Raw genomic sequence first — 57,671 nt, 5'->3', positions numbered from 1 at the left:
CCCAGATCGTCGGTGGCGTCATCGGCGGCGCAGCCGGTGCCGCAGTCGCCACTGCGTTCGGCGCAGGTGACAGCAGCAATCCGCCACCGGACGCGGCTCCGGCACCGGACCCGGCTCCCGAACCCCCGCCAGCCCAGGCGAAGCCGATCCCGGAGGAGCTGCCCGCGCCACAGGAGCCGCCTGCCGCGACACCCGTGGACGCGCTGGTGTCGACCGTGGTCGGAGCCGCCCAGCAGTGGCTGGGGAGCTTGGTGCCTGCGCCGCCACCAAACCAGGTGTGACCATGGCCGGGAACCTGCCTCTGGGCGCATTCGAGGTCGCTGCCCCACCCGGCTCGGCACATGCCCAGCAGAAGGCGTGGCCACCGCGAAGCGAGCTCGCACCAGCACCGCCGGTGCTGGTCGCCGGCGTGTGCGGCGGCGCGGGAGTCACCACTACGGTGCTGGGGCTGGCTTCCCGGTTGGCGTGCGCCTCGCCCGCGCTCCACACGGTGGCGGTCGACGCGGTCGCCGGAGACTTGGTCAGTCGCGGCGCGGATGCGCGTCTGCTGCCCGCCACTGTGCAAGCGTGGCTGGCCGACAGCGATTCACCCGCCGCACTGCGACTTGTCGAAACCGTTTCGCTGGCGAGCTCCGGCGCCGGTCTGCTGCGTTGTGAACCTGGCCCACTGCCTCGACGAGCAACCTTGAGCACTCTCTGCGATCGCCTCATCGCCGAGCGCGCGGTGCCGGTCGTCGACGGCGGTGGGTCAGTGTCCGCCATGTCGTTGCGGCCACTGTTGGCTCGCCCGGATCTACGGATCGTGGTGGTGATCCCCGCGCGACCCGACGCTGCCACACGCACGCAGGTGGCGCTTCAATGGCTCGATGCCCACCTCGGCGGAGATCTGATCGCCGAGGCCACGCTGGTGGTGTCCCATCAGATGCCTCGCACCGTCGCGATAGCCCACCAGCTGCGCAGCCAATACACCGGCTGGGTCGCCCGGGTGCTCGAAGTTCCGTTCGACCCGCACCTGGCCAAGGGCACCGCGATCACCGACGCCGCGCTGTCTGCGTACACCCGCGCCGCGTATACCGAGATCGCGCAGCAGCTTTGGCCTGAGCATCCACTCGGGATGCGCAGCGTCGCGGAGGTCGGCGATGCCCGATGACGATTGGTTCGGCGACGACACCCCCGGACAGGCGGCAGCCTCACGGCAGAAATCTCCGGTGGCGCTCACGGTCGTGCCCGACGACCCCGCGACCGCCGATCACGACTGGTTCACCGGAGCGCCCGCACCGATCACTCCCGCCGCGGCCGCTTCCGAACCGTCTCCATCACCACGCAACCGAGGCGGTCGGAACATGAGCTGGGCTGTTGTCGGTATCACCGTCCTGCTGCTACTGGGCGTGGCCGGGGTCAGCGCCGCCCTGCTGATGTCATCTGACGACAACGCCACCACAACCGCCACAGCACCCATCACGACCGCAACCAGTGGTTCTGCGGCCACCGCCAGTAGTGCCACGGACGTCGCGTGGTGCGCCAAGCTCGGCAGCGGACAACCAGTCACCACGACATCAACGGAGCCCGGGTGGCGCGCCATCGCCGCCTTCGAGCGCGCCTACTACATCGAACGCAACGCCGCCACCGCCCGCAGCTTCGTCAGCCCAGACGCACGGGTCGGATCAGTCGAAGACCTCGCGGCCGGCATCAACACCGTGCCACCAGGCACCGTCCACTGCGTGCTGGCGCAGAACATCGGCCACGGAATCCACGCAGTCGAACTCTTCGCACGCCGCCCCGACGGCACCCTCGACCACTACCGGCAAACGATCACCACCGTCGACGCCGCCCAATCCCCGACAGGGGCCCTGATCACCGGCGTCGTAGCGCGAGACGGGACCTGACGCGATGAAACTGACCCTCGTCCTCACCGGCCTCACCGCAACCTCCCTCCTGCTCACCGGTACGCCCGCCGCCAGCGCGGCCCCGACGCGCCAACCGGCTGACTGCATGCCGCTGCATGTGCTGGTCGCCAACGGCACCACCGAATCGAGCTCCGACGCCAATCCCGACGTCGACACCGGGTTCGGCGCCCAGATCGTGCTCGCCGCGGGCGCGGCGCTCAACGAGACCAAGCCGGTGCTCAGCCGCGCGTACGTGCCCTACGCAGCGAGCTTCGGTGGCAAGCCGTTCGATCGCTCCAAGGACACCTACGACCAGTCGGTCACCGGCGGCGTCGCCGCCACCCGCACCATGCTCACCGACCAGGCGGCGCGCTGCCCGAACCAACGGATGATGTTGATCGGGCACAGTCAAGGCGCCCAGGTCATGTCACAAATCGCCCGTGAGATCGGCGCGGGCACAGGCCCTATCGCCGGCGATCGCCTTGCAGGGGTCGCTTTGTTCGGCGACCCCACCCGCCCCCAGGGCGCACCAGTCTTCGCCTCTGCCCAGCAGAGTGCACCGCAGCCGGTGCCCGGTGCCCGCTCCAAGCAGGTATCGCAGGTGCGGCTGGGTGCCGCCGCCCCGCCCCCAGGTGGCGGGATAGCACCGAATCCCACCCGCACCACCTTCGGATCGGTGGCAGGCCGGGTCGGAAACTTCTGCGTTGCCGGCGATCTCAGCTGTGACACCCCACCCGACGCCGCGCTCGCTCATGTCGTAGCCAACGTCGCCGGGCAGTCCAAACTCGACCCCTCCGACCCCATCGGCATCCTCACCAGTGTCGGAACGGCCGTGGGGCAGTCGTTGCTCTACACCGGCGCGGCGTTCGTCAACGACCACATCTCCTACAGCAACGGCCGAATCCAGGTCCGCCCCACCGGGCCGAGCGTGCTGGACCGGCTCGTGGAGTCCACCAATCCACACTCTCGGCCCGAGGACGCCCTCAACCAGGCGATCAAAGCCGTCACCAAAATCGCCGGGATGGGCATCGGCGCCGCCATCACCATCGCCAAGGACCTGCTCAACCCCGCCACCATCGTCCAGATCGTCGCAGCCGGTGTCGCGAATCCGGCAGCCGCACTGGGGATCTTGGGTACCAAGCTCGCCGACGCGGCACTGAAACTGATTCCTCCGGTCACGATCGACAACGCCGTCAAGCTCATCTTCAACGAGATCGAGCAAGGGATCGTCGATAACGCGGGCTTGGTGCAGATCGCCATGGACACCCGCTACTGGAACACCGCACAGCAACACACCAGCGGCTATGCGAACACTCCCGTCGGCGCCCAAGGGCAGAGCGCCGTCCGCTACGTCATCGACTGGATCATCGCCGCCGCCGCGGACATCGCCGACACCCCCGCCCCCACTCGCAGTACACGCCCCACCGGACCAGGTCCCTTGCTGGCCCCACCCAGCCAACCGGTCGTGTCGGCCTCGAGCATCCTCAGCGGCGCCACCAGGCCGGGGAAGTGACCCCGTCAAAGGAAGCGATCATGGCCACGGCAGCACTGAGCACACGCAACGCGGACGACACACGCCGCGCTGCACCAGTCGGATTGAAGGTTCCCGACCAACACGAACTGGCACCGGTCTGGGATCACGCACTCTCCGCTGCGACACCGCACCCCGCGTTCTGGCTGGTGGGTGCGCACGGGGGAGCGGGAGCCAGCACCCTGGCCCGCACCTGGGCACCGGCCGGCGATGCTCGGCGCGGCTGGCCAGCCGCAGACCGCTACAGCAACGTCGTCGTCGTCGCCCGCACCCACCGCGTCGGCCTGCACGCCGCGCACGTGGCCCTGCGTCAAGCCGCCGCAGGCCTCATCGGCGAGTGCACCCTGCTGGGGCTGGTAGTCGTCGCCGACCACGACGGTGCCTTGCCGAAGACATTGCGCCGACAACTCGACCTGGTCGAAGAACTCGCCCCGGCCGCCTGGCGGGTGCCTTTCATTCCGGTCTATCGGCTGCTGCATCACGACCAAATGCCCCAATGGTCACCCCGAGACGCACCCGCCGAACCACCAAAGCGCCTCGGCGGAAAACCGGACCCGGCCGAGGTCGTCCATCCCGAATTGGCGTCGATCGGTTCAGCGATCTTCGCCGCCGCCCGAGCCGCAGTCACCCGCGGCTGAAGAAAGGAACCACCTATGTTCACCATGACCGCTCTGGGCCTCCATGACGCCGTGACATCGTCGCTGGCCCAAGACTTCACCACCCGCATCGAAGCACCACCCGGGGAGGAGAAATACCTCCAAATCCTGCGATGGTTCATCTGGGCAGCGGTCATCGCCACCCTCGGTGGGTTCATCGTCGCAGCCGCAATGCTGGCGTACCAACGGTGGTCCGGCGGCGGCGGCGACGCGCAAGCCAAACTGGTCGGCGCGATGCTCGGCGCCGCGCTGATCTCGATGGCCGGCACGATCATCAACACGCTGGTGTTCTGATGCCCGCTCTCGCAGCGGGCCCGCCGACGGAACCGGAGTTGGTACCCCGACAGGTCGCCGAACCACTGGCGCAGATCTTCACATGGTTCCTGTGGTTCGGCGCGCTGCTGTCACTGGCCGGGTTCATCTCCACGGTGATGATCCTGGTATGGCAGCGCCGCTCCAGCGCCTCAACTCAACTGCTGGAAGAAGCCACCCTCATCCGAATCCTCATCGCCGCTGCAGCTCTCGGCTCGGCAGCCACCGCCGCGAACAGGCTGCTGGAGTGACACGCATGCGAGCAAATCATCACCGCCCTGCCTGGCTGTTGCGTCTCGGGCCGCTGATCTCCGCTACCTGCGGTGTTGTGGCTGCGACCAGCGTTGCCAGTTGCAGCGCCCAGTCGGAAGAACACCCCAGCGGCACGGCACCGAGCACCACGGTGGTCAACACCACCGCCGCGCCATCACAACTGCGATGGGACACCTACCGCGGTGTGCGATTGCCGCGATCGCGTATCGACGGGCCAACCCACAGCGGAGTCGTTGACACCGGATACAAGCAGACACCGCAAGGCGCTGCGCTCGCCGCGATCCGCGGGCAGGCATATCTCGCGCTGGCCGACGACGACGAGTGGGGCAAGGTGGTGTCCATCGTCACCGCCCCGGGACCAGGCCGCGACGCCTTCGCGGCCCAGCGGGCACCGTTGACTGTCTCCGGCGTCGTGCCAGCTGACCAGGCGCCCCGCTTCGTCGCGTTCAAGATCGACCATTACAGCAGCAGTGAACCCATCACCGCGGCCGCGCGCGTGGTCACCGAAACCGGCTCACCGTCGCGAACATTCGCCTATCCCGTCGCGTTGCAGTGGCTGGCAGACGACTGGCGCATCGTGCTGCCCACCGCCGAGGAAACGATCGACGCCGTCGAACTGACCAGCCTCGACGGATACACCCGCCTGGAGAGTTGATGCGCGCTCGTCCAGCTCTGCTCCTCGCCTGCAGTATCGCCCTCGTCGTCGCTGTAGTCACCGTCCTGGTCATCGGACGCCACGACAGCAGCACAGACACCAGCCCTGCACCGATCACAGTCGAGGCCGCACCGACATCGGCGGATCCGCCGACAGGCAGCGGATTCGCCGACCCGACCAGCGACCGGTATGGACGCAAGGTCGCGATCCCGAACAATCCCGCCGGCCAACCGCTGCCACAACGCGAACCCGCCCCAGGTCGCATCGAGTGCGGCCCCGGCGGAGCGGTCACCTCCCCCGAGCAGGTGATGATCCAACACTCCTACGGAATGCCGGTCCTCGTCTCACCAACCGATGGACCGACCCGCCTGGAGCGAACTGTGCTCACCGGCTACCGGCACAGTCCCCAGGGCGCGGTATTGGCAGGGTGGAACTGGATCTCGCGCAGCTACGTAGGCGGCGCACCCGCCCGTGACACGTTCACAGCCCTGACGATGCTGTCCGCCGACGACCGCGACCGCATCGCCCAGGCACCGCTGGCCATGCCGAGCAACGCCGAGAAGTTCCGTGCTGCGGTCGTCGCCCCGGACGCCTTCCGGGTCCTGTCGTGTGACGCGGAGTTCGTCGCCGCCGAATGGGCACTGCGCCTCGAGGTCGACGACAGCGGCACACCGACCACAACACCGCGCTGGATCGGGATGCGCCTGAATCTTCTGTGGCGCGAGGGGACCTGGAAGGTCCAACCCAGCAAGGAAACATCGCTGGGCTCCGGCCATCGCTACAACTCGCTCGAGGGATGGACCCGATGGACCCTGTGAAAAGACTGACCGGACTACTGGCCGCCGTGCTGGCGCTGCTGGCCATCTCGACAGGAGCCGCAGCCGCCCAGAACCGCCCGGACGTGCCACCACCATCAACCGGACCAACCTTCTCCCAAAGCGAAGCCGAAGGCGGCTACGACTTCGACGGCACGCTCGAAGACTGCAAAGAATCCATGTCGATCGACACCAACGTCGACATATTCGACGACATCGTCAATTCCAAGACCGCGGAACTGTGTTTCGGAGTTGCAGGGGTCGGCACGGTCACCGAAGGAGCCACCACCGCCGCTGGATGGGTCATCGAAAAGTCGGCATTCTGGTCCGACCCTATCGGCAAATTCACCAAGGCGGTGATGGAAGGAAGTACAAGCGCCTTCGGTCTGGTCATGACCTTCTGGATGTCGGTGCCGATCCCATCGCTGACCGACTCCACCGCGATCACCGGCATCCGCAACCTCACCTGGGAAATACAAATCGTCGCGCTGGCGTTCGGAATCGGCACCGCAGCGATCCGCGTGGCGATCGCGCGCCGCCACGCTGTCGCCGAAGGCGCCGACGAAACAGCACGGATGCTGTTCCGAACCCTGTTCTCGATCTGGACGCTGCCCGCGCTGGTCATCCTCCTGCACCGGGTCGGAGACAGTTTCTCCATCTGGGTGATCCAGCAAGCCGCCGACGGAGATCCGACGCAGAAGGTCACCGCCATCGCCTGGATCGACGACAAAACAGGTCTCGGCCCAGTCGTGTCCCTCGTCCTGGCCGGCGTCGCACTGTTCGGGTCGGTGGCCCAGTTGATAGCCCTGCTGATCCGGGAAGCCGTCCTCGCCATCGCCGTCGCGGTTTCACCGATCGCCGCCGCCGCATCCGCCACCGGCACTGGCCGCCAGACCTGGTCGTCGCTGATCGGATACACCGTCAGCGCACTACTGTTCAAACCGGTCGCATCCCTCCTCTACGCCTTCGCGTTCTGGGCCGCCAGCAGCAACACCGCCACCGACGCCGTAGTCGGCGCGGTCTTGCTCGCGATCGCAGGCGTATCCATGCCCGCGCTGGTGCGCGTCATCACCCCGGCCGCCGCGTCGATCTCGGCTGGCGGCGGCCAGCTCTCGGCGGTCGCGGCGGGATACGGCGCTGGAGCGGGCTCCCGGACGCCGAGCAGTGGCAGTGGCAGTGGCGGCTCCACCCCTGCCACCGGAGCAGGACTCGGATCGGGATCCTCCACAGCGAGCAGCGGCTCCACCAGCGCAGGCAGCCCACCCGCTTCCGGCGCGGTGCAGTCATCGGCAGGCCGCTCTGGCGGTGGTGCGGGCAGTTCGGCGTCCCGCAGCAGTGCGAGCAACGCTGGAGGTGCCGCCGCCGCGCGCGCCGGCGCACGAGGCGTAGCCGCCGGATTAGGCTCGGTCGCAGGGGGAGTCGGCGCGGTGGCCGGCAGCGCCGCGGCCGCCGTGCGGATGGTCGGACGGCCAGCGGCAAGGCTGAGTTCGTTCGCTGAAGGCGCGATCGGCAACTATCACGGGCAGGTGCCCCGATGACGATGCTCAACAGTGCCGAGAAGATCGTCGAACGACCCCTCTACTCATCCGGAACATATCCGCAACGCACCGGCTTCTTCGGTCTTCCGCTGCGGGTGTCGATGTTCGGTGGGCTGGCCATGGTGGTCTGCCTGATCACAATGATGACCGCTGGTCTGGTACCCGCGGTGGTGATGTTGTCCATCTGCGCGCTGGTCCTGACACCCATGGTGATCACCGTCGGCCGCCGCACTGTCTACGAGGCGATTCAATTGCGTATCCAATGGTGGCGTCGACGCGCGAGCGGCACAACGGTCTACCGCGGTGGACCACACTCCCGGCTCCCCGGCGGCCGCTACCGGCTGCCCGGCATCCTCGCCACCACCACCCTGCACCAGGGCATCGACCGGTTGGGAAACCCGTTCGGGATGGTGCACCGCCGCCGCGGTGACCAATACACGGTCGTGCTCGAGTGCTGGCCCGGCGGTGACGAAGCGCTCACCCAACAGGAGCGTGACCTGATGACCGCCGACTGGGGTGCCTATCTCGCGGGGCTCGGTCTGCCCGGCGACATCGCTGCCGCCGTCGTCGTCGTGGAAACCATCCCGGCGACAGGCCTTCGGCTGCGGCGCGAGGTCGGGCAAATGATCACCAACTCCCGCTCGGAGATCGCCTCCCAGGTCATGGTCGAATCCGCTCTGACCTTCCCGGCGGGCAAGCAGCAACAGCTGGCGCGGCTGTCGATCACCTTCCAGGCCACCACCCGCGAGCGGCGCACCGACCCCGAAGAGATGGCGACCGAGCTGGCGCGCCGCCTACCCAGTCTGTACGAAGACCTGCTCAACGCTGGCGTCGAAGCGACGCCGATGCCCGCGGCGCAAATCGTGGAGTTCGTCCACCGCTCCTACAACCCCTCCTCGGAAGCCGATTTCGAGGAGCTCGACATCCTCGGCGAAAACCACGGATTGGATTGGGAGGACGCCGGACCAGCGGCCGCCGCCGCCCGCTGGGACCACTACCGTCACGACGCGGTCACCTCCGTGGTGTGGGAAATGCAATCCCCACCCGAGTCGGTATTCCCCGACACCGTACTCAAACCCCTTCTGGCGCCCCACGACGCACTTGAGCGCAAGCGGGTGACGATCTTCTACCGCCCCTACACCGCAGGTGACGCCACCCGCAAAGTCGACAAAGAGTACAAGGACGCACTCGTGTCGCTCTCACAAGGTAAGGGAGTGAAGTCCGCGGCATCCGAGCTGCGAGTACAGGCGACCGAGCAGCAGCGCGTCGAACAAGTCCGCGGCGCCGGACTACTGCGCTACAGCGTCCTCATCACCGTCACCTGCCAAGACGACATCCCCACCGCCGCAGCGATCACCGAATCGCTCTCCGCCAGAGCCCGATTGAAGCTGCGCCGCACCTACGGGCAAATGGACGCCGCCTACGCCGCGTCACTGGGTGTGGGTGTCCTGCTGCCGGATCACTCGTCCATGACTCGGGTCGCGGGCACTGCGTAGAAGGGCAGCAACGGTGACACAAACCTGGACCGACGACGAACTCGCTCAACTCGCCGCCGACATCGCCGAAGGTGTCGCCGCTGAGCCGGCCCTGCTGTCCAAACGCGGACGGGCGCTGGCGCGGTGGCGCAGGACCAACGACCCATCCCGGGGTGCGGCCGAAGAAGCCGACGAACCCGGGTGGCGACGGACGTTGCGGATGTCGCCACGCGGATTCCGCGGCCCCGGCGGCGGGGCGATGGAAACCGTGCAGGCACCACCGGAATGGCAGGCCACAACCATGCACGCCTGCGGACTCAACCCGTGGGTCGTCGGTGCGGCCGCACCCCTGGTCGGCACACCGGTCGGCGTGCACCTGACCACCGGAGAACCCGCCTGCTGCGATGTCCTGGCATGGTTCGCAGCCGGGCTGATCAGCAACCCGAGCGCGTTCGTACTGTCGCTGCCCGGGCTGGGGAAGTCCACCTTCATCAGGAAGATGGTTCTGGGTGCTGTCGCACAAGCGCAGGTGCCGATCATCGCGGGCGACATGAAGCCGGAGTACGTGCAGCTGGTGTACGCGGTGGGTGGGCAGGTTATCACCCTGGGACACGGGCGCGGCCACCTCAATCCGCTGGCGGCCGGATCCCTGGGCGCCACCATCCCACGGCTGGAAGCCAACGTCGAACAACTGGCCGCGGCCGGGCGAGCCGGAGTGATCGACGAGACCAAAGAGCTGGTGCACTCCCGTCAAGTGACCATGGTCGCCGCACTCATCGAGCTCGTCCGTCAAGCTCCGGTCGCCGACTACGAACACTCCCTGCTGTCGGCGGCGTTGCGGGAACTGCGCGACAGCGGCCGCTTCTCCTTCGCTGAGCCGCCACTCGTGCGAGACCTCGCCGAGCAGATCGTGCACGGCAGCCCACGGCTGCGGCAAGTCGCTGCCGTCGGACCCGAGCATGCCGAGTACGCCGAGGCGACCCAATCCCTGCGGCGATCATTGGAGGCTTTGCTCGACGGGCCGCTCGGTGACATCTTCGCCGGCCACACCACAACCCCACTGGATCTGGACGCGCCCGCGATCTGCATCGACGTCAGCGCCCTGACCCGAGGCGACAAGAAACTCAAAGCCGCAGTGATGTTGAGCTGTTGGTCGGACGCCTACGGCGCCATGGAGGCAGCTCACCTGCTGGCCGACGTCGGGCTCGAGCCGCAGAAGTATTTCCTCGCCGTGCTCGACGAGTTGTGGCAAGTTCTCGGCGCAGGCGCGGGCATGGTCAACCGAATCGATGAGTTGACGCGCCTCAACCGCACCGACGGCACCGGATTGCTGCAGATCACCCACACCGGCCGTGACCTGGAGTCGCTACCCAACGAGGTGGACGTCAAGATCGCCAAGGGCTTCATCGAACGCAGCGGCATGGTGATCTGCGGCGGCCTGCCACCCGGGGAGTTAACGCGGCTGTCGGACGTGCTGTCGTTCACCACCGCCGAGGCGGAAATGATCACCTCGTGGTCACGTGGCGCACCGCTGCGTCGGCAACGAAACCGCCAGCGCCGCAAACCGATCGGCATCGGCAAATTCATGGTCAAAATCTCCAAGGACGGTGCTCCCGGAATACCGGTGCAAACCCTGCTCACGGACTCGGAAATCGAGCTCGCACTGCACGACACGAATGCGCGTTTCGCGGATCTGATCGAACGCCAGGCGGCCGGATGACACCACCAATTCGATCGGCGAGAGGTGCGCGGTGATGAGGATATTCGAGCGTGTCAATCGCCATGGCGTCAACATTGGACCGATGGCGAAGCCTCTTGAACCCTTGACGGTTCGGGACATACGTACAGCAGTGCGCCGCAGCGTCCGGGTTGTCGCGGACGACTGCGCTGCCTGGTGCGCCGAGGACCCAGAACAGTGGTATTCGACTGCATCTCACAACCCTTTCTCGTTGTTCGGCCCATTGCGCTTGCCGTTCGATTCAATGTGGTTCGAATGGGCTTTTCCCAAATCGTCCAGGACCGACGGCACACAGTTCGCTGCGTGGGTCACAGCGGACGATCCTCAGGAGTACCTGAATGCGCCCGATGGATGTGTCCAGGTGCTGGCGTCGGTTCTGTTCACGGCGCAGAAGTCGGCCGTTCGGTATTCACCGGTGGTTGTCCTGGTGGCGATCGATGCAGATGGAAGCTGTCTTAGCGCGACCACGACCGGTGGCCTGACGGCGGACTTTTCAAGGTACTCGCGAAGCGCGTTGATCCCGTCGTTGGCGGCAATCGGATTCATGAACTGCCGCAATGTCGAAGTGACCGAATCCGCCGCAACTGATCGGCCACAGTCGTCATCGAAACGAAGGCAAGGACGTCGCCCCAAACAACTCGAGCCTTTGAGACATCACACCATTGTGCTGCCGACTCGCGGTCGTGCCCGAAGCCTCGCGTCCGCTCAACAGTTGCGCGGTGACGTCGCCCCGTTGCATAAGGTCCGCGGTCACTTCAAGACCTACACCGCGGAAGCACCGCTCATGGGTAAACACGTCGGCACCTACTGGTGGCACCACGCAATCCGCGGCTTGCGCGGCCAGGGCGTAATCGAGACCAGCTATCGAGTCGGTCCGGCGAGACAGGTCAAGGCATGACGTATCAAACGGTTGCTACAACTGCCAGCCTCCTCCCAGGCCGCGGAATCAATCTCGAGTGGCGAGAAATACGCGACTCTTACGAGAAAGACCCCACCACAACCGACGACAATTTGAGCGGGACTGCTTGGTTGCAAGGCTCGCAAACGACAAGCACGACGAGCACTGATACACCCACGGTCCCCGACTGGACCGCATTGCGCGACCCGCGTCTGTCTGCGGCACTACTCCAGCCCGGCACGGCGTAAGGCCCGGCCGGATGCGCAAAACTCTAGCGGGAGTTCTCGCCATCGTCTTGGTGACAATGACGTTGCTCGTCACCGTCCTCGACGACAGCGACACCACCGGTCGTGGCAAGCCAGGCGCGTGCCACTCGGCGAGCGCGCCAGGCGCCGAGGTGCCCGAAGGCGTCCCCGCCGGCAGTCTGTCGCGGCCCATGCGCAGCAGCGACGCCCAAGTCAGCGACACATTCCGCCCACCGGACCGGCCCGACCATCAAGGCGTCGACCTGGCTGGGCCGCAAGGCGCACCGATCTTCGCGATGGCCGATGGTGTCGTTGCCGCTGCGGGTGAAGCATCCGGGTTCGGGCAATGGATCGTGATCGACCACATGATCGGAGCCACCAAATACTCCACGGTCTATGGGCACATGTGGCCAGAGGGACGATACGTCGAGGCAGGGGAAACCGTCACTGCGGGCCAGCACGTCGCCGACGAAGGCGCCGCCGGGAAGCTGACTGGTCCGCATCTGCACTTCGAGGTGTGGGAAGGCGGCCGCTTCACCGGTGGGACACCGGTCGACCCGATGCCGTGGATCGAGCGAGCCGCCGAACCGGGCACCGGCAGCACCGAGGCACCGGAGTCGTCGACTCCGCTGGTCGCCGCGGCACCTCCGGCATCGGGATCGGAGATGCCGCCGGCGCCCGGAGACGTCGAACAGCACCTGCAGATCGACACCATCCGCGTGGCGCGGGCCGTGCACGCGCGATTCCCGCAGATCACCACCTTCCACGGGTGGCGGCCCAGTGACCGGATCTCTCAGGACCATCCCTCTGGGCTGGCTGTGGATGTGATGATCCCCGACTACGACACCGACAACGGCCGTCAGCTCGGTGACAGCATCCGCGACTACCTGTTCACCCACCGCGAATACCTGCAGATCGACTACATGATCTGGCGGCAGACCTATATCCCCAGCAGCGGCGCATCGAACCTGATGGAAGACCGCGGCGACTCCACGGCGAACCACTACGACCACGTCCACATCACCACCTTCGGGCACGGGCTTCCCTCAGCGGATCAAAATTACGGCCCGGCACCGGAATTGGACGGATCCATCGCACCTCCCGATCCGGCGAAGAACTCCTGCCTTCCCTTTGACGCCGGGGTGGGGGAGCACACCGAATCCGAACTGGTCGACACGCGAATCCCGGAGGAGTTCAAACCATGGCTGGTGCTTTCCGCCCGGCAATGCCAGGAACTGACACCTCAACTGCTGGCCGCGCAGCTGTATCAGGAAAGCGGGTTCCGCAAAGGTCAGCGCAGCCCCACAGGTGCCAGCGGCTACGCCCAATTCATGCCCGGCACCTGGGCCAGCTTCGGTTACCCCGTCGACGAGCACGGCAACCGCACCGGCCCCGCCGGCGCGGGCGATCCCGACAGCATCGGTGACGCGGTGATGGCCCAAGGGGCCTACAACTGCCACCTCGCGGATCAGGTGCGACCACAGATCGCGACCGGTCAGATCACCGGCGACCCGGTCGACCTCATGCTGGCTGCCTACAACGCGGGCCCCGGCAACGTCGAAAAATACGGCGGGATCCCACCATTCGCTGAGACACAAGCCTATGTCGCCGAAATTCAGAAACGCGCACGGGAGATGACGGGAGTTGCGCAATGACCCGATGGAAGTTCCTCGTCCCCGTGACCGCCGCCGCGGTCCTGTTCGGTGCCGCGCTGCTCGTCCACCACGTGAGCACATCCGTCGACCGCGACGGCGGCGACAGCCACAACCACATCGACCCCCTCGACCTGCACGACAGTCCGCCGCAGGTCGTGGCCAGCAACGCCATCAGCGTGATCCTCAGCTGGCGCCCCAACAGCGACACTTCCAGCTGGGACGCGCTGCACCGCGCCGCGCCGATGCTGACCGGGCCGCTCGCCGCCGCAGCCGCGGCACCACCGAACCCGCCGCCGCGGCCAGTGCAGCAGTGGAGCGCCTGGGCAGCTGCAAACGACACGATCTCCGCGTCCGCGACGGTTCTCGGCGAACCCCTCATTCGCGGCGACACCGCCACCGTGACCGTCGCCGCCACCCAGACGGTGTTGCACCCGGGTGGCAAGACCACACCGCACCGCCGGGCGGTGCTGAAGGTGACCCTGACGCGCACGGCAAACCTATGGCGCGTCGCAAATTACACAGAGGAGACACGATGACCGCTCGTGTGAGCCGCCCCAAGCCGCTACATACCGAGTTGTTCGTCGCCGCGCTGATCGGCGCGGTGATCGTTCTCGCCGCGCTGGTGCTGCTGGCCTACTGGGTCGGCGCCGGAGCTGGCGCCGACTGGCATCCCGGTGTCCTGGTCGAACTCGCGGCCGGTCGCCGCCGCTGGCCACCGGCCGCGACGGTCGCGCTGGTCGGGGAGTTCTTATTGCTGAGCGCGCTCGGCGCGGGGACCGCGCGCTGGCTGGGTAAACGCGCCGCAGCGCGCGGGCCCCGCCGCGCAGTCGACGCGGCGGCGAAGACCATGACCAACCCCACGACACTCGAACTGCTCGATGAGCAATGGTCTCTCAAGGAGGCCTACCGGCTCGCACCGAACATCCCTCCCGACCATCCAGCCGTGCGAGGCGTGCTGGTCGGTAGGACCGTGCGCGGTGACCTTCCGGTGCATCTGCCATGGGAGTGGGTCACCGTCGCCATCGCCGGAACCCGCATGGGCAAGACAGCTGCCCTCGCCATCCCCGCAGTGGTGACCGCACCTGGGCCGACCGTCTGCACGTCCAACAAGCCTGACATCTACACCAACACCTGGTTGCCGCGCCGACAGGTCGGAGAGCTGTGGCTGTTCGACTTACAAGGCGTAACCACCGGCCGGGCAGGGGAAGCGAACTTCTGGTGGAATCCGCTGCGCCCGGTCCGGGACCTACCCGCTGCCAAGAAGGCAGCCAGCTACTTCGTCGGCTCCAAGAAGGGCGAAGGTGCACAACCCGACGCCTACTTCGACGGATCCGCGCAGGACTTGTTGGCCGCGTATATGCTTGCCGCCGCCTTGGCTGGGGGAGACCTCATCCATGCCGTGGAATGGATGGCTCACGAGAAGTCGACTGTTCCCGCCGCGGTGCTGCGCGCCCACGGCGAGCACAGTGTCGCGCGGATGATCACTACGAAGCAGAACGTCACCGAACGGCAGAGAGACGGCTACTTCGATATGGCGCGGCGGTTCCTGGAGTCGCTCGATGCACACCGGTACGCGAAGGCGATCCTGCCCAACCGGCGCATTACGATCGGTGTCTCCTCCGATGGAACCATCGTCACCGGCCCCGGCAACTATGTGCATTCCCTTCCCGAATTCGACTGCGAGGCGTTCGCGAGCAGCACCGACACCCTGTATGCACTGTCGAAAGAAGGCCCTGACAGCGCCATGGCGCTGACCACCGCGCTGGTCGGGCAAGTCCTCGACCAAGCCGAGGCCGTCGGCGCCCGCACCAGCGAGGGCCGCCTGCCGATTCCGATGGTCTCGGTGCTCGATGAGGCGGCCAATGTGTGCAGACTACAGTCGCTGCCCTTCCAGTACAGCCACTACGGCAGCCGCGGCATCATCCTCATCACCATCCTGCAATCGCCCTCCCAAGGCCGGCAGGTCTGGGGTGATCAGGGATTCCAGATCATGCTCGATGCGGCGAGCACGATCTGGTACGGCGGAAACATCGACGACAAACAGTTCCTCGAAACGCTCAGCGAGCTGATCGACGACCATTTCATCCGAAACGACCAAACCAGCAGTCCCACCGGCTTCCTCGCGACTGGACAGTCATCGACCTCCAGCTCGTGGCAACCGGAGCGAATCCTGAAGATGTCCGACCTCGCCTCCCTCACCAGCGACCGGGCGATTCTTCGGCTGCCCGGATCCAAACCGTTGCTGCTACGCAAAACCTACTGGCAGGAAAGCGAATTCGCGCCGATCATCCGCAAGTCCAAGTCCAGCGCGGCGGCCGCTCTCGCGCAGATCGCGGATGACCCTACCCAAGAAGGGCACCGTCAATGATTAGCTCACAGCCAGGGCAGAACAGCGATACTGCCGCGGAACAAGGTCAGGATCCCACCCAACGCCGGTACCCAGTGGTGTGGCTGTGGGTAGAGGAGTGGTTCGCCCAAACCATCCGCCGCCCCATCAGCGACAGCCCGGGCAAGGGACTGGCCTGGGATCCCTCATGGTGGCGCTACCCGGAGGTGGTCGCGAGATTCTTCGCACTGCACGCCGCCTGGGAAGAGGCCGACGCCGCAACCGCCCCCACTTCCGCCTCGGCGATGTCGCTGTGGTTCACCAACCACCTCGGACCGCACCTGCAGGTGATCTTCGACAGCGACACGGGACCGATGTCGGACGCTGGACCCGGAATGTCGTTCGCCGGTCACCCACCGCTGGTCGTCAAACCCGTTCCGCAGGAGCTCCGCGAACGGCGCCAGCCGAACCCTGCTCTATCAAAGCTCAACCCTCGCTTTCCCACGGTGTGGGATTGGGTCGAGAGCTGGTTCGTGCCGGTCGTGCGGCGCAAGATCGATCCCACGCCGGGCAAAGGACTGTCGTGGGACGCCGAGTGGTGGAACTACCCGGAAGTCCTCGAGCGATTCTCCGCCATGCACGCCGGATGGGAATTCTCCCGAGTGAGCCAATCCGTTTCGGCGATGTCCACCTGGTGGGTTCGTGAGCTCGAGCCGCATCTACGGGACATCTTCAACAGCGACAAGGGACCGATGTCCGCCGCGGGCGCCGGGTTCGACGCCGATCCCGTCATGATGTCTCCGGGGATCAGCGGTTCGGCAGGCGCGTTCGGCGGCCATCCACAGCTCACCGTCACGCCAGTTCCGGATGCGGTGAAAAAGCAGCTCGCGCCGCCACCACCGGAGGGATGAATGTGCGCGGCCGTCGCCGGGCGATACAGCGACAGATGACAGGGGTGGGCTCGCAACTTGTGCGTGGTCCCGTCGTTATTCGTCACGTGACGGATTACGCAACGACCGGCCGGTGGCCGGTCGTTGCGGGGGGCTCGCCGGGCTGGGATCAATCTCCACTTCGACACCGGTCGTGGCTGTGGGCACCGGGGCGGCGCACGCTGGTGTATCGCGGAGGCCGACGCTTTCCGAGGCCTTGTTGGCGGCGGTGAAGTGGCGTTGCACCAATTGTGCAATTCCCGACGGTCCCCGCCCGTGTAGCACTTACTGTGCTATTTTTCCGCACTCCACCATTCGAACCGGCGTCAAGAGAAATGGCACCGGAAGTGCGAGTTTTAAATAATTGACACTGTACGAGGTGTCGCGAATACTGCTAACCCAAGAGTAGCTTCACACTCAAGGTCGCGTTACTGGCCAATGGCCGTGTGGGAAACGGGGTGAGATGTGCATAAAGATCAAAGAGGCTGTCGCCTGATGCGACGCAGAGAAATGACCCTTTGAATCGCGGACCGCTTCGGCCCCTCGTCGAGGGGTAACGCCATGACCAATGGCTTTCGGTCTCGTTTCGCTGCAAGGAGGCGAAGCCGGTGGGGCGCTGCCTCGACACCCAAGCCGCCTCGGTTGCCTGCTCGCCCGCGGAATCCCGCGATATCCGAGACGGCGCACCTCTACATGATTGATCCACCGGAGTCCAGCGCTGCCCTGTCCATGGGCGCTGATGCTCGACCTCCGGCCCTCGCTCGGCGGCTATGCGCCCGCCGGGGGCAGACCGCAAGGAGTCGTCCATGACCACAACAACCATCGGTCCTCTCGCAGGTGCTGCAGTGAGGCCGCGGACGGGATCGGTCGACGGTTCGCGCGTGCACTGCGAGCGGCCCGTCTCTCGCCCGACGACGATCCTCGCCAACGGCCAGATCGACCTCGCCGAACTATCCCGAAAACCCACGGTTGGCAAAACACTGCGGCAGCGGCGAGTTGCCAAGAAGTACACCCTCGCCCATGTCGCCGCCCAGCTCCACGTCACTACTCAGGCACTGCACAACTACGAAGTCGGCTCCCGCACGCCGACGCCTCAGATGCTGAAACGATGGTGCGCTGTATTGGAGCTGCCGGCCTGGCAGTTGCACAAACTGGCGGCTGTGGTGGCCGACGGACTCTACCGCCTCGACATCGGCGCCTGGCCAGTGGCATTGAGCGACATCGACCGCGCGCGCATCGACTCGCTCAACGTACCGGCATGGTTCCTGGCAACTCCGAGCTTCGACATCCTCTATGCCAATCCGATCGCTGCCGCCACCTTCCCATGGGCGCTACCAGCACCTCCCACCGCGACACGTCCGACCAACATGATCGAACAATGCATGCTCGACCCCAGGGCGGTTGAGGTGCTGACCAACTTGGAGGATGTCGTCCACCGCATGATCGCGGTGCTACGCCTATACGCTCCTGGCGTCGTCCCGATCGAACGAATCCTCGAGATCATCGACGCCTCCAGCAAGAACCCGAGGTTCACCCACCTCTGGCACACCGACTTGGGCGAAGACACCAGCACCCATGACCTCATCATCGTCCGAGACGAGCACGGCGGGGACACGTACTGGACGATGGATGCCTACCGATCGGCACGTGACAGCCGACCACACGAACTGATCATGTTGACCCCTCGGCCGACGCCTGTGACGCGACCATGAGGCCTCGAGGGCGACGAGATCGCCCGCCGCTCCTGTGATGTGTGAAGTTGAAGGCGCGCTGACCCGGTCCTCCCGCGGGCAGACGGTCACTCCCCAGCCTGCTCAGCGGCGCGTCGCGCAACCTCCATCGCCTCTTGCGCCGCGGCCCGCGCAAGTTCCATCGCCTCTTGTCCCGCGGCCCGCGCATCGTGTTCAGCAAGTTCAGCTCGAACGCCTTGCTCCCAGAGGTCTCTCGCGCGCGCCAGTGCCGCGTCCCGCTCAGGGCCGGCCTTCTTCAGTTGAGGCGCCAGAGCCAGCATCTCTGGCACTGCGGAAGTCGGATACATATTCTCTAGGAAGAGTTGGGTGAAGGTTTCGTAGACCTGCTGCTGAGCTCCCTTGGGGGGCATATCCAGCCACTCGGCGATCCAGGTCAGTTTTCTGGTCAAGGCTCCTTTGAGCCCTTCCGAGACACGGAAGATGATCTGGGGCTTTTTGGCTGCCTTCACCTTCTCGCTGTTGTTGCCGTCCTCCACGCCTGTCATCCTCGTATCATCGCATGCTTGCATCATCGCAAGCTCGCACCATCGCATGCTCCTCGGACTCGCGCCCGGGGTGGCGGTACGCGCTGCCCATGTAGCGGCCGAGTGATGGCACGCAATCATGCTATCAACCCCGAGTGATCTCGTGCGCGGCGTTCACTCCCGCAGGCACTCTGGCCGGCTTGAGTCAGATGCCAGCATCGCTGGAAGTTCGTCCAGGAGCCGACGTACGCGGGGATTGTTTGGAAACGGGCAGCTACGGGACGATGACGGTTGCCGCGGCCCATGGGCTGTTCATCGGTTCACGGACCGGCTGTTCTCGAGGAGGGCGGCGACCCTGTTCCAGATCTCGGCCAGCCGCGTGAGGTCGGTCTGCGTGTCCGGGTGGTCGATGAGTATCTGCTGCACGCGTACTCCGGCAGTCACGATCTGATCGACCACCTTGCCGATCCCCTGGGTTCCCGGCGTATGCGCCGCCACCCAGCTGTCGATATCGCGGATCAACGCCTGGCGTCGGTGTTCGCCCTCACGGAGCGGCCTGTCGACGGGTCCGGACGGCCGCCGGAGAGCGGCCAGGGATCGGGCCGATCGAATCACTGGATGATCGCCGTCGGAGGCGTTTCCGCAGCCCCAGAACACCAACGATAGTTCCTGCCAGGACGGCAGCACGGCATTGGTCGACGTCTCGAGCGCCCTTGTCATCTCGATTGCCCCTCTGTTGTGTTTCGCGTTTCCGCCTCGAATCGGACCATCTCGATCCGGCCCCATTCCATGTCCAGGTCGCACTGAGATCTGGTCGCCAGTGAGGTGGCGAGAGGCGGTGACACCGGATGGCGGATGACCATGTCTTACGTTCGCGCGTTCGGCGGTCTCCTTTCATCTGCCAGAAGGTCCGATTTAGTCTCCCATTAGTCTCCTTTTGTCTCCTTTTGCTAGGATCCGGTGATCCGAGGTGCCTTCACCGGCCCTGCGTGAAGGTGGTGGTCGCTGTGCCAGTAGCTCTCAAACTGCTTCTGCAAGAGCAACATCTGCATGCGTATCCCGACTTCGTGGCCGAGTACAAGAAGCACGCCGCCGCCCTGTGCAACCCCGGTGACACAGCGTCTCCGCCCCCGTCCAGAAGCCAGTACTTCAAGTGGCTCAACGGCACAGTGAATCGGATGCCGCGGGCCCACCACTGCCGCGTGCTGGAGAGCATGTTTCCCGGATGGACGGCCGGAAAGTTGCTCGCTCAAGCCGATTCGATCGACAACCCGCGTCTGCAGCGTGGAGCGCCCCACCAATTCGGTACCGGTCGGCTCGCCGACGCGGTCGCCAACGCTCTGCTGACCAGGGACGCCAGCCTGACTGGATGGGGCCTGCCCAAGTTGCCAGCCGCGCAGCCACCGGCGCGGTCCGCCACGGTCCAGTTCGACCACCCCGATCTTCCCGCGCATACTCGACAGATCGGCAAGAGGCTGGCCGCGCTGGCGCAGGTGTTGCGGCTCGATGAGACAGAGATCGTGCAGATGGCGGGGCTGATCGGCAATGTCGTCGAGCTCGAGCACCGCATCATCCTCACCATCGACGCGAATGGCAGCGCCCATCTGGCCTACACCCACGAGATGTTCAACATGTCCGAGGCGCCGCTGACCCGGATACCTCGCCAACTGTGGTTCGAATACACCCAACCCGGCGGGCTGCACATCGAGCCGCTGCGCCGCGGACAGCACGAGGTGGCGATCGAGCGAACCCACGACGCAGGCTCGCTGGCGAAGTTCGTGTGCCAGGTGTCGCCGGCCATTCAGCCGGGAGAAACAGGCACTGTGGGCTACACCTGCACGGGAGGCAGGTTCGTGACATCCCACTACTGGCACCAGGACATCGGACGATACACGCGCCGATTCAGCATCGATGTACGCCAGGCCGGATGTAGATTGGTGAGTTGCTCAGGTGAGGAAGTCGTCCCCAGCGGCAACAAACACGGTGCGGCCGAGAGTCTATTGTGGGACCACGACGACAATGGCATCGCAATTACGCTGACGCGGGATCATCTGCGACCAAATCAGTCGGTGACAGTACGTTGGGAGATCATGCGTGACGAGGCAGTTGCGTGACGCCACCGAGGACCTGCTGCGCAGATGGAACAGCTACGAACTCGGACGCGGCGCTCATCCGGTAGTCGACTATGACTGCCACCCCGCCACCAGCGTCATCGAGCCGGTCGGCGACCGACTCGAGGCTTACCAACAGCTGACCACCCTCGCCGCCGGCGCTGCCGCTGAGAACGACGCCGAGTTGGCCGCGCGCCTCGACGCCGACATCGCTTACTGCTGCGCCCTTCTCGGCGAACGGCTGCCGCTGGATGAGTACATCCACCGAACCCAGGGATGCATGCCCACGGGATGGACGGAGGAATACATCGCGCACTGCGGCGAAATCGCCCGCGAGCACGTGGAATCGCTTGGCGTGACGTGGGGCCCGAACACCATGGACGACCTCATGGTCGTCGAAGGATCCATCGCTGCTGCCGACGCCGCAGACGCCATTCGTGAGGCAGCCGCCGACCTCGAGCCAGTGGTCCGTGCCGCCACGAGCACGACCACGAGCTACGATCTGAAAGTCGAATCCGTCGACACCGATGCCTACTGGAGCTACTGGCTCGACGGCGAAGGGCGATCGGCGCGACTGCGCATCAACCTCAAGCATGCGCGATTCAGCAAGGTTCGGGTGCGTCAATTCGCGCTGCACGAGGTGCTCGGCCATGCCCTACAGTTCGCCAGCCTCGCCGATCACTGCGCCGACAGCGACGTCGCGTGGGTGCGGGTGTTCTCAGTCCACTCCCAAGCTCAGGTGATGTTCGAGGGGGTCGCACAGGCGTTGCCTCTGCTTGTGGTGCCCCAAGACCAGCAGTTGGCAACCCGCGTCCGCCTCGACCACTACCAGCAATTGGTCCGAGCTCAACTGCACCTGCGTCTGGCCCACGGGACTGGCATATCCGACCTGGTCTCCGTCGCACGCCATCGGGCACCGTTCTGGCCGGACTCCCACATCGCTGACCTGCTGACCGATCGCGGCGCCAATCCGCTGCTTCGCTCCTATCTGTTCGCCTACCCAGCCGGAATCGACTGGTTCACACGTCTCGCCGACACCCCAGCCGCGCCCGCCCGCGAGGTACTGCATGCCATCTACCAGGCACCCCACACACCGCAGCAACTCATGGACCTGTGGCCGGCTGGCCCCACTATCGGCGGAGAATGAGCGGCTGCTGGCCTATGGGACTCTGCAGTTCCCCGCGGTTCTGCAGGTGCTGCTGGGCAGAACACCCCCGAGGCGAGCAGTTGAACTGGCAGGCTGGCGAGCTGCGCGCTTGCCCGGGCTCGATTACCCAGGACTCGTAGCCGCGCCCGCGGCCACAACCCCAGCAGTGCTGCTGCTCGGCCTTACCACCGACGAGTGGCAGGTGCTCGACGACTTCGAGAACCCCGAATACGCCTTGCAGCCGATCGCCCCTGGCGTCGGGGAGACCGCATGGGCATACACCTGGACCGGCCGCACCGAGCCCACAGATTGGTGCCCCGCCGAATTCGCTCGCGCCTGTCTGCCCGCCTACGTGCAACGCTGCGCAGCCTGGAAGCGCCGCGCCACCGCATAGGCGCACTCACACAAGCAAGACCAGATACCTCCGCACTCACCCCACGAATCAGCGGACTTCCGTCGGATGTGTTCCCACCCTTCCACCAGCTGTGTGAGTTCGGGGGTTTGCATGCGGTAGTGGCCACTACCGTGTGAGCGCTCGGGGGATCAGAACTGTGTGTTCAACCTGACTGCGTCGCGGCTCGGGCCGAGGAAGGACCCGGATGAGGATCGTAGGGCGTTCCGTGCCCGCACTGTTGTTGGCGCTGGTTGTGACGGCGTGCTCACAGGCAGTGGAGGGGGCACCGCGTTCGGCGCCGCCCGGCGCCGCACCAACGTTCGGCGTGAGGGTGCCGGCGGGAGATCGGCAGAAGCTCGACATCGCCGAGCAAATCCGATCCGTGGACCCCTGCGGCTTCTTCGATCAGACGAAACTGGCAGCCCATGGCGAAATTTGGACGCTAGGCCCCGAGATGGAGGTCGGCAGCTGCGATATCGGGCTGTTGCAGACCAACCGGAAACAGGTTCCATCGCACCTGACGATCACCATGAACAGTTACCCACCCACCGCCCAGGAAGCCAACGAGCAGATCGCGGGGGAGACCGTCACGATCGATCGTGTTCGCAACTCCCACGGAAACTGCGCCTACAAAGTGCCTTTGCGGTTCCCCGTACAGGCGACAGGAACAGTGGCAGTCCCCGACATCGTCGAAGTGCCGCCTCTGGCCTACGCCACTGTCACCTCCTTCGGTTTCACCCCAGACACACTCGGCTGCCAGTTGGTCAGACAGACCGTAGCCGACATCGTGACCGCATTCCGCGGCAATCACCTGCCCCGCCGCGGTCCCGGCTCGGGTCAGCTGCCGTTGAGCCAGCGCAGCCCGTGCGAGCTGATGCAGCATCTTCCTCCCGCCTACACCGTGGTGAAGCTCGAGTCGGAGACCACGCCCTATGACTGCAGGGCCTTCGTGAAAACGCCGGAGTCGAAACTGCATCTCGACGACCTGATCAGCGCGGGCTTCGATCTGGTAGCGGCTGACCGCGCGATGAAGCCGATCTACACATGGACGCCTGGGCAGGTGGGCGGCAAGCCGGTGCTGATCGACCGCAACACCGCGGTCGGGGAGCCGATCTGTTCGGTTCAGTTCCCGGTAGGCCCGGTGATCGACACCTACCGGCCGGGCGCGCCCGCAAGGGAGTCTGTGAGACGGGGCGCACGCTGGCAGACGACAGTGACAGTGCGCGGACCGTGCCGGGTCACCGACGCAGTGATGCCCTCAGCGATGAATCTGTTCGGAGCGAACGCATGAATCACCGCCCCCGATTTTCGGCGCTCGCGGCGATCTGCCTGCCTCTGGTGGTACTGGCACTGTCGGGTTGTGCGATGACGCCTGTAGACGACGCAGCCACACCGACGGGCACGCGCTACCGCGGCACGCTGTCCGGCGGAGCATCGCGAGAGGATCTCGCCGAGAGCGACAAGGCCCGCGCGCTCGATCCCTGCGGCATGCTGGACGAAGCCGCCATCACCGCTCTTGGCACCGCGTTGTACTTCGGTATCGGGCAACGTCTGGACGAGTGCGAGGTCCGGCTGGATCGCGTCACTCTCGCCAGAGGCATCACCACAGTCGGAGTATCGCTGTCGGTGCTGCCGCATTTCGGCACCAACAGCTTCCGGATCGGTGACCGGCGCGCCTCACCGCTGCTTTCGGACGAAACATGCTTCATCGCACTGGAATACAATAAGCGCCGCGCCTTCCACTACTGGGCCACCGCGAGTCCCGGTGTCGATCCCTGTGCCGCGTTGCGGGATATCGTGACCGTCTCAGCACCTCTGTTGCAGGAAAGCCCCCTTCGGGTGAACTCGACCCGCGTGCCGAAAACCAGAAGCGCTATGAAAGACCCCTGCGCCGCGTTGGACTCCGCGTTCGAGCCGGGGCAGACGTTTTACTTGAGCATGTTGTCCCCCTATGAGTGCAATATTTGGCTCGGTCAGCATTCCCGCGACGACAGCAACAGATTCGGCATCGAGGTATTCAACGTAGCGAAGTCCCAGGCCAGCTATGTGCCATCGCAAGCACGGAAGCTGATGCTCGCCGGTGTCGAATCTGTCGAAGAAAGCAACGGCGACGGCCACTGCTCCATTCGCGCCTACGTCGGTGTGGATAAGCCATTTTCGACGCGAACATGGGACGGCAAACCCGAAGACCGGATCGATGCGTTGCGCATCAGCGGACCTGGATGCGCCGAAACTCGCGCTCTGGCGGTGGCTGCAGTCAAGTCCTACCAGCAGGACTGAGCACAGTGTGACAGCTGCGCGTACTGGCGGAACGACGCGTCCCGGCTGAGGTGTGAGGCACCCCGGTGGAGCCAACCCAGGCGTCGTCCGGGCCCCTGCTCCGCGCAGCCCGTACGTCAGGCAGGAAGCGACGCGCTGCAGTTTCGAGCGACCGACAATCCGACCTTTCGTGAGGGTTCGCGTCCGAAATGCGTCGATAAGATAACTCGGTGACACCGCATGTGCGGGTCAGCAACGCCCTCTGTTGAAGGCCATCAAAAATAGCTGACAGTGAGTGTGGGTCGGTTTCGTTGACAATTCGCTGCGTCGAACCGAATAGTAGGCAGAGCGGCAGCAACCGAGATTCGCAATCCCCTCTGGGCGCCTGCCGCATGCCCTGTAGTCGCAGCTAGAAGGTCGGAACATCGTGCCCGGCGGCTCCGTAGCCGCTCTCTCCGGCCGCCCCTTTCTGCGTGGTAGGAAAGTAGCGCAAGCGTAATGACACGCACCACGACCATCCCGAATCGGCTCACGCGACCCGCTCCTCTTCGGAGCGTCGAAATCGGCCAATTGACTGTCACATTCCTGCCCGATGGGTCAACCTCGCTGAAGGCCGAGGAATGGCTGCCGGGCACCGAGACCATTCTGCGAACCCATCCTGAATACCTCGACGCAAGCGGTAGTCTTGTCGCCAGCGTGGGAGGCATCCTCGTCGAACACGGCTCCCGCGCCATCCTCATCGACTGCGGCTTCGGGCCGCTGCAGTTCCAGACATCGTTCGGACTCCTCAGCGGCGGTGCGTTGCTGGATAGTCTCGCAGCGGTGGGCCGCGGGCCAGGTCGGATCGAAGCTGTCGCTCTCACTCACCTGCACGCCGACCATTTGGGCTGGCTGTGGCAGAGCGCACCCGGAGCGGCGCAGCCGCCGTTCTCCGCGGCGAAGGTCTACATCGGTGAGGAGGAGTGGCGCCACCGGGCGCTGGCCGAGCAACAGGGAACCGCACCGCAGATGCTCGAGGTGTTCGCCTCGCAAGTCCAACCCGTCGGGGACGGGGAAACGATCTTTCCGGGAGTGCACGCGCTCCGCCTGCCGGGCCACACCATCGGCCACACCGCGTACGTGATCAGCGACGCAGGACAGCGCCTGATCGCGTTCGGCGACGCTCTACAGTCGTCGCTGCAGATCGCCTATCCGGAGATGTCGACGGCAACCGACTACGATCACAGCGCCTCGGAGCTCAGCCGCCGTCGCCTCATCGCCGAACTGACCGAACCCCGCACTTTGGGTTTCGGCGTCCACTTCGCCGATGTCCAGGTCGGTCGCGTCGTCCAGGTAGCTGGCGCGTATCGGTGGCAGCCCTTCCACAACTACGGCGACATCGACGCCTACGTGTAACCGCAACCCGCGGCCACCGACGGCAACCAGGATGAAGACTCGCTATCAATGTTCGATGCTCTGTTCAGCGCTGACCTGCGAAACTACTGAGGCTGAACGTGACTAGCGATCATCGGCTGAGCGCGCCGACGCGCTGGCCGCTGCACCCGCCGCCGGGTGAGCTGGAGTCGCTGTCGTCGTGGCTGGCGCGCATCGCCGAGTTGTACAGGATGCCGGTGCGGGAGCTGGTGGGCCCGAATCTCGGCTGCTCCAACGCGCGCCCGCGAGCTGCCGACGAAGACAGGGGAGCGATGACGCTGTTCGAACCACCAATGTACACCCTAGGGTGTACATTGGTGGTTGTCGGACGGACACCCTCTCAAGGAGACTTCATGCACACCAACCTCGACGCCCGAAACGCCGTCATCACCGCCATCGAGGCCAACGGCACCGACGCGGCTTCCCGCGACGAGTTCGACATCGACGCCATCGTCACCGAGATCCGCAACCTGACCGGCGGCTATAACGTGGAAGCGGTGACGCCCGAGGAATTGTGGAGCATCATCGAACACCACGCCATCGGTAAACCCGCTCTGTCCTTCGAGGCCATCACCCTTGACCGCTCCAACACTGGCCTGGCAGTGCGCCTGCTGTTCAAGGACGATGTGCTCTGGTCGCAGGAGATCGGGGTCGGCTTCGACGGCCAGGGCTACACCGACGACCCGTACGAGCCGTCCGACCCGCCTGTAGGTGAAGACCTCGCATGGGTGCTGCGTCGTCACGGATGGCACGTCGAGGGCAGTTGGGAAGACAACGGATACCGCTTAGTCGCCAACGTCCACCCCGCCGCACAGGGCGGCCCGGAGATCACCCTGCCCGCGGCCGTCCTCGCCGCTGTCTTCGCCAGCCACACCCGCTGATAGACCGACACCTGCGGGGTCGGGGCTGTCGCAACCAGCCCCGACCCCGCGTCCATCATCCACCACAGGAGGTCTACCTGTGTCCACCGAAGAATCCGTGATCGCCGCCTTGGAGAGCGGGGAAATGGAGCTGTCCGTCCGTCCGGGCACCGCTCAGGGCATAGGCGCCATCGTGCACATGGTGGTCTACGCCAAGACCGCTCGAGCGGCGGCCTTGACGCGGCCGTTCGCTGCGGCCCTGGGCCTCAACAGGGGCGACAGCAAGGACTATTCGACAGAGCCGATCGACACTGTCACCGTGACGGTATCGGATGGTGCTGTCACGGTCAGCGGGCTGTCCGGCTGGTCGATACTGCTGGGTGCCGCCGGCGACGGCGCCGAAGCGGTAGCGGCTGCCGCGCGAAGCACAGGCCGGGGGGTCCTCATGGTCACGCACGGCACCGAGTGGGCTGGTCATTTCGGAGATCAAACGATGATGGCGCATGCTGCTGGCGACGGCCGCAGCAAGTTTCATGAGGGCTGGGTCACGATCGAGGCGAGGTCGTGGTGACCGGCCATGACCCTCTCGCGGCGCTGGAAGAATCCGACGCGATCCCATCACCGTGGGAATCGCTGGCGCGGCACGCCCGCTGGCTGGCCGACAGGGCCGAGGAGTGCGCCGCACTGTCTCCCGCCGACCTCGCCCCGTCCGCTGGTCGTGACTTCCTCGCCGAGCTCGACCAGCGCGCGCTGGCTGTCGTTGGTGCGGTCGCCACGTGCCGCCGCGCCACTTGGCAGCAGCTCGCCGACGAGGGGCTGACACGCGCCGAGATCGGCCGCCGCTGGGGCGTCACCCGCGCCGCCGTGTCCAATGCCCTCAGCCAGGCCGGGCGCCCCCGGTGACACGCCGCCCGGAACGCGGAATCACCCGCGACGGTGAGCCGAAGCGGATGCCCGCCGTCGGACGGGTCTGCGGGCGCGACGCCGGGCCAGGCTGGTGTACTGAGCCGGTGCACTGCCGGGGCATGTGCCGACGCCACTACCGCCGCGCCGCTCGGGGGCTGCCCGTCGACCCCGACCACGGCCACCAGGTAGGCATCACCCCGTCCGGGCATGGCCTGTGGGGTGTGGTCACCATCGACGACACCCGACTGGTGTGTCACGACTGCGGCCGCCGCTACATCGCGCTGGCTGTCCACATCGGCATGGCACACGGCTCGGTCCGCGACTACCGGATGCGACACGGCCTGCTGATGTCCACACCGCTCACCGCGACCGAACTCAGCGCCCGGCTCGCCGATGCCGCCCGCAGCAACGGCGGCGTCCAGCGGATCGCCGTCGCACGCGACCCGGACGCCGCCCGCCGCGCCGCCGACCCGACACTCATCTACCGCGGACTCCGGCTGCGCCGCCGCCGTCATTGAACGGCTGGAGTCGGTATGCGACTGGGTGGCGAAAGTCGTGTACAGGCAGCGTATGTCAGCGACTTCGGCCCTGGCCGTTGCGGTCGAGCATGCGGTACACCGTGCCTCGGTCGACATGCAGCGTTTCGGCGATCGCGCGAACATTGTGGTCTCCGCCTGCCATGCGGCGACCACAACGGTTCGTCGGACTCCTCCTCAGGTCGGCGTGCTACGCGCCCAGGCTGTCGCTCGCATCTGGCTCCTCGAGAGCGGCGCTGGCGTCCGCGGGCTCGATGGGCGTGCCGGAGAAATCGGAAACCGTCACGACCGGGATGCGGTCATCGAGGTGCGCGGCTGTGGCGCTGGCCAACGCGGCCAGCATGGAGTCATCTGGTAGAGCGTCGAGATCGACCACTTTGTTCACCGGCACGATGTAAGGCGAGTTGTCGTCGCCGGTCCGAAGGTGCGCGTTGACCTGTATCGGGCGCTTCCATCGAACCTCGAGGGTCTTCTCGTCACCCCGGCCGACCCAATAGCGTTGGAAATGCCCTTTTCGGGGATGGGGCTTGCGTTTCCGGTCCGAATCGGATTGCGCTGCAGAATGAACGCTGCCCCCATCGGTCGAAGTGCGACGGGATTCGGTCAGCGGCGGCCCAAGCCTCCACCCTGCCTCAAACACGGTGGCGGACTTGTCCCGACGCCGCGTACCGCCCTTGACCCTCTCCTTCGCCCGGCGCGGCATCCTCTCCTTCGCGGGCCGCACATCGGCGTCACGGGTACACAGGTACAGAGTGGTGGCCACACCGAGTCTCAGCAGCCGCGAAAACGAATCCCGCACCCAGTTGCGGTCTAATTCCCCATCTGGCGCACTGTAGTTGATCATCGACACATCGCTGGCTGCGCCGTTGACGACATCATCAACTGAGAACACGCCGGTGGTCGGGACCACCAATGAGCAGACCGTTGTGGTCCGATCGGGCTCGGTGATGTAGAAGTGGAACCCGATATCGGTACGGTCCGGATCGTGGATGTCGCAGTAACAGTTTCGCTTCGTCGACAGTCCGTACAGAGTGAATCCGCGTGCCTGCGCTGCCGTGCCCGCCAGGTTCGCCACCGCCATCGGCTCACCGAAGGCGACGAAGGGGTGGTCGAGGGGCAACTGGTCCAGGACGTTGCCTGGGAGCTGATCCGACTCGGAGTCGGCCAGCTCCTTGATCAACTGCGGATGCAGCGCGTAGACGATGCGTTGCTGCTCCCATCGCGTCCACACAGCAGTGCTATGCAATACTGGGGCCACTGCCGACAACTGGGTGTACGTCAGTTGCTCGGCGGCAGCGAAATCTACGTTGTCTATTGATTCACCGCGAGCCAGCGATTTCGCCGGGCCATACATCCTTATTCGGGATAGATCCTCCGCGTTGCGGTCGTTGAATGAATCCAGTTCGGCGACCGTGGCGGCGACCGATCGTGCGAGTGCTGAATCGCTGTCGGACTTCTCGGCCAACTCGGCTGCACCTCACACCCTAGAAATTGGTCGGGCCGTCGCGCGCTTTGAGCTCGGGCCACATCGACGTTCATGCTGTCGGGAAGTGAAGGCGAAAAGAACGGAATCCCCACACGCAGTGTGGGTACGGGTTGAAAAGGTCAGCGCCTTACGTTGTGCTGGAGTCTGTTGAGTCCCCCGGCCTCTCGACGGGCCGAGCCCACATCACCCGGGTGAGTTCTCTCCGCAGGGTCTCCGCCTTGCCGGAGTGCTCGGCTGCATCGTCAGGGTCGGTAGGTGAAAGATGTTCTGCGGGCATAGCTTCATCTTGTCCTATGAGGGTGGAACGCTGCTCCCGGGTGCCGGAGCGGCTCACACCGGCGACCGGTCAGCCTGATCATGCACGGCATCCTCAGGATGTCGTTCGTCTCCCTGTTCCGGCAGAAGCGGAATGGATCGGCATCACACCGTTGGCAGTGGCGGGATATCGCGTCATTGACCGCGTAGGCCTCGTGCACTGCGCGGCAGGTCGGCGCGGGACTTCGATGCTGGGCAGCCGTGCAGCGGCGAAGTAAAGCCTTCACGACGACCACGCTACAAACACATCGAGAATGTAGAAGCTCAATTCACACACGAAGTGTGAATTGAAGATGAGCGATCAAGTGGTCAAAAAGCACGGCGGCATGGCAAACTTCGTCATCGACTCGTTTCGGTCGCTACAGCTCGCCGTCACTGGGCGGGAACGCGTGACTGAATCATGGAGTGGTTGTATCGAGGGGGATGATCTGGAGTGAGACGAGTGCCGCAGTCTTCCGGCGAGATCAACTTCAGCCAGTTCGATCTGCTCGGCATCCCAGTGCCGCCCTCGTTGGAAGGCGCGACAGTGCCACTGGTGCGCGCCCCCTCCGGGCAAGGCAAGTGGCACGTCCCTGGCGGCTGCCCGCGCACGACCGCGACCACGGTCGAGAAGGTTCCATTGCTGGGGCTCGACTGGCGAGCCGTGTGCCGCAGCTGTGGCAACGGCGCCGACATCGATCCGCTGCACGCCGCGGCCCTGCGCGCGGTGCGGTTGATCGGCGAGATGCAAGCCGCGACGGCGGATTTTGCAGCCGCGCTGGCAGACACGCAGCGCAGCTGGTCGTGGCTGGACTATGCACGTCGTCGCGCCAAACGACCGATCGAATCGGGAACGATCGAACGACTGGCAGCGCCGATGTGGGAGAAGCCAGGCTGGGAACACACCGCAAGTGCGATTGTCGATGCCGCCAGCAAGTCGTCGTGCGCCTTCGACGAGTTGCTCGATGAACTGGCTGATCTGCTCGGCAGCCATATCTGGGAGGGGCTGCTGTATCGGGCTGTGGCCATGGTCGAGTCCGAGACACCGGTGAGCACGGAAAGCCGATTACTGCAGAAGATCACGCTGGCCGCCGACCCGGCGAAGGTCGCCGGCGGGCCGAAGGCGTTCGACGCCTGGCAGCACACCGCAAGCATCTGGTTGGAAGCTCATCGCGACGGTGGCAGCGGCAGCGCGGCGGCATCTCGGGTGAGGGCTTCGCTGGCGCAGCATCTGCCCCACGTCCGCGACCTGACCGCATTGCCACACAATCCGACTGTGTCTGTGGGGCATAGCGACTGCCCGCATACCTGGGCGGACCGCCTGCTGGAGGAGCTGCGCAACCGTTTCGCCGATACCTGGCTCAGCCGGTTGGAGCTGACTCTTGCCGGATTGCGCGATGCCCACCGCACCGCTGGCAGTGCCGCTCCAGACCGGGCGCTGCTTGTGATGGAGTGGCCGTTGGTCACCGACGCGGCGGAACCACTGGCATTCCTCACCCAGTACCCCACCCTCGTGGATCCCCTGCGGATACGTGTCAACAAAGGTTTGGTCGACGAGCACACCACCAACGTGATTGTGCTGCGTGTACCCGATGAGGCTGCCGAGCAAGCCCTCGCCATCGACCACTCGGCGCTGGCAGCACCGCTCATCGACGGCGTCGCGCCCACACAGGTGGCCACTACGCTGCTGCACCGGTTCGGTGTGATCCTGCATGAGAGGGAAGTGCCCTCAACGGCAGTGCCGTCTGCGCTGGTGCAGGCTGAGCGGGCACGAGTGGTCGCCGCGATCCCCACCTCCCCATGGAATGGGTATTCGCGCCCCTTCCTGCCCGGCGCCCACCCACCGCCGCAGAACTCGGGCCGGGAACCAGAATGGTGTGCTTCGACGGCCCGACAGGAGTTCACCGCGGGCGAGGCAGTGTTCATCGTCGGGTACGACGAGTTGGATCTGCTGGCGCTCGTGGCCTCCGGACACATGGACGATGCCGTGCATGTTCAGGTCAGGATGGAGGTCCCCGCTGGTTCGGTGCTCGGGCCGCCCCGCCGCTGGAGTCGTGTGCCCCCCGTCGAACAGCCGCCGACGGACACGGCTGCTGGTCTGGTAGACGTTCCCGCGCTACTGCGTGGCGTGGGCGAAGACAGATCGAGCCTGTTGCTGGAATTCGATCCCTGCTGCGATCCGGTTCGAGTGCCGGTGTCGTATATCGTATTCCTGCAATCGTTCGGATGACCCCGGGCGCGCGCGCCTGGACCCTGGTTCCATGCGCGGCCATCGGCTTCATGAACTGCCGCAACATCGAGGTCAGCGAGACCCATCCGCGGCGAGGGACCGGGTGCGGAACGCGGCGTTCCCACCTCACCGCAAACCCCAACACGGCTGGAAAGCGCCGCGTGCACGGCCCTTTCCCGAGCGTCGCCGCCGGTCGGAGGGCACCGGCCGGCGGCTCGATGCCCTCCCCCGCGTGCCGCGGCCTACTTCAGGAACACCGGAAGGTGGGCGTGTCCGTTGGCGATGAACCCTGGGACCGTGCCCAGTTCGTCAGGAGAGACGGCTAGTTTCATGTGCGGGAACCGCTCGAAGAGCATGGGAAGGGCAACCTGCGCCTCCAGCCGTGCCAGCGGTGCGCCCGGACAGCGGTGGGCGCCGTACCCGAACGCCATGTGATCGTTGGTCGTCCGGGAGGGGTCGAACTCGTTCGCGCTGTCGCCGTAGATCTTGGGATCCCGGTTCGCGCCAGCGGGGCAGGCGAGTATCGGATCGCCTGCGGTGATCGCCACGTCGCCCAGAACGAAATCGTGCACCGCGTAGCGCAACGGAATGTGCGCGATCGATGGCTCGAAACGCAACACCTCCTCGATCACATCCGACCAGAGCAATCTGCCGTCGAGTGCGGCGGCCTGCTGGTCCGGGTTGGTGAGCAGCAGGTATATCGACTGGTCGATCAGGTCCACCGTCGTCTCGTGCCCGGCATTGATCGTCAGATAGAGCGTCCCGACAAGTTCCTCGGCGCTGAAATCCTGTGCGGGATCGTCGGCACGGGAGATCAGCGTGCTGGTCATGTCCTCAGCGGGATTCTCCCGACGGTACGCGACGAGCTGCTGCAGGAGCCCGATCATCTCCTCGTAGTTGGCTACGGCAGCCTCTTCGCTCAGGGCGATGTCGAAGATGCCGTCCACACATCTCCGCAGTGGCCCGACCAGGTGCTCGGGCACCCCGATCAACTCGTTGATCACCCGCAGGGGCAGCGGATAGGCGAAATGCTCGCGGATGTCCACTGGGCCGCGCTCCGGCGCGGCATCCAGACTCGCCACCAGATCCTCGGCGATCGCGCGAATACGGGGCTCCAGCGCTGCGGTGCGCCTGTTGGTGAACGCCGGCGCCACGAAGTTACGGAGCCGACGATGTTCGGCTCCGTAAGCGGTGAACATCGAGCGCGTATTCACCCAGTTCAGGAGAGGAAAGTCCTTGCCGATCCGCCCATCCCGGAACGCGGGCCAGTGCTGACGCGGATCCTTGGAAACTTGGGAGCCGGAGAGGATTTCCTTGAGTAACCCCGCATCGGTCACCGACCATGCCGGCACTCCGCCCGGGAGCACGACCTCGGTGACCGGTCCTCGCTCCCGGATGCGGGCGATCTCCCCCTGAATGTCAGGACCTTCGGGATCGAGGACGATGGGGTCGGTGTGGTTCTCCATGCGAACTCCAATCTGACCATAGACCGGCAAGCCGAGAGCACGCGTCTTGCCCCCCTCGGCCTCTGAGACCCTCTCCACCGTAACCATTGATACCGTTGCGTCTGCACGGTTTTCGGCGTTGTCGCCATCCGGACAGCCTCATGGCGCGGGGTATGTGGGGTCGCGATTCTCAAGATCGCCTCGACGGTATGGGTGGGCAGCCCGGATGCGCCTCCAGCCGTTGGCATTCATGTCATCCATCCCATCCGCCCGGCTTTTCGGGGAATCCGAGACCTCGACCGAAGGATGCAGGGGAACACCGAACAACTCGGCCGAATGAAGCGAGGCAACCTCGGCGTGCTCGTCTCATGACGACGAACGACCCGTGGACGATGGTCGGCACCGCGGCGCGGCAGTGCACATCATCCGGTCGGTCAAGGCGAGCTGGCAGCGGCGTCCAACGAATTCAGCCCAGCGAGTCGCGCCGGGCAGCAGACGCCGCGGATACTCCGCCGCTTTGAGGCTGACGGCGGCGCCCAGCACCAGGGCCTGAAACAGCTTCTGGTCTGGCAACTGGAGCTGGTCGGCGTTGGCGTTACCCAGAATCAGCCGAGCGTAGGCGCACATGACTCCTGTGACCGCCTCTCGCGTCACCTGAGGTAGCCGACCAGCGCGCTCGCCGACCATCAAGGGCCCGACAGCCCCGGCCAAGGCCTGCGCCAGTCGCACACAGTCCCCATCGGGCTGATCGAATTCATATGATGCCTGCAGCCAGAACAGCCGCCATCCGTCAGCCTCATCGGCAGGCAGGATCTGGCCCTCGACGCCGAGCAGAAATCCCACGTAGCGCCACAGATGATAGACATCCGCGCGCTCGTCGCGGGTGAAATGCAGGCCCAGCGCTTGACAGCCACTCAAGTGCGCCAGGGCGAAAAGCATCGCGGTCCCGGCGAGCTGCGAATTGTTCAGCGGATGGTCCCAAGCATCGAAGTCCCAGTCGGGCCTGCGAAGCATGCCTGCTCGGACCAACGCGTGCATGAGCCGCACCCGCATGGTCTGCTTGAATCCGTCCGCGAACCGGTTCAGCCCGCCGGGTGCGGTGACCGCAGAATGCCAGGCAACGGTCTCGGCGAGTCGACGCGGCGCCATCCGCTCCAAATCGCCTGTCCCGACAAGCGTTTTGGCCACCCGCGCCGCGAAGTAGCCGCCCATCAGCGCCCCCATCGACAACGCCATGAACCCCACAATGCCGGTGCGGCCGATTACCCGGCATCCGCGATCGAGTCGATCGTGGTCGACCCAGTACGGCACGGTGTCGACGGCAGCGAAGAACTCCCGCAACTCGATGGGAGCGTCCGGGACGCTGTCGATCCCGTGCTCCACGGCGAGCTCGAACAGGCGCCGGCCCTCCCCAGTCGGAAGTCTGCGGAACATCTCCACCACCGCGTCAGCGGCGGGATCACCGACACGGGTGGCTTGCAGATACGCGGTTCGCTGTCCGGATGTCGAACGGACATCTCCGGGGGCCAACGCTTTGATCGCGAAACGCAGAGGGAACGAGGTGACGAATTCCGGATCGGGAAGGCGTTCGGTCCTGGACGTCGACATCTCAGCCCTTCCCGAGCAGAACCGGAACCAGGACTCTGGGGTGCAGCAGGCTGGTCGGTGGCGCCACTAGCGACATGACGCGGTGGAACGCGGCCGTGACATGAGGATCGCTGGTCGCGCTTTCCAAGACCCGGTCGAGGAACCGATGTTGGATCCGTGTCAGGGCTCCGGATGGGCCGCCGTCGGTGGCAGGGAATCGCGCGTCTTCCGAGGTGGACATCAGCCAGGCGTTTTTCGAGACGGCGGCGATTCTTTTGCGGGTGGCTCGCGCGGTCGCGGGGCCGATGCCGCCATGGCGTGCGGCGGCCGCGCGCAGCGCTTGGGCGCCGAGGATCCCCAGGGTTAGGCCCTGTCCATAGACCGGGTTGAAGGTGCAACTGGCATCGCCGATGACGACCAGGCCGTCTGGTGTCGAACGGTGCTCGTAGTGCCGTCGCACGCCTGGACCGGGGATGAAGCCGCGGACTTCGCTGGCGGGGCGTGCGGCGCGCAGCACGTTGCGCAGGATGGGGTCGCGCAGCTGTTCCAGCATCGCGGTGAAACCAGCCTCGCCCTTGCCAGGGTGAGCCCCGCGCATGCCACCAAGCGAGACGATCCATCGGTCGCCCTCCACCGGCAGCAAGCTGCCAGTCCGCGGTGCGCCCGGCGCGGTCTGCAGATACAGCGCAGTGAAGTCCCGTTCGACGCCAGCTGGACGGTGAAATAGCCGACTCGAATAGGCCACTCCGGGGTCGCATCGCTGCTCAGGCGGTGCGCTGGCTCCGAGTTCGGTCAGCCACGCAGGCAGTGCGGAGGTGCGGCCGGAAGCGTCGATCACCAGCTCGGCAGGCAGTCGGACTTCGTCGCTGTTGCCGCGGAGGCGGATTCGCACGCCGGTGATCAATGTCGGGGAGCCGAGCAGCCCGACGGCTGTAGCGCCCTCCATGATTTTCACCGTCGGCTCGCCGCTCACTCGGCGACGCACCGCGTCATCAAGGAGTGGTCGGGTGCACGACAAGATCTCCAGATCGCTGGTGTGCTCGGCCATCCATCCGGCGGAACTGAGCCAGCGCAGGTCACCAGACATCGACACTCTGACCGCGCCCGCGGCCAAGAGGTCGTCTCGGATTCCTGGCATCAGGTCGTTGAGCGCGCGGTGTCCCGCCTCGAGCAACAGGTGCGCGTGGCGCCCTTGTGGCACCCCTGCCCTGAAATCGGCGGCTGCAGGGTAGTGGTCGCGTTCGACCACCACAATTTCGCGAGCATGCCCGCGCAGTGCCCACGCCGCCAGCATGCCGGCGTGCCCACCTCCGATCACCACGACGGTTCCCGCTCCGGACAGGCCGGTGGTTTCGTCGAGTGCGTCGTGCGCGGGCGAAGGGTTGGAGGCTACGGGCCTCATCCGCGAACACCCGGATGGGAGGCGGCAGGAAAGCTGGTGAGGTCGTCGCGGCCGTTGAGGACGATGGCGGTCGCCGCCTCGCCGAGGTGAGGGCTTGGGATGGTGGTGGTGCGGTCGGAAACAGGAATGGGCATGGTGACCTCACGGAACGGTTCGTCACGGGTGGTGGGCTCGACCCGTGACGCTAGGACCTGCCTGACCTGCTGTGCGGGCTGTTCCCCCAGCGTGGGGGCACACCGGCTGTCCGACTGGCGCTCACCGCACAGGTCTGATAGCGCATCCCCCGAACTGGAGTCGACCGCGTCGTCGCGTCATTGCACCGTTCTCACCAGACTCGCGCGGGAGACACTCGGCGGGAAAAGGGAGCATTTGTCGTATGTGATCAAAGCCCCGGCGCGGTTTCGGTGGCGGTGTCGAGTGGAGCGGAAGGTCCCTGATCAGCCGCCGCGCCCGCCCCGCAATTGGGCACGCCACCGGCCACCGTATGGGGACTGCCGAGGGCGGCGGCGGCGACACCGTCACTGACCTGGGCCACTGTGCCGGAGCCGGTCACGAGTGCGCCCGCCTGCTCGTGATGTCGCAGCGTGAGCCCTGTGACTGCATCCGGATGAGCGGCCAGAAGGGAATGCAGGCGGCTGATCAGGGCGGGAGCCTCGAGCCGGGCCATGGTGACGGCGTGCAGGTCCGCCCATGCGAGGCTCAGTTCATCGGCACGAACAAACCATTTCGCGACCAGATCCGCACGCTGATTGTCGCTGGCGCTGTCGTGGTGGCGGCTCAACTCGTGGTAGCGGCTGTAGTCGGCGCGCATCTCGAGCTCGTCCTGGCTCACTTCGTCGGTGGCGGCGGCAGCGCTTGTGGCTGGTCCGAGCAGGGCGAGGGCGGGGTGAGCCAGATCGTATAAGGCGCGCTGCAGAAGCATCGGACCGCCGACTCGGTCGGTATGGAGCGGGAAAATGAGTACCGCATCCGGCTTCTCGGGGTGATCCCACCATGTGATGTCGGCGGTGTTGCGCTGGAGGCCGATGTGCTGCCAGCCGCGTCGCGCCAGGTAGTCGGCGAGGTCGAGCGGGTCCAGTCGTGCGATGGCGGGGTCGACGCTGCTGCCACTGGGCGCGGCTTGTCGCTTCGCTTCTTCGACGCGGGCGTCGACCACGGCGGCGTGGAGTGTGGCTCGCGCGGCAGCGGACAGCGGTGGGATCTCCCCGGCGTCGCCCAGCCGCATCTGTACGACGAGCGGGCCCCGCCATACGTCACCATCGTCAAAGGTCAGCCTGCGGACGATCCTGGTCGCCACAGGGTTGGCGGGCAGATCGGCATCGCGTCTGCCAAGGTAGCTCAGCATCGACGATGCATGGATGTCGTACGGTCGGCGGATGCCGATGGCGGCGTTGAGAAGATAGTCGGTCATCGCAACCATCTGTTGGCCGGCCGCTCGTCGAGCGAACCTCACGCTGCCATCAGGGTGGATGACGACCGCATCAGTGCCGTCCGGGACGGTGGTGTACATAAGGATTGCCTCGCAGAATTCGTTCGGGCAGGACTGGGGGCGCTCGATTGGTGAGGACGCTAAGCGGCAGTCGCGCGAATCGGGGGTCGGATCACCCCGCGCGTGGGCACACCAGCTGGCTGCTTTTCCACTTGCCCTCCGGTGACGAAGGCCCCTGGGCGCTGCCGGCCGGATCGGTGATGACATGTTGTCGAACCGAGCACCGGGACGGGGTATCTTTCGAACATGAGTTCGAGCGGTGCCGATTGTCCTGGACCGGATGGCTGGTCGCAGGTCTATACGCTCAGCACGGGCCGGACCGTCCGGCCGGACCGCCTTTACGAGACACGCCGAGGGTGGGAGCAGCCGCGGCCCGTCGCCTGCCCACATGGCCATCCGCTCACCGCCGGGCGCGTCATCGTCGGCACACAGTCATGTCCTGCCGTCGCGGGTGGCCGCCATCTCACCCATGAATGCCGCGAATGCGGCTCGGTGATCTTCACACCGCCTCAGACATCGGACTGCGATCACCGTGCCTTCGACGGGCGCCGAGCGGATGCAGCGCTTCCCCGCAGTGAGCGCCAGGAGTGATGCAACGTCGAGTGACCACACAACAGGTGTGCCCCCAAGGTGGGAGAACAACGTCCCGGCGGTGACAAGGAGAGCGCTACCGTCGGTGCCGCGCCAACCCTGAAAGGGCCACCATGACCAACTCCGAACACGAATCGCACGTCTCGGCGCCAGACAGCGCTCGTCCAGAGGAGCTGAATTCGGCGACATTGCCGGAACCCACGCGGCAGGCCTTCGCCGATCGCAGAGCAGTGGGCATCCGCCCCCGTGCCGTGGTCGAGCCTGGATCCGCCGCGGCAGCTGGAGCGTTCCGTGATCGAGAGGAAATGCTCAAGGCTATCGCCCGATTGGACGCACTTCTGCTCAACCCGTGGGTCGACGGGCAGTACGCTCGCAACATCGCCGCCGCCAACCGGCTCGCTGACCGAATCATCTTCACCACCCGCTCCCCGCAGCCAGTCGCCGACATAGACCCAGGGACTGCTGCGCGTGCCGAAGTAGTCACCGCCGCGCTCACCGCCAGCAAATTCCCCGAAACAGTAGCCGATGCCCGCCTTGTCGCAGAGGATGATGACGCCTACCACGACTGGCTGTCAGAGCGTGCCGCGACCCCAGAGGTAGCCGGAATCATCGAATCCACCGGCACCGTGCAAGCCCGACTCAGGAGCGCCCTCGACGTCTGCAGGCATGGCACCAAGGACTCCATCATGAAATTACTGGATGCCGGCCACCTTGACGTTCTCCTCGCCGCCGCTTGGACCGCAGCGTTCAAACTAGGTGAGTTGGACCGCGCGAACGCCGACCGCTACTCCGGCAAGAGCAACGAAACCGCGCTGACAGGCGCCGCAGACGCAGTCATGTTCGAAGGCTCCCTCACCTCACCGGAGCACCAGCATGCCGCCGTCGGCGGGACGGAACTGCCCGACCTCGCCGCCGCGGCTGCCAGCCTTCACGCCGGAACCAAAGGCCAAACTCTCGACGCTTCAGAGGAATTTCACTTCGACACTGCAGTCGATCCAGCGCCTCCCCCAAGCCCGGCACTCTAGGTCAGAACCGGTTGGCGGATTCAAATCTGGCCTCTGGCGGCCAACTGGGCGTTCCGGTAGACCTCGGTGGTGGTGAGCTGACCGGCGAGCAGTTCGGAGCCGAGCCGGTGCTGGAGGTCGGCGTTGCGTACTCGCTGCTGTGGATCATCGAGTTGCCATGTCGATGGGTACTGGTGTCCGCGGACGAACGCGGCGTTGCCCACCAGGGCCTTGCCGATCATCGTCCGCACGGTGACTTCGGCTGGCGCACCGTTGATCATGGGTGCGGTGTCGGGGTGGGCATCGACCCACGCCAGGATTTCAGGCACCGACCGGAACCGGATCCCGGCCTGAGCAAGTGAGCGGCCAAGGATTCGATCAGTGGACCATCGGGCGCTTGTGCCGTTTTCGATGACCAGTTCCAGTGCGGCGACCGTAGATTCCGGGGTGGCCAGCACATGCAGGTCCGCCCCAGCGACCGCCTGTACCACGATGTCCGGGTCGCTCGTACCCAGCTGGGTCTTGGCGGCCTCATCGAAGGTGGTGCCCATGACGGCCGACCACAACCTTCCTGCCCGCTCGCGCCCGTATCCCAGAGCCAGGGCGTGGGCCTGAACCAGATCGGCGCTGCGCCGCTCGTCGTGACCGTAGGCGCTGTCGGAGCGGCGGCCGTTGCCGTACACGGCATCCGACCACATCTCGGCACAGATAGCGTCCAAGATGTCGCCAGCACTGCCCCCGACGGCGCTCAGCTGCCGGACCAGCACGTGGATCGCGGACAAGGCCCCACCAGCATGGTGGTAGGTCGCCAGCGCCCGATACTCCGCCCGCTCGAGATCGCCGACGATGATTCCGGCGCGCCCGGTCCGGGCCGGGTCGGGGTAGAGCACGTTCAGCAGGTACAGCGCCCGGGCCGCCAATTCGAGCGCCGGTTCAGCGTCCGGGGCGGCCAGCACCTCGGTGGGCAAGACGTCGCTGATTTGGTTGATCTCCTGCTCGACGGGCCAGTCGGCGCGGGCGGCCGCCGGGTCGTGCAGCCGTGCACGAATGCGCTCGGCGGCCGCGGCCGCGGCTGCGCTGTCGTCGTCGAGCAGCATGTCGTATGCACCAGCCGGGTCGGCGAGCATAAGCACATCGGCGGACCACTCGTAGCCGGGAGCAAGGGTTGCCGATTCGGGCACGGTTCCAGCGAGCCAATGCGCATAGGGCGCCTGCTCACCCGCCGCCAGTCGAGCATGACGTGCCGCGATCGTGCTGCGCTGCACACCGAGCGCATCCCCGATCTCAGCCCAGCTCATCACCGGTTTGCCTTCGACAGTTCGCCGCCCTGCGCAGATCAGCGCGTCGCGGAACGCGTCGGAGGCATGTCCCAGCTTGCGCACGGCGGTCATCGCGGCGTCGAGCGTCGCGGGATCAGCCAGCCGAGTGTCGTTGTGTCGCAGTATCACCAGAAAGTCGACAAGAGTGTCGGTCCAGTCGCAGAGAGCCCACGCGGACATGCCGACATCGGTGGGCCATTCGGTGGTGTAGCTACCGACGGTCGCGGTGAAGTGATGGTGGCCCATATTCCCCTGCCAAGATGTGTTCGATGAGTACTACATGAATAGTGTAGTATCAATCATACAATATGACGAGAGTGGCCTGGCTTATGCGCGCGTGACTGGCCGCGTCGCGGCGCGTGAGCTCCGCTGAGCCCCCGCGTCGGCGCCCATTGGTCGAGAATCGGGATTGATGGATGAGGGGTCACTCACGGACTCCGAGCTGTCCTGATGGAACGACGGAGTTCCGCCGCCGGCAGCTGTCGCTGTCTCGAGCGCCTGCATTTGAGGTTCTTGGCGGCCCCAACGAGCTTCGCGTGATGAAGCGCAAGATGCAGTGCACGGAGTCGCTGCAGCGAGCAATCGAGAACGGATGAAGTGAGATTCCAACCTGCTGGAAGGAGCTGGCCCCCGCGGTAACGGGGGCCAGCCTGGTGAGGCGTCTTCGGGCATTACGGGGTGGGAGCCCTAGCTCGAAGTGTTGGTTACCCATGAGCGAGATTGGGAGTTCCAATGGCGACTGTAGTACGCCACACCAAAATGTGGAGTCGATGTCCCACAGCAAGTGTGGACGACGAACCGGCGTGGCGTGCTGTCTCTGACTTCCTCCAGCTCGACGAAATGCGAAGGTATATCCAACGCAACCGCGTTGGCCTGTTTGCCGGTTCGACATGGTCGGTCCACGTGACTGGCTACGGAAAGGGAGGGGACGGACATGGCGTTGTCCGATGCTGACGGCCACCCGCTGTTGATGATCGATCGCACTGGTAGTCGTGATCGCGACGACGCGTTCGTGGTGTATCCGGATCAAGGTACAGGTGGATGGACTGTGGAGGTTCACGTCGCCGCGGTCGCCGACGCGGTACCGATGGGTTCGGGCGCCGACAAGACCGCAAGCGTACGGGTCCAAACCAAATATCTGAGTGACCGCACGATCCCGATGCTGGGCCACCGCATCGAGCAAGCAGCCACTCTTTCTGAAAGCGCCGAACGGGCGAGCATGCGGATCCGCCTCAGCGTGTCCGCCGACGGCACTGTCAACGACACCCTGATCTCGCGAGCACGGATCCCATCAGGCCGCTGCCGCGCCCTCGATCACCACGCTGCTGCCGCGGCTACAACCGATCCTGACCATCAGCTGCACACACACATGGTTGCCGCCGAGAGACTGGTGTAATCGTCGCGATCCCGGACGCGGCGCGAACGTCGGCATACATCGTGGTGCAGGAAATTATGATCCTGGCCAACACCGCGGTCGCCGACTGGGCAGCCAACCAAGGACTGCCGATTCTGTTCCGCAACCACGAAGCCAACCCGGTCACTGGCACCGGCTCGAGCGTGGCCAAGGAACTCCTCGTCGCTGCGGCCGACCCCGCCCATTTCGAGCGTGTCCGTGTCCGGATGCAATCAACACTGCGGCGCGCGGCATACTCCGCGACAGTCCACGGCCACTACGCGCTGTCGCTTGCGGCCTACACACATGCGACCTCACCACTGCGTCGCCTCGCGGATCTTGTTACGCAACGCGTCATTTTCGCCCATCTCGATGGAGTCGCTCAACCTTACGGACATCGCCAGCTGGCCCGGATTGCGGAGGAACTGAATCACCGAATCACCGCGGAGAAGGAAGCGAAGAGCGAGATGTTCAAGCAGCGGGATCGACGTACAACCGCGCTTGCAGCTACAGCGGACCTTTCGGCTCTCGATGTCGATCGGTGGAGCAAGGTCCTGGCCGCGGTGGTCGGACACCAATCTCCCGCTGTACCCGCCGATATTGCGACCGAACTGCGCCGGCGCGCCTGCTCGGGTGAACTTCTTGCTCGTGACCTGGCGGTGCTCATCACAGCTGATGCGGGGTGGCGGCCCATACTGGAGGAGGTTTTCAGGTCTTCGTCAGCAGCTCATCCTGAATTCGGGCCCAGCGTGCTGTCGATTGTGATGCAGGAGCAGGAAGGCACGGCCGAGTGCGAAGTCCGCGATGACGGCCCACCCCATGCTCGTAGGTTCGCCGCACGCATCAGCACCCCGTCAGCCCGCGGAGCATGGGCGTTGGGCAGCACAAAGAAGCACGCCACACATGCCGCGGCCTGGAATTTCCTCGATGTCCTGACTGGTTTGGCGCCCAGTGCCGCCGAAGACCAACAGCCGGAGTTCCAGCGCAGACTTCCCAATTCTGCGCCGAAGAGTTCCGGGGCGACTGCGCCAGATGACCGCCCCGCGCATCGGCCAGCCACGACTGGCGCTCAATCCAAAGCCCGTGCCAGAGCACTGCGCAATCCAGTCGCCTGGCTCAATTCGCATGTGCCGACCCCGCAGTGGAGCGACAGCCGCAGCGGTCCAGACCACGCACCGAAATTCGAGTGCGTAGTCACGCTCGAAGGACAACGCTGTTCAGGAACCGCGACAACGAAATCGGCCGCGAAGGTCGCCGCCGCCACGGCGATGGTCGAAGCTCTATTCACTGCAGCAACGGAGCCGCCCTGAGCCCGGAAAGCGGCCCGCGCCCGGCGACTTGCAATGGACTGGCCAGCCGAGACGCAGTCGAGAGCGATCTTCCGTTGCGGATGTTGCCGCCAGATGAGACGCCCTCCGCGTTCTCGGCCGAGTCTGTACGCTCCGTCCAGCCATTCTGGTAGTGATGAGTTCGCACGTGGCGATAGGGGCAGGTGGTTCACAGTGGAACGAATACCGTCGAACGCAGACCGATCTAGGGGCGGTGAGGCCCGCGTACTGCAGCCAACGCGAGGCGGCGTCCCGCCGAGCGGAGACCCTGGATCGTTTCCGGAAAGCCTGCTGGACCTGTCGACGGTCCTTGCTGTGGTGGCGCCGGCCGCGACGGTCTTCGGCAAGGCATTCCTGGAATCGCTCGGTCAGCGCGCCGCTGGCGGTTTCGCGCAGATACCAGGAAAACTGCGCCAACGCTGGTTTCGGCGAAACCGGCCTTCTCATGGCGGCGAGGAGGTCGTCGCCATTCTTGACCTCGACAACGGCGACGCGGCTGCGATCGTGGTATCCGCCGATCTCCCAGATGAAGCACGGCTCGCCCTTCTCGATCTCGACCCGACCGAGGCCACACTGCGCGGAAAGGTGCTGGGTTGGAACACCGAACGCCAGCAGTGGACACCGGTCGATCCGCCGGTCACGGAAGTGCAAACGTAGGCACATCGACGTAGAGAACGGATCGGGCATAGGCCGTGACTTCGTGTCACGGAGCAGACCGCCCCGCAGAGTCGACCGCGACCGGATCATGCCGAGTTCCTTGCGGCGAGGTGGCTGAGAAAGGGCTGCGACGTGTGGTCGCGGTCAGATCGCGAGATCGCCGCCGGCATCCTCGGACGTGGCTTCAGCCGGTGGGACAGCGGCGGCATCAGCGACATCAAAACCTGCGGTAGGGGCGGCGTGGTGGTGGCGGATCGCTGCGGCGGCCAGCAGCGCGGGATGCGGTGGAGTGGCGTCGATACCATCGGCGTCCATGGAGTTGGCGCGTTCGTGATCGAAACAGACGTCGAGGACGGCTTCGACTTTGCCGCGCAACGCCGATAGCGGCAGCGCGTCGTCACGGTCAAGAACTCCGTAGGTGTCCTTGCTCCCGTGGGCCAACCGGACCTCGAGTTGACAGGGATCGGCGCCGCAGATCCGGACTTCGAAGGTGCGGTCGAAGACCGCGAGGTCGAAACGGATCCCGTCGTGGATTGTTTGGGCATCGTGGGTTTGCACCCGTGCTTTGCGCAAACAAAGAAGGGCGGCGTTGGCGTTGGCCGTGCCCGTCAGGGCGGTGAGCAGCCGGGCGCGACCGGGGTCGAGTTCGGCGGGGATGAGCTGGCCCGGGCGGTGGCGAGTCTCCGGGGTCGGGCGTGGGTAGTGGGCAGCCCACGGTGGTTCAGGTGCAGAGCCGAACATCCGCACTCTCGGCGGCACATGCGGATCGGGGTCAAGCGGACGCCCCATCGCAGCGAAGATCAAGTTGTTTGCCAAGGTCATCAACGCGTCGATGTCGGGGTCGTCGAGCTCGATAACGCCGATGCGGTCACCTTGTGAGTCGACGATCGCACGAGGCTCGAATCCGCTCACCCGATTACTGTCGGCAGGGACGCCCATCAGGTGAGAGGTGATCTCTCTGGCGCGCTCACTGAATTGCCTCAGCAGCATATTGGTGTCGGCGGCAACTGCGTACCCACCGGAATCGAGGGTGTCGGCGTTGTCGGCGATCCGCGCAGCCAACTCGGTCAATCCGCGGCGCGCCAGCATGTGCGCGTGCGCGCCCAACAGGGCACGGACTGTCTCAGCGATGCTCATCGCCGCTCTCCATCTCGCCCGGCTTCTCGCTGCTCAGCCTAGTGGTGGGGAGCACCGGGCAGGTTACACACGTTGTGTGGACTCGGTCCGCTCGCCACCGCCGCTAGGCTGCTGCGATGTCCGACGATGAGACCCGCAGTGAGCGCTTCGCCAAGCGGGTGCTGCAGCAGCAGTTAGGTGTTCGGCTCGAGCGAGTGCGCCCTGGCACCGCGCGGCGCAGGACTCCGGACTATCAGTCGACAGATCCGCCGATGGCCGTCGAGGTCAAGGAATTGACCAGTCGAGATTTCGAACACGCGGCCGCGTGCAAGAACCCCTCGGACGCGTTCACTCCCAGTACGCGGCTCACCGGTACCTGGACCTACATACTGAACACCCTCAACGCCACCGAATATCTGGCCAGCGACCCCCATGCCGCCGCGCCGCCGATGTCGCGCAAGAAGCTGACCAAGCAGCTCATCACCGCGCTGCAGGTCCTCGAAGAACACAACATCGACGACTACTACAGCGGGCTAAGCAGCGCGAATACAGAGCTGGCGCAGGCCTGCGCGCAAATCCACCGCCTGGTCCGCAATGGGCAATGCGCGCGCATGCCGCAGCAGTCCGCCGACGCAATCGGCTTGGGCCCCGGTGTGCTGAATATGGGCGCATCCACCGGCCACGCACGGTCCGGTGACCCCAACGAGCTGGTGGGTCTGCTGCAACGCTGGATCGACCGCGACAGCGCGAACATGTGCGACTCTCTGGCCGGCGAACCCGGCCAGCACCACGGCGTGCTCGTCGCCGATTCGGCCGCGGTCGGCGACACCCATACCGCGCACGAACTGGGCGAGCGGTTTCTGCCGACCGCGCCGCTGACGGTGCCGCCCGAGATCCACTACCTCTGGATCCTGATCGGACCGGTGTGGCTCCGTTACGACTGCGCCGCCAACGCATGGACCTCCGGCCTGATTTCCAGTCACGAGTCCGACACGGCCTGACCAATTCTTGCGGCTGCAGTCCCCGGTGACCGCGCCCCTGAGCCTGCGGAGTACGCCAGGTGAGGGTCGGGCCAGTTCGCCGAGTATCAAGCAGCGCTGAACGCCGCAGCGACGAGCTCGGCGCCGAATGGGACACCCGGTTGCGCCCGACCAGCCTGTACGCGGGCTTCGAAGTCCTCTACGACCACCTCGACGCCGACGAGGAACACAGCATCACCGGGTATCTGACCGATCCGACCACCGACACGCCCGTCGTCCGCCTGGCCTCCGGAATCTTCTGGCCGCGGTGCCGCATCGGCTGCCGGTCAGCAGCCCGCTGGCGTCCGTGACCGTCGGGTCACCGATCTGGGTCCGCCTCGCCGACGCCACCGTGCACCTGGCGCCGCGGCGGGATGCTCCCGGGATCAGCCTGTGCTACTGCGGCAGCGGCACCAGCACCCTCGCGCTGCTGATCGCGCGGCTGCCCGACGACATCACCGCACCAGCCGCCGACCAACTGTACGGCGGCGGTCCCGGACTGGAGAACCTCTTGCAGGCCGCCTGGCCCGAGGGCACCACCTTCATCTGCGCCGACCTCGACGCCGCCCGCGCGCAGCAGTAGAGGGCCAGGCGCGTGAGAAGCCGTCTTGCGCGTGGGAGGAATCGGGTCGGCTACCTGTCTACGGCTCTCCGATCGGCCCGTAGTCGTTCGAGTTCGGTGGCGAGATCTTCTAGTTCGTTGATCAAGTCGCGGTTTTCGGTGGCGAGGCGCTCGGATTCCGGGTAGCGCACAGTGCCGTCGCGGGTCACGATGAACCGCCCGGCAATGAATTCACGACACGCCATTTCCACCATGAGCTGGCGCGAGACTTTCCTTTTCAGCAGGGCGTGTGCCAGCTCGTCGGCTACGGCTTCGGGAAGCCGGAAGAGGAGCTGCTTGCCCTCGGATGCGAGTGGGGTCTTCCTGTTGCGCGGCGGCATAATGATCTCTCGCCTTCTGGTGCTTGCCTGACGTCACGCGTGATGCGGGCTGCGATCGGGCTGTCCACCGTCGCGTCGGGTTGACATCACGAGGGCCTCCTCCCGCGCTTCTCCGGCGGGGTGGTACACCAGTAGGTCGCCGGGTTGGCAGTTGAGGACTTCGCACAGGCCGGTCAAGGTGCTGAATCGGATGGACTGGGCCTGGGAACGCAGCTTGTGCAGGTTGGCTTCGGTGATGCCCACCCGGCGTGCCAGTTCGGCCATCGAAATGCCGCCACACGCGGCTCGTGCCTCGTCCAGACGGACGGTGATGCGGTGGGGCTTGTCAGGTGGCATGCTCTCACACCAACAGATCGAGTTCATCGCGCAATGGACGCCCTATGCGGATCAGACGGGTGGTCAGGATCACGGCGCCGGGCACGACCACCATGATTGTCAGCGTAGCGCTGCTCGGAATCGTCACTGGCAGACCGATATCCCGCGACAGCATCAGCTGGCACACCGCCAGCGTGATGAGACTGGCCGCGACCGGTACGCCCATGGCGATTCCCAGCAGCGCCACGATTCGATCGGCGCGGTCGCCGAATGCGGACTCTGCACGGGTCACCGACAACAACCGCCACAGTCCGGCGGCTGCCGCGATGACAGTGGTCAGCATTACCAGAGATGGTGCGACGGCCAATGCCTGTTGTGATCCTTCCGCCTGACTCAGGTCCAGCACTGATTGCCGCACTGCTCGTCCGTCGACGGTGCCGCCTGCGACCCACACTGTCGGATGGATCACCGCGTCGATGAGCACCCATGCCGGCACCGCAAAGATGCCTATAAGCAGCAGATAATCCAAGCCGTTGAGGATCGATCGCGCGCGCCGCCTGCTTCTTGTGTCTTGACCGATGGACTGTTGCTCTATGTCTGCCACTGAACTCTCCTATCGTTTTACGATACCTATCGACAAACGATAGCACTGTCCGTTCGGGTTGGCGTCGGCACAGTGTGGGGTCAGTCGCGAGAGGTGGCCGGTCGCGACGCAAGCCGACGGGCCGTGCACCCGTTGTGAACGGGGATTGAGTGGACTCGTCGTAGGCTGGGTGCACAATCGGACATGTGTTCGCTCAGGGTGAGCGGTTGTGATCGGTGTGCTGGTGAAAGGGCGTATCCGGATGGTCGAGGAGCATGTTGCGCTGGTGGCGCTGCTGCGTGCGCGCCCGGAGGGCCTGTCGTGGCGTGAACTGACCGAGCAGGTTCGCGAGACCGGTAGCGCGGCTCGGGTGTGGGATCGCTTCTTCCCCGCGCAGTTGATTCCGGTCACCGACGACGACCAATTACTGCGCCAAGCGGACGTGGACCTCCAGTCATGGCATAGGGCGGGATTGCGGTTCGTGTCGGTGCTGGACACGGAGTATCCCGCCCGCCTGCTCGATGTTGTGGAGACGCCCCCGTTCCTGTTCGCACAGGGACTTCTCGATCCGGCCGATGAGGGCGTGTCGGTGGTGGGATCGCGCAAGGCTTCTCCGCGGGGGTTGAAGGTGGCCTCGACCATCGCCACTCACCTTGCGGAGGCTGGACTGACAGTGATCTCTGGTCTGGCCGCGGGCATCGATACAGCCGCACATACTGCGGCGTTGGCGGCAGGCGGCCGGACGGTGGCGTTCATCGGTACCGGTTCGCTTCGGGCGTACCCGCCGCAGAACCAGGAGTTGCAGGCGCGGATCGCGCGCGAGGGCCTGGTGCTGTCACAGTTCTGGCCGTCGGCGGCTCCAAGTAAACAGTCGTTTCCCATGCGCAACGCATTGATGTCCGGGTACGGGCTGGCGACCATCGTGGTGGAGGCTGGCGAGCATTCCGGAGCGCGGATCCAGGCTCGTAAGGCGACGGAGCATGGCCGCCCGGTCATCCTGACCGATCACGTGGTGGCCGCCACATCGTGGGCGCGGGACCTGGCACAGCGGCCGGGCGTGTGGGTGGCGGCGGGCACGCAGGAAGTCGCCGACATCATCGCCTCCATTCGGCAGGAGCCGGTGGTGATGGAGATGGCGATGGAGAAGGCGCTTATAACTCTGGCGCAGGGCAGGTAGCAGGTGGCCGACGAGCAGTCCCTGGAAGTACTGCATCAGTTCGTCGCCCAGCACAGCGGGTATCTGCGCAATATCGTCCGGCTGCCGGGGATGACATGCGAAGTGTGCGCCTGCCCGATCTCGGGTCCCTGGACAGCCTGCTATTGGTGCAATCAGCATCGGAAGATGCCGGGAGTCGCGGGCATCGCCAATCGCGTCGGTTCCATAATTTACGCGGTGATGGGCGGACAGAGCTACGCGCTGATGTCCGGCTACAAGTCCTCCAATCCTGGACCGAATCAGCAGATGCTGGTCACGGTGCTGGCCGTGCTCGCCCTGCAACACCTCGGCTGCGCGTCCCACCTGGGCGGGCAGCCCGTTACGCAGTGGGCCACCGTTCCCTCGCTGAACCCGGACCGAATCGGCTCGCTGCATCCGCTGCGACGCATCCTGAGCGCATTGCTGTCGCACGTGCCCGAGGTGGTGGTGGCGGCGAATCCGCCGATCGTTTCGCCGCGGTCGCTGCGGCCGGCGAACTTCCGCATCGAGTCGCCGGTCACAGCGGGCGGTCACGTGCTCGTGGTCGACGACTCCTGGGTGCAGGGCGGGCATGCCCAGTCGGTCTGCGCAAACATGAAACAGGCTGGTGCACAACAGGTATCGATGTTGACCCTGTCTCGCGTTCTCGACAGCCAAGACAAGATCCACGGCCCGTTTGTCCGTGACTACCTCAGCCAGCGAGCCTTCGACTCACGGGTGTGTCCGTGGACCGGCGCCGGATGTCCTTCTGGGTTGTAGCAATCGACACCACGGTGTGTGGCGTGCGCAGGGTGAAACGGCTGTTGGGTGCACTTACTCGTTGACGATTGGACGCCAAACCCGAGCGAGAACAAACTGACACGCTCCCTATTGCAGCCCGATGCTGGGTTCGGTGGAGGTGACCTCGGCTATTGGCAGACTGTTGAGATCGGAGTGGGTATTGGCTGCGGGTTGGTGATCGGAGAGGGGCGGAGTAGCAGTGGCAATCAATGCGAGCGCTGCCGTGGTCGCGGTGTCATCGCGGCCGGCGACTTCCCGAGGGATGGCGTACTGGGCTGCGTGCTCGGTGGCCCACTGATGCCAGTCGCTGCGCCCAGAGTCGATGGCGGCTTTGGCGGCACGTTGCCAGGCGGCGTAGCTGTAGAGCCGCTCTGCTCCGAATTCACCATCTCGGACCCGCCAATCGCCGGTTACATACGCGGCAGCATTGTGCACAGAGGTGTCGTCGTGCCAGTCGGTGGACAAGTGCGCCAGAGTGTGTCGGGTGTGTGCTTCGGCCTCGTCCCAGTCGCTGGCAGAAAAATAGCTGGTCACGTTCTGTCGCGTGTCGGGGCGAATGATCTCCTCCCGCCAGCTCGGACTGTTCTCGCTGTCGTTGCTCATCTCGACCGAAACCACGGCGATGTGTCCTTGGAACGACAGCACTTTAGGCGCGTGGTAGACGGCCAGGAATGCCTGCAGGCGTGTCGTCAGCAGATCCTTAGCTGCCCTCTCCGAAGCCGCCTCGGCGTGCCAATAATCGTTCTTGCCAGCGGTGACCGTCCAAGGGCGACCACGTCCTGGCAGTCGGGTCGCGTTGGCTTCCAGAGGCACTCGGAGCGTGTGGGACTTTCTGGTGAACTCGGTGGGCATAAGGGAACTTCCGAATCGGTATGCGCTGCGGTCAGTGGTTGCTGCAGCCGGTGGGTGTTGCGTCGTGGTGGAGTGCATCAGGTTCGGTTGCCAGCTGCCGGAGGGGTGCAGTGTCGGCGACAGGGGGGAGAGTCACGATGGTGGGCGGCTGCGGTCTGCGGGGTTTTCGGCGGCGATCGCCGCGCGGTGCTGTTCGGGTGCGCGGGTGTGCACGGCGCTGTCGTGGTCATGGTTGGCCTTCTGGGGCGCGTGGTCGGGTTGGAGTTGATAGTGACCGGTGATGGCAGGTTGTGGGGGGATGATTCGCCCAGCTGGTGTGGGCCAGTCGGGCGGGTGCGGTGGTGGAGTGCTGGTGAGGGCCAGCACGTGTAGGTCCAGCGACGGCTTCGACGCCCGAGTTCCCGACTCTGCCGCTGTGCCAGCGCTGGACCCCGGCCGAGGCGTCGACACCGCAGCGGGGCCGGACGTCGGGGTGTAGTCCCGGGTCAACGGTCTCCGTCGAAGTCGACGGCGGTGGACGTGCTCCTGCGCGACGTGTGCTGCGCCATCCCTGACCTGTGCTCTGTCGTCCACCGTTCCCATTGCGTTAGACCGGCGGCGGGGAGTTCTACCACGCGGACTTGGGCAGTGTGCGCGAACAGCGTCCACCGCAACCCTTGACGTCCGCGGTGTAGAGCCCAGCGGCGGAAACGAACCCGCTGCATGAGGAGGTGCGGCGCGAGGATTCAAGTCCTGGGTCTCGTGTTCCGCGGCTGGCGGGCTGGGCAAGGTGTCGGCGCGTTGCCGCGAATGACGACGGACGTGTGCAGTCGCCGGTCAGGGGCTACCACAACACTGGTTCGGGGTGGTTGCCGATGTCTACAAGACTCGACATGGCTAGTCGGTGCTCGAGCGTGATCTGGACCCGGGTTCGTCCGTGCCGGTGTTTGTCGACGATGAGGGTGATCTCGCTCTTATTGGGGTCGTCCTCGTCCCAGAGGTCGGGGCGGTGGAGCAGGACTACCAGGTCGGCGACGTGCGCGATCGAACCTGAGTAGCTCAGGTCGTGAAGGTAGGGCCGGTTGTTGATCCTGTAGCGGCGAGGGGTCAAATGAGTCGTGGTCACGATCGCCGTATCGGTGTCGAGCGCGAGGCTTTTGAGTCGGCGTGTGACTTCTGCTGTCTCTCGCTCACGGTTCTCGTACGGGAGGTCGCTGCGTGCGGTGATCCGGTGCAAGGGGTCGATGACGACCAGTCGCGTGCCCGCGTCGGCCATTTCCATGATCAGCTTGGTCAGGTCTGTGATGTCACGGTCGACTGGCTGCTCGATTGCCAACGGTGCGGCGGCGAGCACGGATTTGCTGTTCGCCAGCGATTCTCGTTTCGCGCGCGGTGCCCAGCCTGCTTGAAGGTGCTCTACCTTGATTCCCGCTTCGGCCGCGAGTAGGCGCCATTTGATTGTTGCCGGTGTTGTGTTTAGGGCCAGGTAGGTGGCATGAATGTTGCGTCGGACCGCGGCGAAGCGGAGCAGATTGTGTGCGAGCGTGCTGGTCCCGGAGCCCGGGACGCCGGCGAGGACGGTGAGTGTTCCGCGCTCCAGGCCGCCATCGACGATTTCATCGAACCCTGTGAAGCCGGTGGGGATCCGCGTCGAGGTGGCGCCCGCTCTGCGGGCTGCGAGTTCGTCTGTCACTGGCTCAAGCAGCTCGCCCAGCAGGGCGTATTCTTCGGCCAGCGTGACCGTTGGATTCTTGATCTGCAGTGCAGTGATCGTTTCTCTACCCACGACGGCGTGGATGCGTTCCAGCATGGTGACTTGCTGCGCGCGCAGCACGGCGGCTCTTGCCCGGGACGCGGCGATAACGGTCAGCACTCCGTCCTGCAGTGTGATCGGAAGTGACCGGGCAGCGAGTTCTGCACCGACGAGATCTTCCCAACGCCCGAGATGCACTGTGGCCCTGCGCTTTCTATCGAGAATGTGAACGGTCGTGTCATACGGCTGCGGTATAACGACCCCGTGCCTGCTTCCACCGATACTCCTGGTTCCAACCACCCCACCGACACCGACGGCTCTGGCGATGCGCGCCTGGCACCCGCCTCGGGCGCCGACGACACGGCCGAGGCCGCAGAAATCGTCGGCGGTTTCCTCGATGAAATGCTCCAACCAACCCTGGACGAAATCGACATTATTGCTTCCAGTGATGGACGAAAGCCGACGTCGATTCCGACAGGTTTCGCTGATCTCGACTACCTGGCCGGCGGCGGTCTGGCATGGGGTTCGTTGGCGGTAGTTGCTGGTCATCCGGGGGTGGGTTGCAGCACGCTCGCACTGCAGTTCGCGCGGTGCGCCGCAATCAAACACGGCATACCTGCCGCGTACGTGGTTCTCGACAGCACACCGCAAGCGGTGACGTTGCGATTGCTGTCGGCTGAGACCGCGATACCGCACAGGTATTTGCAGACCGGGCGTCTGAGCGATGAGGAGTGGACGACGCTGGCACATCGCATGAGTCTCATCTCTGAGGCCCCTATCGCAATCACCCGGCCAGAGGATCGCGACGTCGCCGCGGTCTCCCGCTTCCTGCGTCGGCTGATCGACAAGCACGACATACGGCTGATCGTGATCGACTCGCTGCATCTGCTGACCGCTCGCACAGGGTTGCCGTACGAGAATCGAGAACGCGAGGTCAGTGAGATCACCCGGAAACTGAAGGCGCTCGCTCTCGATACCGACACCGCGATCGTCGCCACTGCCCAGGTGTCCACCAATCCTGGTCCGCGGCAGCCGTTTCCGATGCCGATCAGCCTGGCCGATCTCCGCGACTCCGGCAGCATCGCTCATGTCGCCGACTATGTGATCCTCCTTGACCGGCCGGATGCGTGGGAACGCGACCATCCTCGCGGTGGCGAAGCTGACCTGTACCTGGCGAAGAATCGGTTCGGACCCACTGCCGTCACCACGGTCGCTCACCTTCTGCACGTCTGTCGCTACGCCGACATGGCACACTCCGAACCGCCGCAAGAAACCGTTGCGAAGGCATGACGCAGAGATCCTCCTCCGGCCTGCCTGCGAGGGTATGGGTGTTAGGCGAGGCATGGTCAGGTCGGGGCGATTTCCAGGCCGCCGTCTTCTGCTAGGTCTGGGCTGTGCGGGATCGTCGGTTCGAAGGGGTCGTTGGCTGGGAGTGCTGAATCCGTGGCGGCGGCAGGTGTGGCCAACGCGGCAGCTGCGAGTGCGTTGGAAGCGGTGGAGGTGTTCGCTGGGTCGAGTTGGTCGGGATGGAGCATGTCGCCCAGCCCAAGGTCGGCGAACTTCTGCGCGATAGCGGTGTTGAGCATCGTGTCGATGCGGGCTGGCCCCCACCCGTGTTTGTCGTTCGATTGCTGCAAAGCGCGCATTTCGTCGACGAATTCGGCGTCGGTGTCACAGCGTGTGATGTACAGGTCGCCTTCGGCGAAGGACACAATGACGCGGCTGGTCGGGTTGGCCCACGTACCGAAGTAGGAAGCGTCCTGACTGGTGTCGATCTGAGCGAAGCCATTAGCTGGTGAGCACACACCGAAATCAAATGCATAGCGGTCGACGTCGTCGATGTGATCCTCGCTGGTGTGCACAGCCATCGGCAGCTCCGATCTCGTGGGCCTCGGCCGCCGGCGGCATGGTTCGGCGGCGCGCGTTGCAGGTCATCATCGCAACCTGCCACGCTGTCCTGGGGGGCGTCCGCACGCGAGGTGTGGTTGACCAGTTTGCGCCGTTGTTGTGGTGTGTTCGGTTGTGTCTGTGCGGGGGGAGGATTACCGGCCGCGGCCGCCGCGGACTGGTTTCTTCGTTAGGTGCCATGAACTACATGCGCAGTGGTAAGCGCGGGCCGCTGCTCGGCCGCTGTGCTGGATGCCCCATGTACCGCGCATGGCCCGTTCAGCGTCCTCCTTGGTCGCGTACGCATGCTTCGTTGGAGTCGGGCACAACTCGCGGTTCTTCTGGGTGACGTGTTCCTGAAGTCGAGCTCTAGCTTTGGCCAGCGTGGTGCCCAGTTTCTGGCGTCCGCACGAGCACGTGGCGACGCATTCGTGAGGGGCGCGCTTGATCACTGACTCGATTTCATGGCGGAGTGGAGTGTCACCCATGCACCGAAAGGCTACTGGTGTGCGATGGTGGGCTGGGGTCAAGCAGGTGATAGGCCAGGCGCAGGTGGCGAGGTCAAATCGCCCAAGTCCAGTCGCGACGACGGATGGGCGGGGATCTCGGGTCCAGCAGAAGACGGGCCAGCCTGGGGGCTGGATGTGGCGACGGACGCGTCACTTGACGCCACGGCCGAGGCCGATGCCGGTTCAGGAGCGAGCGTGAAGGCGTAGTGGTTCGTTCGGCTCCAGCGCGACCTTAACCGGCTTCGTGGACGGCGCGCGGAAGTCGATGTGGGGGACTTGGCGGCGCGTGATTCGGATGCTTGTGGTCGGGTGAGTCGGTGATGTCCGGGGTGGGTTTCGTTGATGTCGTGGCTGGCGTGGAGGGTGGGCGGGTGTGATGTCGGGGAGTGTAGTGGTGGTGACGTGCAGGGTGAGGGTGTGATCGAGCAGGTGACAGCCGCCTTCGATCGGGCCCGGGCGGAGATGGAGCGGCAGGAAACGGCGTTGCGGACCATCATCCGCGACGCGGCTCGCGAGGACACCGCCTCGATCGCCGATATCGCCGCCGCCGCCTGTTCCCCTCAGCGCATCTACCAGATCCGGGACGGGCGGCGCTGAGCGTGGTGATTTGGGGTTGGGGACGTGACGCTGCGCGTGGTGCAGGGTGGGTGCGTGGCGCGGAATGGCGGCGGGGTGCGTGGTGGGTGGAGTCGTCGTGGTTGTCCGGCTGCGGCGCGGCGTTACCCGGTTGGCCCCCGTCCCTACGACGACTTCAACAGGCTCTTCCCCGACGTGAGCGTTTGCCGCCGCCGAGGGGGATGTTACGTGTGCGGTGTTGTGTCGTTATGCGAGGCCGCGCGCAGCCCGCAGCCCGCAGGACCAACGTGGGGGATGGTGCGGGTAGCTGTCGAGGGGTGGGGCCGTCGGGCCGTTGTCGTTCCCGGTTGGGTGATCACACACCGTGCGTGTGAGTAGGGATGGATGCGGCGCTGGTCCGGGGTTATGTTCGCCGCATCGAGGGTGGGGAGAGGTGATGGGAAGAACAGGAGGATCAGCGGTGGATTGGGATCAGTTGTGGGACGAGTGCGCTGCGGCGGCTGCGGCCGGTGATGTCTTCGATGACGCGATGTATGAGAAGTTGGCCATGATTGTCGTGTCCGATCCTGCGAGTGTGGCTGAGGTTGTGGCGGCCTTCGACATGCCGGGCGCGTTCGATGTGCGTGAACTGGTGCATGTATTGGCTTGCCAGGTCCGGGATCTGCAGGCTGGCATTGGCCGCGTTGCAGGTGTCGGTGAGGAGTTGGCTGCCGCGGCTGCGGGCCACGACACCGCACACGTGGTGTCTGCGCATCCAGTAAGGAACGGTATGCCCGACAACGAATTCGACATCACCGGTGAACGCGCTTCGGAGCACGAGATGCCACAGATCCGGGACCGGGCCACCGTCGACGAGGAGATCACTCCCTACATCGGTCCTGCGGTGACACCAGAGCAGGCAGAGCTGATTGAGCGGGTCAACTTCACCTCCTGGGAGGTGCGACCGGGAGCAGGAAAGGCGGTTGCGGGTCTGGACGCGGCCGCCATTGGCCATGAGGCTGGAGGCGGCGCATTGCCGGGTTCGATGATCGACCCGTCCACACCGCCGCTGGCGGCGCAGCCGGAACCCGCGACTGATCCCGGACTGGGCCCAGCAATGTAGTGGGTCATTAGTCTCGAAACAAAGGCAGGGGCAGCACTCGGCTGGTATATCGAGGCTCATGCGTG

At 65.4% G+C, this 57,671-nt stretch carries 56 protein-coding genes and 1 pseudogene (1 of these 57 running past the window's edge); 41 read left to right on the top strand and 16 right to left on the bottom strand.

All coding sequences use genetic code 11. From position 1 onward, the window contains the following. From ON27_RS40600 to ON27_RS37095, 18 genes and pseudogenes are all read left to right on the top strand, one after another. Positions 1-281, top strand: a pseudogene (locus ON27_RS40600) (hypothetical protein) (its annotated part extends 454 nt beyond the left edge of the window); the annotation flags it as partial. A gap of 2 nt (positions 282-283) precedes the next feature. Then, positions 284-1,150, top strand: a complete 867-nt coding sequence (locus ON27_RS37175; RefSeq protein WP_051047462.1) for a MinD/ParA family ATP-binding protein — start codon at positions 284-286, stop codon at positions 1,148-1,150. Continuing rightward, on the top strand, positions 1,140-1,886 hold the full coding sequence (locus ON27_RS40595) for a DUF8176 domain-containing protein (RefSeq protein ID WP_051047461.1): 747 nt from the start codon (positions 1,140-1,142) through the stop codon (positions 1,884-1,886). The genes ON27_RS37175 and ON27_RS40595 overlap by 11 nt, the downstream gene beginning before the upstream one ends. Before the next feature lie 4 nt (positions 1,887-1,890). After that, positions 1,891-3,399, top strand: a complete 1,509-nt coding sequence (locus tag ON27_RS37165) for a cutinase family protein (protein WP_051047460.1) — start codon at positions 1,891-1,893, stop codon at positions 3,397-3,399. 20 nt (positions 3,400-3,419) lie between these two features. Next, positions 3,420-4,055, top strand: coding sequence for a DUF6668 family protein (locus ON27_RS37160; RefSeq protein WP_051047465.1), 636 nt, complete (start codon positions 3,420-3,422; stop codon positions 4,053-4,055). 15 nt (positions 4,056-4,070) lie between these two features. Further along, positions 4,071-4,367, top strand: a complete 297-nt coding sequence (locus tag ON27_RS37155; protein WP_043738451.1) for a hypothetical protein — start codon at positions 4,071-4,073, stop codon at positions 4,365-4,367. Next, positions 4,367-4,636, top strand: coding sequence for a hypothetical protein (locus ON27_RS37150; protein WP_043738448.1), 270 nt, complete (start codon positions 4,367-4,369; stop codon positions 4,634-4,636). Before ON27_RS37155 ends, ON27_RS37150 begins: the two co-directional genes overlap by 1 nt. A gap of 5 nt (positions 4,637-4,641) precedes the next feature. After that, a complete protein-coding gene (locus ON27_RS37145; RefSeq protein ID WP_157227881.1) occupies positions 4,642-5,313 on the top strand; it encodes a DUF8175 domain-containg protein in 672 nt (223 codons plus the stop codon). Then, a complete protein-coding gene (locus tag ON27_RS37140; RefSeq protein WP_043738445.1) occupies positions 5,313-6,131 on the top strand; it encodes a DUF8175 domain-containg protein in 819 nt (272 codons plus the stop codon). The genes ON27_RS37145 and ON27_RS37140 overlap by 1 nt, the downstream gene beginning before the upstream one ends. After that, positions 6,119-7,666, top strand: coding sequence for a hypothetical protein (locus tag ON27_RS37135; RefSeq protein ID WP_157227880.1), 1,548 nt, complete (start codon positions 6,119-6,121; stop codon positions 7,664-7,666). Before ON27_RS37140 ends, ON27_RS37135 begins: the two co-directional genes overlap by 13 nt. Next, on the top strand, positions 7,663-9,162 hold the full coding sequence (locus tag ON27_RS37130; protein ID WP_245560542.1) for an SCO6880 family protein: 1,500 nt from the start codon (positions 7,663-7,665) through the stop codon (positions 9,160-9,162). Before ON27_RS37135 ends, ON27_RS37130 begins: the two co-directional genes overlap by 4 nt. Before the next feature lie 13 nt (positions 9,163-9,175). Beyond that, positions 9,176-10,861, top strand: coding sequence for an ATP/GTP-binding protein (locus ON27_RS37125; RefSeq protein WP_086007613.1), 1,686 nt, complete (start codon positions 9,176-9,178; stop codon positions 10,859-10,861). 34 nt (positions 10,862-10,895) lie between these two features. Further along, positions 10,896-11,777, top strand: a complete 882-nt coding sequence (locus ON27_RS43715; protein WP_157227877.1) for a hypothetical protein — start codon at positions 10,896-10,898, stop codon at positions 11,775-11,777. Between the two features lie 259 nt (positions 11,778-12,036). Further along, on the top strand, positions 12,037-13,677 hold the full coding sequence (locus ON27_RS37120; protein ID WP_043738438.1) for a M23 family metallopeptidase: 1,641 nt from the start codon (positions 12,037-12,039) through the stop codon (positions 13,675-13,677). Beyond that, the gene (locus tag ON27_RS43710) at positions 13,674-14,213 is read left to right on the top strand and encodes a hypothetical protein (RefSeq protein ID WP_051047457.1); all 540 of its coding nucleotides are present in this window, start codon (positions 13,674-13,676) and stop codon (positions 14,211-14,213) included. Before ON27_RS37120 ends, ON27_RS43710 begins: the two co-directional genes overlap by 4 nt. Beyond that, positions 14,210-16,045, top strand: a complete 1,836-nt coding sequence (locus ON27_RS37110) for a type IV secretory system conjugative DNA transfer family protein (RefSeq protein ID WP_051047456.1) — start codon at positions 14,210-14,212, stop codon at positions 16,043-16,045. The genes ON27_RS43710 and ON27_RS37110 overlap by 4 nt, the downstream gene beginning before the upstream one ends. After that, on the top strand, positions 16,042-16,914 hold the full coding sequence (locus ON27_RS40590; protein WP_083888093.1) for a DUF4913 domain-containing protein: 873 nt from the start codon (positions 16,042-16,044) through the stop codon (positions 16,912-16,914). Before ON27_RS37110 ends, ON27_RS40590 begins: the two co-directional genes overlap by 4 nt. An 824-nt stretch (positions 16,915-17,738) precedes the next feature. Then, a complete protein-coding gene (locus ON27_RS37095) occupies positions 17,739-18,644 on the top strand; it encodes an MmyB family transcriptional regulator (RefSeq protein WP_157227876.1) in 906 nt (301 codons plus the stop codon). Positions 18,645-18,730: 86 nt separating this feature from the next. Here the strand turns inward: ON27_RS37095 and ON27_RS37090 are convergent, their stop codons facing one another. Both ON27_RS37090 and ON27_RS37085 read right to left on the bottom strand, forming a co-directional pair. Next, the gene (locus tag ON27_RS37090) at positions 18,731-19,168 is read right to left on the bottom strand and encodes a hypothetical protein (RefSeq protein ID WP_157227873.1); all 438 of its coding nucleotides are present in this window, start codon (positions 19,166-19,168) and stop codon (positions 18,731-18,733) included. A gap of 291 nt (positions 19,169-19,459) precedes the next feature. Next, positions 19,460-19,933, bottom strand: coding sequence for a hypothetical protein (locus ON27_RS37085; protein WP_157227871.1), 474 nt, complete (start codon positions 19,931-19,933; stop codon positions 19,460-19,462). A gap of 203 nt (positions 19,934-20,136) precedes the next feature. On the opposite strand from ON27_RS37085, the gene ON27_RS40585 reads away from it, so the two are divergent. The 10 genes from ON27_RS40585 to ON27_RS37035 all read left to right on the top strand — a co-directional run bounded on the left by ON27_RS40585 (position 20,137) and on the right by ON27_RS37035 (position 28,755). After that, a complete protein-coding gene (locus ON27_RS40585) occupies positions 20,137-21,261 on the top strand; it encodes a hypothetical protein (protein WP_051047454.1) in 1,125 nt (374 codons plus the stop codon). After that, entirely contained in the window at positions 21,242-22,405 is a 1,164-nt protein-coding gene (locus tag ON27_RS37075) for a hypothetical protein (RefSeq protein WP_043738427.1), read from the top strand. Before ON27_RS40585 ends, ON27_RS37075 begins: the two co-directional genes overlap by 20 nt. Continuing rightward, positions 22,326-22,799, top strand: coding sequence for a gamma-glutamylcyclotransferase family protein (locus tag ON27_RS40965; RefSeq protein ID WP_083888091.1), 474 nt, complete (start codon positions 22,326-22,328; stop codon positions 22,797-22,799). Before ON27_RS37075 ends, ON27_RS40965 begins: the two co-directional genes overlap by 80 nt. A 226-nt stretch (positions 22,800-23,025) precedes the next feature. Then, the gene (locus ON27_RS37065; protein WP_157227867.1) at positions 23,026-24,090 is read left to right on the top strand and encodes a hypothetical protein; all 1,065 of its coding nucleotides are present in this window, start codon (positions 23,026-23,028) and stop codon (positions 24,088-24,090) included. Further along, entirely contained in the window at positions 24,087-25,079 is a 993-nt protein-coding gene (locus tag ON27_RS37060; RefSeq protein WP_043738420.1) for a hypothetical protein, read from the top strand. Before ON27_RS37065 ends, ON27_RS37060 begins: the two co-directional genes overlap by 4 nt. Positions 25,080-25,628: 549 nt before the next feature. Then, positions 25,629-26,453, top strand: a complete 825-nt coding sequence (locus ON27_RS37055; RefSeq protein ID WP_218003113.1) for an MBL fold metallo-hydrolase — start codon at positions 25,629-25,631, stop codon at positions 26,451-26,453. 371 nt (positions 26,454-26,824) lie between these two features. Continuing rightward, positions 26,825-27,352 carry a hypothetical protein gene (locus ON27_RS43705; protein WP_043738417.1) on the top strand — a complete coding sequence of 176 codons (528 nt, stop codon included), beginning with the start codon at positions 26,825-26,827 and terminating at the stop codon, positions 27,350-27,352. Positions 27,353-27,431: 79 nt separating this feature from the next. Next, complete coding sequence (locus ON27_RS37045; RefSeq protein WP_157227865.1) at positions 27,432-27,902, top strand: hypothetical protein; 471 nt, start codon at positions 27,432-27,434, stop codon at positions 27,900-27,902. Beyond that, positions 27,899-28,234: a hypothetical protein gene (locus ON27_RS37040; protein ID WP_043738411.1), complete on the top strand. Its 336-nt coding sequence runs from the start codon at positions 27,899-27,901 to the stop codon at positions 28,232-28,234. Before ON27_RS37045 ends, ON27_RS37040 begins: the two co-directional genes overlap by 4 nt. After that, the gene (locus ON27_RS37035; RefSeq protein ID WP_086007612.1) at positions 28,231-28,755 is read left to right on the top strand and encodes a MucR family transcriptional regulator; all 525 of its coding nucleotides are present in this window, start codon (positions 28,231-28,233) and stop codon (positions 28,753-28,755) included. The genes ON27_RS37040 and ON27_RS37035 overlap by 4 nt, the downstream gene beginning before the upstream one ends. A 208-nt stretch (positions 28,756-28,963) precedes the next feature. Here the strand turns inward: ON27_RS37035 and ON27_RS37030 are convergent, their stop codons facing one another. Next, entirely contained in the window at positions 28,964-30,238 is a 1,275-nt protein-coding gene (locus ON27_RS37030; RefSeq protein ID WP_157227863.1) for an AcrVA2 family anti-CRISPR protein, read from the bottom strand. 871 nt (positions 30,239-31,109) lie between these two features. Here ON27_RS37030 and ON27_RS37025 point away from each other — a divergent pair. Further along, positions 31,110-32,783 (top strand): hypothetical protein, encoded by a 1,674-nt coding sequence (locus ON27_RS37025; protein WP_218003112.1) that lies wholly within the window; start codon positions 31,110-31,112, stop codon positions 32,781-32,783. Between the two features lie 242 nt (positions 32,784-33,025). On the opposite strand, the gene ON27_RS37020 is transcribed toward ON27_RS37025, so the two are convergent. From ON27_RS37020 to ON27_RS37005, 5 genes are all read right to left on the bottom strand, one after another. Continuing rightward, positions 33,026-34,249: a cytochrome P450 family protein gene (locus tag ON27_RS37020; RefSeq protein ID WP_043738396.1), complete on the bottom strand. Its 1,224-nt coding sequence runs from the start codon at positions 34,247-34,249 to the stop codon at positions 33,026-33,028. Positions 34,250-34,594: 345 nt separating this feature from the next. Beyond that, positions 34,595-35,611, bottom strand: coding sequence for an oxygenase MpaB family protein (locus tag ON27_RS37015; RefSeq protein WP_157227861.1), 1,017 nt, complete (start codon positions 35,609-35,611; stop codon positions 34,595-34,597). A 226-nt stretch (positions 35,612-35,837) separates the two neighbouring features. Then, positions 35,838-37,217: an FAD-dependent oxidoreductase gene (locus ON27_RS37010; RefSeq protein WP_218003111.1), complete on the bottom strand. Its 1,380-nt coding sequence runs from the start codon at positions 37,215-37,217 to the stop codon at positions 35,838-35,840. Beyond that, a complete protein-coding gene (locus tag ON27_RS43700; protein ID WP_157227859.1) occupies positions 37,214-37,351 on the bottom strand; it encodes a hypothetical protein in 138 nt (45 codons plus the stop codon). Before ON27_RS43700 ends, ON27_RS37010 begins: the two co-directional genes overlap by 4 nt. A gap of 248 nt (positions 37,352-37,599) precedes the next feature. Further along, positions 37,600-38,727 (bottom strand): hypothetical protein, encoded by a 1,128-nt coding sequence (locus ON27_RS37005; protein ID WP_043738393.1) that lies wholly within the window; start codon positions 38,725-38,727, stop codon positions 37,600-37,602. Positions 38,728-39,410: 683 nt separating this feature from the next. On the opposite strand from ON27_RS37005, the gene ON27_RS37000 reads away from it, so the two are divergent. Beyond that, complete coding sequence (locus tag ON27_RS37000) at positions 39,411-40,322, top strand: hypothetical protein (protein WP_157227857.1); 912 nt, start codon at positions 39,411-39,413, stop codon at positions 40,320-40,322. Between the two features lie 20 nt (positions 40,323-40,342). Here the strand turns inward: ON27_RS37000 and ON27_RS36995 are convergent, their stop codons facing one another. Further along, complete coding sequence (locus ON27_RS36995) at positions 40,343-41,866, bottom strand: hypothetical protein (protein ID WP_043738386.1); 1,524 nt, start codon at positions 41,864-41,866, stop codon at positions 40,343-40,345. 688 nt (positions 41,867-42,554) lie between these two features. Between ON27_RS36995 and ON27_RS42220 the strand changes: the two genes are divergently transcribed. The 3 genes from ON27_RS42220 (at position 42,555) to ON27_RS36985 (ending at position 44,998) form a co-directional block, all read left to right on the top strand. Beyond that, positions 42,555-43,016 (top strand): RNB domain-containing ribonuclease, encoded by a 462-nt coding sequence (locus ON27_RS42220; protein WP_051047450.1) that lies wholly within the window; start codon positions 42,555-42,557, stop codon positions 43,014-43,016. A 41-nt stretch (positions 43,017-43,057) separates the two neighbouring features. Continuing rightward, the gene (locus ON27_RS40960) at positions 43,058-44,323 is read left to right on the top strand and encodes an RNB domain-containing ribonuclease (protein WP_083888090.1); all 1,266 of its coding nucleotides are present in this window, start codon (positions 43,058-43,060) and stop codon (positions 44,321-44,323) included. A gap of 333 nt (positions 44,324-44,656) precedes the next feature. Then, positions 44,657-44,998 carry a hypothetical protein gene (locus ON27_RS36985; protein ID WP_043738384.1) on the top strand — a complete coding sequence of 114 codons (342 nt, stop codon included), beginning with the start codon at positions 44,657-44,659 and terminating at the stop codon, positions 44,996-44,998. Positions 44,999-45,142: 144 nt separating this feature from the next. On the opposite strand, the gene ON27_RS36980 is transcribed toward ON27_RS36985, so the two are convergent. Next, positions 45,143-46,135 (bottom strand): hypothetical protein, encoded by a 993-nt coding sequence (locus tag ON27_RS36980; protein ID WP_157227855.1) that lies wholly within the window; start codon positions 46,133-46,135, stop codon positions 45,143-45,145. A gap of 251 nt (positions 46,136-46,386) precedes the next feature. On the opposite strand from ON27_RS36980, the gene ON27_RS36975 reads away from it, so the two are divergent. From ON27_RS36975 to ON27_RS36965, 3 genes are read left to right on the top strand one after another with little or no spacing between them, the layout of a single operon-like run. Further along, a complete protein-coding gene (locus ON27_RS36975; RefSeq protein WP_157227853.1) occupies positions 46,387-47,115 on the top strand; it encodes a hypothetical protein in 729 nt (242 codons plus the stop codon). 59 nt (positions 47,116-47,174) lie between these two features. Next, on the top strand, positions 47,175-47,444 hold the full coding sequence (locus tag ON27_RS36970) for a hypothetical protein (protein WP_157227851.1): 270 nt from the start codon (positions 47,175-47,177) through the stop codon (positions 47,442-47,444). Next, positions 47,441-47,716: a hypothetical protein gene (locus ON27_RS36965; protein ID WP_051047448.1), complete on the top strand. Its 276-nt coding sequence runs from the start codon at positions 47,441-47,443 to the stop codon at positions 47,714-47,716. The genes ON27_RS36970 and ON27_RS36965 overlap by 4 nt, the downstream gene beginning before the upstream one ends. A gap of 50 nt (positions 47,717-47,766) precedes the next feature. On the opposite strand, the gene ON27_RS36960 is transcribed toward ON27_RS36965, so the two are convergent. Genes ON27_RS36960 through ON27_RS36950 form a run of 3 tightly spaced genes read right to left on the bottom strand, consistent with a single transcriptional unit; the run spans position 47,767 to position 48,994 of the window. Next, positions 47,767-48,075, bottom strand: coding sequence for a hypothetical protein (locus tag ON27_RS36960; protein ID WP_043738373.1), 309 nt, complete (start codon positions 48,073-48,075; stop codon positions 47,767-47,769). 33 nt (positions 48,076-48,108) lie between these two features. Further along, a complete protein-coding gene (locus ON27_RS45665) occupies positions 48,109-48,411 on the bottom strand; it encodes a helix-turn-helix domain-containing protein (protein ID WP_063711449.1) in 303 nt (100 codons plus the stop codon). 4 nt (positions 48,412-48,415) lie between these two features. Further along, positions 48,416-48,994, bottom strand: a complete 579-nt coding sequence (locus ON27_RS36950) for a hypothetical protein (RefSeq protein WP_157227849.1) — start codon at positions 48,992-48,994, stop codon at positions 48,416-48,418. A 208-nt stretch (positions 48,995-49,202) separates the two neighbouring features. On the opposite strand from ON27_RS36950, the gene ON27_RS36945 reads away from it, so the two are divergent. Further along, on the top strand, positions 49,203-50,150 hold the full coding sequence (locus ON27_RS36945) for a DNA-processing protein DprA (RefSeq protein ID WP_218003110.1): 948 nt from the start codon (positions 49,203-49,205) through the stop codon (positions 50,148-50,150). Between the two features lie 3 nt (positions 50,151-50,153). Next, positions 50,154-50,927, top strand: coding sequence for a hypothetical protein (locus ON27_RS36940; protein ID WP_043738369.1), 774 nt, complete (start codon positions 50,154-50,156; stop codon positions 50,925-50,927). Between the two features lie 108 nt (positions 50,928-51,035). Here ON27_RS36940 and ON27_RS36935 read toward each other — a convergent pair whose 3' ends face one another. Together ON27_RS36935 and ON27_RS36930 are read right to left on the bottom strand one after the other, a co-directional pair. Next, positions 51,036-51,800: a hypothetical protein gene (locus ON27_RS36935; protein WP_043738367.1), complete on the bottom strand. Its 765-nt coding sequence runs from the start codon at positions 51,798-51,800 to the stop codon at positions 51,036-51,038. Positions 51,801-52,623: 823 nt separating this feature from the next. Beyond that, entirely contained in the window at positions 52,624-53,730 is a 1,107-nt protein-coding gene (locus ON27_RS36930; protein ID WP_043738365.1) for a DciA family protein, read from the bottom strand. 66 nt (positions 53,731-53,796) lie between these two features. Here ON27_RS36930 and ON27_RS36925 point away from each other — a divergent pair, with 66 nt between their 5' ends. Continuing rightward, entirely contained in the window at positions 53,797-54,822 is a 1,026-nt protein-coding gene (locus tag ON27_RS36925) for a DnaB-like helicase C-terminal domain-containing protein (RefSeq protein ID WP_169334578.1), read from the top strand. A 56-nt stretch (positions 54,823-54,878) separates the two neighbouring features. Here the strand turns inward: ON27_RS36925 and ON27_RS36920 are convergent, their stop codons facing one another. Next, positions 54,879-55,400: a hypothetical protein gene (locus ON27_RS36920; RefSeq protein WP_043738363.1), complete on the bottom strand. Its 522-nt coding sequence runs from the start codon at positions 55,398-55,400 to the stop codon at positions 54,879-54,881. A gap of 945 nt (positions 55,401-56,345) precedes the next feature. Between ON27_RS36920 and ON27_RS36910 the strand changes: the two genes are divergently transcribed. Both ON27_RS36910 and ON27_RS43695 read left to right on the top strand, forming a co-directional pair. Continuing rightward, positions 56,346-56,525, top strand: a complete 180-nt coding sequence (locus tag ON27_RS36910; protein ID WP_157227843.1) for a hypothetical protein — start codon at positions 56,346-56,348, stop codon at positions 56,523-56,525. A gap of 439 nt (positions 56,526-56,964) precedes the next feature. Beyond that, a complete protein-coding gene (locus ON27_RS43695; RefSeq protein WP_157227841.1) occupies positions 56,965-57,606 on the top strand; it encodes a hypothetical protein in 642 nt (213 codons plus the stop codon). Positions 57,607-57,671 lie beyond the last annotated feature (65 nt).

This window comes from Nocardia asiatica NBRC 100129, from assembly GCF_000308415.1.
Lineage (GTDB): Bacteria > Actinomycetota > Actinomycetes > Mycobacteriales > Mycobacteriaceae > Nocardia > Nocardia asiatica.
The sequence above is the reverse complement of the archived record's forward strand: the minus strand, read 5'-3'. Positions and strand labels throughout refer to the sequence as shown.

Bases quoted from the DNA above. Each gene is read 5' to 3' on its own strand.
- ON27_RS43715 (WP_157227877.1), top strand. From the start codon at position 10,896: ATGAGGATATTCGAGCGTGTCAATCGCCATGGCGTCAACATTGGACCG.
- ON27_RS37155 (WP_043738451.1), top strand. From the start codon at position 4,071: ATGTTCACCATGACCGCTCTGGGCCTCCATGACGCCGTGACATCGTCG.
- ON27_RS37095 (WP_157227876.1), top strand. From the start codon at position 17,739: ATGACCACAACAACCATCGGTCCTCTCGCAGGTGCTGCAGTGAGGCCG.
- ON27_RS37020 (WP_043738396.1), bottom strand. From the start codon at position 34,249: ATGGAGAACCACACCGACCCCATCGTCCTCGATCCCGAAGGTCCTGAC.
- ON27_RS36960 (WP_043738373.1), bottom strand. From the start codon at position 48,075: ATGCCGCCGCGCAACAGGAAGACCCCACTCGCATCCGAGGGCAAGCAG.
- ON27_RS37150 (WP_043738448.1), top strand. From the start codon at position 4,367: ATGCCCGCTCTCGCAGCGGGCCCGCCGACGGAACCGGAGTTGGTACCC.
- ON27_RS36935 (WP_043738367.1), bottom strand. From the start codon at position 51,800: ATGCCCACCGAGTTCACCAGAAAGTCCCACACGCTCCGAGTGCCTCTG.
- ON27_RS37120 (WP_043738438.1), top strand. From the start codon at position 12,037: ATGCGCAAAACTCTAGCGGGAGTTCTCGCCATCGTCTTGGTGACAATG.
- ON27_RS37085 (WP_157227871.1), bottom strand. From the start codon at position 19,933: ATGGGGCCGGATCGAGATGGTCCGATTCGAGGCGGAAACGCGAAACAC.
- ON27_RS37000 (WP_157227857.1), top strand. From the start codon at position 39,411: ATGACCAACTCCGAACACGAATCGCACGTCTCGGCGCCAGACAGCGCT.
- ON27_RS40965 (WP_083888091.1), top strand. From the start codon at position 22,326: ATGCCATCTACCAGGCACCCCACACACCGCAGCAACTCATGGACCTGT.
- ON27_RS40595 (WP_051047461.1), top strand. From the start codon at position 1,140: ATGCCCGATGACGATTGGTTCGGCGACGACACCCCCGGACAGGCGGCA.
- ON27_RS37135 (WP_157227880.1), top strand. From the start codon at position 6,119: ATGGACCCTGTGAAAAGACTGACCGGACTACTGGCCGCCGTGCTGGCG.
- ON27_RS36920 (WP_043738363.1), bottom strand. From the start codon at position 55,400: ATGGCTGTGCACACCAGCGAGGATCACATCGACGACGTCGACCGCTAT.
- ON27_RS37165 (WP_051047460.1), top strand. From the start codon at position 1,891: ATGAAACTGACCCTCGTCCTCACCGGCCTCACCGCAACCTCCCTCCTG.
- ON27_RS36980 (WP_157227855.1), bottom strand. From the start codon at position 46,135: ATGAGCATCGCTGAGACAGTCCGTGCCCTGTTGGGCGCGCACGCGCAC.
- ON27_RS43700 (WP_157227859.1), bottom strand. From the start codon at position 37,351: ATGCCCATTCCTGTTTCCGACCGCACCACCACCATCCCAAGCCCTCAC.
- ON27_RS36975 (WP_157227853.1), top strand. From the start codon at position 46,387: ATGGCCGTCGAGGTCAAGGAATTGACCAGTCGAGATTTCGAACACGCG.
- ON27_RS40590 (WP_083888093.1), top strand. From the start codon at position 16,042: ATGATTAGCTCACAGCCAGGGCAGAACAGCGATACTGCCGCGGAACAA.
- ON27_RS43710 (WP_051047457.1), top strand. From the start codon at position 13,674: ATGACCCGATGGAAGTTCCTCGTCCCCGTGACCGCCGCCGCGGTCCTG.
- ON27_RS37010 (WP_218003111.1), bottom strand. From the start codon at position 37,217: ATGAGGCCCGTAGCCTCCAACCCTTCGCCCGCGCACGACGCACTCGAC.
- ON27_RS37060 (WP_043738420.1), top strand. From the start codon at position 24,087: ATGAATCACCGCCCCCGATTTTCGGCGCTCGCGGCGATCTGCCTGCCT.
- ON27_RS37140 (WP_043738445.1), top strand. From the start codon at position 5,313: ATGCGCGCTCGTCCAGCTCTGCTCCTCGCCTGCAGTATCGCCCTCGTC.
- ON27_RS45665 (WP_063711449.1), bottom strand. From the start codon at position 48,411: ATGCCACCTGACAAGCCCCACCGCATCACCGTCCGTCTGGACGAGGCA.
- ON27_RS37110 (WP_051047456.1), top strand. From the start codon at position 14,210: ATGACCGCTCGTGTGAGCCGCCCCAAGCCGCTACATACCGAGTTGTTC.
- ON27_RS37005 (WP_043738393.1), bottom strand. From the start codon at position 38,727: ATGTACACCACCGTCCCGGACGGCACTGATGCGGTCGTCATCCACCCT.
- ON27_RS42220 (WP_051047450.1), top strand. From the start codon at position 42,555: ATGGCGTTGTCCGATGCTGACGGCCACCCGCTGTTGATGATCGATCGC.
- ON27_RS36995 (WP_043738386.1), bottom strand. From the start codon at position 41,866: ATGGGCCACCATCACTTCACCGCGACCGTCGGTAGCTACACCACCGAA.
- ON27_RS37145 (WP_157227881.1), top strand. From the start codon at position 4,642: ATGCGAGCAAATCATCACCGCCCTGCCTGGCTGTTGCGTCTCGGGCCG.
- ON27_RS37130 (WP_245560542.1), top strand. From the start codon at position 7,663: ATGACGATGCTCAACAGTGCCGAGAAGATCGTCGAACGACCCCTCTAC.
- ON27_RS37160 (WP_051047465.1), top strand. From the start codon at position 3,420: ATGGCCACGGCAGCACTGAGCACACGCAACGCGGACGACACACGCCGC.
- ON27_RS43705 (WP_043738417.1), top strand. From the start codon at position 26,825: ATGCACACCAACCTCGACGCCCGAAACGCCGTCATCACCGCCATCGAG.
- ON27_RS37090 (WP_157227873.1), bottom strand. From the start codon at position 19,168: ATGACAGGCGTGGAGGACGGCAACAACAGCGAGAAGGTGAAGGCAGCC.
- ON27_RS37175 (WP_051047462.1), top strand. From the start codon at position 284: ATGGCCGGGAACCTGCCTCTGGGCGCATTCGAGGTCGCTGCCCCACCC.